Genomic DNA, 57,671 nt, shown 5'->3' with positions numbered 1-57,671 from the left:
AACAATTTGCCATCCGGTATGTCAATCCACCCTGTTTCTCCGAAAAGTTCGCCTTGATGCATCCATCCCCCCCCCAATTCAGTTAACGGATCTCAAGATAACTTTTTACCCGGAAACAATCGAGACAGTCATGGTACGGAAAAAGGCGAAGCTTGGGTCTATCTCAACGTGATGGGTCGACGATGTCATGCCGCATACCGTTGACGCGGAACCAACCTGCAATGCTATATCTCTCCCGGTGAGTCGGCAGCACTTCATGAGGGAACTCTTCGGAGAGAAATACTAACAATCGCCCGGCCTTGGGCCAGAGTGTATGAAGATGGTTATCCTGGTGGTCGTAAATGACGATCTCACCGCCGTCTTCATCGGCCCACTCTTCATTCAGATACATCACTACGGTTAAGCGGCGATTGGATCGGCCTTCGAAGGCGTCCAAATGCTTTTGATAGAAATCGCCGATATCGTAACGCGCAAAATGGGCTTCGAATTCAAATAGCCCCAAGAAGAAGTGACGGTTAACCTCGTTTTTTATCACCGCCATTCGTGAAAAGAAGTCGTCAATTGCTGGATGCTTACCGCGTTCCAGCCAAATGATTTTGTCGCTGCGGATAGTTGTATTGGTATGGTGCCGCTGTTCTCGTCCGATGCCAGCAGGTTTCATATTTTCTGGAATGGCAGCGCGAAGCTGTTCTACTTCCTCTGCATTAAGAAAGTCATCCCATATGTACAAGCCATGGGTATGAAGTGCGTCTAATAACTTTTCCGTGTTCATTGTCAGCGCCGCAATATACAAGAGGTAGCGAATCTACCTCTTGTATCTGCGAAGTATCAACTCACGGATTTTTTAACGAAGATTTAAAAAAACTAATCGAGCCGGAACACCGCATTATTTTGCCAGCGCATCTTCCATCTTCGCTTTCCAGATAGCCATTGCCAGGGCTGGTTTGCGCAGTACTTTTGGTGTTGGGATCCATCCGTGGTCAATGCGTGAGAACACGTCGAAACGACCCGCCTGCCCTGCCATTGCTTCTGCAACAACACGGCCTGCAATGTTGGTCAGGCCCACACCGTGGCCGGTGTAACCGTGCGCGGTGTAAATGTCGTTACCCAAATGGCGGATTTCCGGCATGTAGCTGCGTGTGACAGCGAACATACCACCCCAGTGGTATTCCATCTTCACATCAGCCAGTTGTGGGAATACTTTCAGCATACGCTGGCGCAGACGTTCCTGGCTGTCAGGGTACTCACCATTAAACGGGTGATTCACGCCGCCAAACAGAATGCGGCCATCTGCGGTTGGGCGGAAGTAGTCGAGACAGTTGTTCAGATCCGACATTGCCATTTTGTTGGTGATCGGCTGGCGGTCGCCCAGTTGCTCGGTTACCGCAATATAAGAGGCAACAGGCAGCACTTTTGATTGTGCCTTGCGGTGCAGACCATCAAGGTATGCATTACAAGCCAGCAGAACCTGCTTGGCTTTTACACTGCCTTTAGCTGTTTTCACCGTGTTGAAACCAGCCCCTTTTTCCAGCTTGATCACTGGGCTGTTTTCATAGATCTCTGCGCCAACAGAAATCGCCGCCTGTGCCAGACCCAAGGTGTAATTGAGGGTGTGAACATGGCCGCTGTTTGGATCAAACAGACCGCCCAGGTAACGACGGGTATTGGCAACCTGCTCAATCTTGTCTGTATCCCACCACTCAGCCACTGGATAGTTGTAGCGGCCATGCTTAAGCTCATGCCAGGATTTCAGTTCTTTTTCCTGACCCTTATTCAGAGCCAGCTCAATGTAGCCTTCCTGAAAATCACAGTCGATGTTGAACTCGCTGATGCGCTCACGGATGATATCGATAGACTCTACGGAAAGATCCCACAGTTGCTTGCCCCACTCTGGACCATACTCTTCATCTACTTCACGCAGACCCAGACAGTAGCCCACCAGTGCCTGGCCGCCGTTACGACCTGAACCACCAAACGCAATGCGTTGACTTTCCAGCACAACAACGCTCAAGCCTTTTTTACGCAGTTCAATAGCTGCGTTAGTACCGGTCAAACCCGCACCGATAATACAAACATCCGCCTGAATATCTGAGGTCAGTTCTGGCTGCTCTGGCAGTACATTTGCCGTGGCTTGGTAGTAGCTGTCGATATACCCGTGTTCTTTCGCCATGTTGCGATTACATCCTAATAAAAACGGTTAATGTAATAAAAAATTTGGCGAATATTCGCACCTTGCCACACAAACGGCAAGGACATTGTCGCGGGTGTGATCAAACCACAAATTGTTACGAATTCTCCCTATCTTTTCATTGACTATTAAAACAATTGTTTTGATGATGCGCGCTCTATTTTTCAGCTTGGTATCTACCCAAACTACCTCAAGGTGCTTTTCGCTGAGAATGACGGTTTAAGCTGATGGTTCCTGCTTGTGGGCGGCGTTAAAGGATTGATGCCGGAGCAGTGCCTCTTAGGCCGTAGGCTATTCCCTGGGAGAGGGGGTCTGCGCCTTAAGGTAGTTTGGGTATACCGCTTAAGGACAATACAAAATGAACCAATATCTTAAAGGGGTGAAAGCGGCAAGCATCGCACTTACCGCAACTGTGTCTTTCAATGTTTCTGCAAACAGCGAAGTCCTGAACATCTACAACTGGGCAGAGTACATGCCTATGAGCGTGATCGAAGCGTTCGAGAAAGAATATGATGTGACAGTGAACTATTCGACGTTTGAAAACAACGAATCCATGTATACCAAGCTGAAGTTGCTTGACGGTAAAGGTTATGACCTTGCTTTTGCATCGACATACTTTATCCAGCGTATGAGCGACGAAGGCATGCTGGCGAAAATCGACAAGTCGAAGATCCCGCATGTCAAAGACATTATTCCAGGTCTGTTGGGTCAGCCATTCGACAAGAACAATGATTTCTCCCTGCCATACATTTGGGGTGTCACCGGTATCAGCTACAACGGCGACATCGTTGATGGCAGCAATGTGACCAAATGGGCAGACCTGTGGAAGCCTGAATTTGCTGGCCAAATCATGCTGCTGGACGACGTACGTGACGTGTTCGGTATGGCACTGAAAGCAAAAGGTTACAGCATCAATACCACTAACGAAGCGGAGATCGCTGAAGCATACGAAATGCTGAAAGATCTGCGTCCAGCGGTTGTGGTTTATAACTCAGATGCACCGCACGTACCATTCGTGACAGGTGAAGTGGGTATCGGCCAGCAATGGAACGGTAACGCTTACCTGGCAAAAGCGGAAATGGACACCATCGAGTTTGTGTACCCAGACGAAGGTTCCATCATGTGGATGGATAACTTCATCATTCCGAAAGGCGCAGAAAAAGTCGATTTGGCACATAAATTTATCGACTTCCTGTACCGCCCTGAAAACCAGGCCGCCATGGTTGAAGAACTGGGTTACCCAGCACCTAGCAGCCGCGCGAAAGAGAAACTGTCTGCTGAGTACACGGAAAACAACATGATTTTCCCTTCAGATGCGGATGTAGAAAAAGGCGAGTTCACTAACGATGTGGGCGACGCAGTAGCCATCTACAATAAATACTGGCAGCTGCTGAAAAGCTAATTAGCCCGCCAAGTTCACAAAGCCGTGGAATCTTCCGCGGCTTTTTTGTTTGTGCAGGACTCAGTTCGATTTGAAGAAAAGCAAATGGGCAGCGCTCAGTGAAATCGCCCCACGCACAATGGTTTTCAGCTGCTCGGCCGAGATTCGTGCAAACACCCGGTAACCGATATACATACCGATGAAAAGAGCAGGAAGACCGACCGCACTCGCCTGCAGGGTTTCAGTATTGATTAAACCCAACATCACCAGCCCGACGATTTTCAGGATGTTCATGATCATGAATGCCCAGACCCGCGTTGCCACATACGCCGATTTTTCCATTTTCTGTTCCAACAGGAACAGCCCCATCAATGGCCCTGCAGCATTGGCCAATACACCGACAAACCCACACAACCCACCAGCTATGCCCGCCGCATAACGGTTGGTGAAGATTGGGATTGGGCGGTAATCCAGCCAAACCGACAACCCCAGCAAGGTCAAAATCACTACCCCAAGTACGGTAGTGAATGTGCGCGGGTCAATATTGCCCAGCACATAAGTACCCAGCATCACACCCAGCGCACCAAAGGGAAGTAGCTTGGCCAGCACCTTCCAGTTGATGTTGTCGCGGTAAGTCATCACAGCAATCAGGTCAGTGAGAAGGTAAAGTGGCACAATCACGCCCAACGCTTCAGGCCCCGGATACGCAACCATCATCAAGGGGAGAATGATCAGCCCTAACCCACCGATCGAGAATTTAGAAAAGCCTGTCACCAGGCAGGCCAAAGAGATAAAGAGCCACGACCCATCCATTTGCAGCGTCCTTCTACCGTGACTCAATCCTGAGGACGGCCTTATGATTCATGAAGTTTCGTGATTACTTTTTCACGCAGGAGGAGTAATCTTCAGATTCTATCCCTTCGATCATAGATGTATTCAGGAAAGATAAGAATGATTGATTTTCGCTCAGACACAGTAACACAACCGGATCAAAAAATGCGCAACGCCATGGCCAATGCGCCAGTTGGTGACGATGTGTATGGTGATGACCCAACGGTCAATGAACTGGAACAGTGGGCAGCTGAGCGCCACGGTTTTGAGGCAGCAGTATTTACTGCTTCTGGCACACAGGCAAACCTCCTTGGCATTCTTTCCCACTGTGAACGTGGTGATGAATATTTGTGTGGCCAACAGGCACACAACTACAAATATGAAGCAGGCGGTGCGGCAGTGCTGGGCTCTGTTCAGCCTCAACCGATTGAAAACAACAAGGACGGTACGTTGTGCTTTGAAAAGCTAGCCGCAGCAGTGAAGCCAGATGACCTTCATTTTGCACGTACCAAACTACTGAGCCTTGAAAACACTATCGGCGGTAAAGTGTTGCCAATGGAATACCTGGCCAAAGCACGTCAATTTGCCAACACCCACAACCTGAAACTGCACCTGGATGGCGCCCGTGTTTATAACGCTTCTGTTGCACTGGATGTGGATATTAAAGAAATCAGCCAGCACTTTGATTCAATGACTATCTGTCTCTCCAAAGGTCTTGGTGCGCCGGTTGGTTCGCTGTTACTGGGTGATGCGGAATACATCAAACGTGCACGACGCCTGCGTAAAATGGTCGGCGGCGGTATGCGACAGGCAGGCATTCTCGCAGCGGCAGGCATGATCGCCCTTACCGAGAATGTCGAGCGCCTGAAAGAAGACCACGACAATGCGCGCTATTTGTCTGAAAAGCTGGGTGCCATTCCGGGCTTCAACACCTTTATCTACCCGGTGCAAACCAACATCGTCTACGCTGATGTTGCACCGCACATTAATATCCACGCCATTGCGCGTACGTTGAAAGACAAAGGCATCCTGATTTCACCGGGGCATAAAGCGATGCGTCTTGTTACGCACATGAATGTCTCCCGAGATGATATCGATGCCCTGCTCAGCGCGATTGAGCAGCAGCTTTAAGTACAAAATAAGAAAATCAGGGGCGGAATTCCGCCTCTGTTTCGTTTTAAAGAGATGAGGAAAACACTATGGCAGGCGCCAGCTTACTGACACTTCTTGATGACATCGCCAGTATCCTTGACGACGTATCACTGATGAGCAAGGTAGCGGCGAAAAAGACCGCGGGGGTGCTGGGTGATGATTTGGCATTGAATGCTGAACAGGTTACCGGCGTAAAGGCTGACCGAGAACTCCCTGTGGTGTGGGCGGTCGCCAAAGGCTCACTACTTAACAAGCTCATATTGGTTCCTGCCGCCCTGGCGATCAGTGCAGTCGCCCCTTGGCTGATCACCCCCCTACTGATGTTGGGCGGTTTATTCCTTTGCTTTGAAGGCGCAGAAAAAGTGCTGCACAGCGTCTTTCACAGCAAAGAAGACGACAAGCACAAAGAGGAAGTTAAAGACTTTAACGAGGTGACATTGGATGCCGCGCAGTATGAGGCTGACAAAATCAAAGGGGCAATACGTACCGATTTTATCCTCTCTGCAGAAATCATCGTCATAACCTTGGGCGTCGTCTCTGAAAGCAGTTTCCTTACCCAGGTTATCACCCTATTTGCTATCGCATTTATCATCACAGGCGGTGTTTACGGGCTTGTTGCCATCATCGTAAAAATGGATGATGCGGGGCTTTACCTCAGCAAAAAGCGCGCAGCCATTGCCCAATGGTTTGGGCGAGGGCTGCTCGCCTTTGCACCGTTCCTGATGAAATGCCTGTCGGTGATCGGCACAGTCGCCATGTTCCTCGTCGGCGGCGGCATTCTGACTCATGGCGTACACGTACTGTCTGAATTCATTACTGATGCAGCGCAGGAAACGGCACTTATCCCGAACCTCGGCAGCATTATTTCCGCTGTCCTCCCAACGCTGCTTCACGGCTTAATCGGGATAATAGCCGGTGTTGTCGTTGTCGCCATCGTGAATCTGATTAACTGGCTGAAACCCGAAAAAGGGTGATACCACACCGGAAAATGCGTACTACTACGGATTGCCGCCACTGCTAACTCCCCTTACTTTTTAATAAGGACAGAAACCAAAAGGGAGAACAGGAATGGCGGCAAAACATGTACTCATCACCGGTGGTGCCAGTGGCATTGGCTTTGGTATTGCCCAAGGCTTCGCGAAAGACGGTTACCGCGTCACGCTCTCTGACATCAACAAAGAAGCGCTCGACAGTGCCGTAGCGGAACTGGGCAAGCAATTCGATGTTGACGTCGCAGGCATAGAGCTGGATGTGACCAACTCAGAACAACTTGCTTCTGCGCCCGATCGTGTTTGCGCCCCCGTCGATGTTTTGGTCAACAATGCTGGCATCCAGTTTGTTTCCGCACTTGAACAGTTCCCCGAGGATAAATGGCGCCTGATCATTGATATCCTGCTGTGCGGCCCCGCTATGCTGACCAAAGCTTTCCTGCCACAAATGTACAAACAGAACTTTGGCCGTATCATCAATGTGGGCTCAATCCATAGCCTGGTCGCTTCACCTTATAAATCGGCCTATGTGTCTGCCAAACACGGCTTGCTGGGCTTTTCCAAAACCATCGCGCTAGAAAGCGCTGAGCATGACGTTACCATTAATACCCTTTGCCCCTCCTACGTAAAAACGCCGCTGGTTGAAAACCAGATTGCCGCACAAGCGCAGAGCCATAGCATTACCGAGGAAGAAGTGATTAACACGATTATGCTTAAACCTATGCCGAAAAAAGCCTTTATTGCTTTAAGTGAACTGGCTGAAACTGCATTATTTCTCTGTTCGCCCGCCGCCAAAAACATCACTGCGCAGGCAATAACCATTGATGGTGGCTGGACAGCCCACTGATCCGTCACACATCAACGGGCACTTTTTGCGCACTTGTTCACCTCATCAGGGGTGAATATAGTGCGCCAGCCCACATTGCGGACATCTCCCCTATTCTTTATCTCAAAATCAGTAAGTTAACAGCGCTACACTGAAAATAAGGATCATTTCTGTGTAAGGAGAGCGCTATGGCACAAACTTCTCTCACCAGTGACAAGCTCTATCGCACATCACAACTGAGCAAGCTCGACGTATCATCCACCAAGCATCTTGACCCATTGGAAGAAATCGTTGGTCAGGACAGGGCACGTCAAGCCGTCGAATTTGCCATGTCTATTAAAGAAAAGGGCTACAACATTTATGCCTTGGGTCAGAATGGCCTTGGCAAGCGCACCATGGTCATGCGCTATCTCAGCCGCCACTGGCAATATAACCATCCGATTTATGACTGGTGTTACGTCGCCAATTTTCAGGATTCGCGCTGTCCAACCGTCTTGAAACTGCCCGCGGGTAAAGGTATTCAGCTTAAAAAAGACATTGAAAAGTTGATGGCAAGAATGGGCAAATCCCTGCCGCTGGCCTTCGACAATGAGATGTACTATTCCCGCGCTGACATGCTCAAATCCCGCTTGAGCGAGCAGCAGGAAGGGGCACTGGCGACATTGAGTCAGGAAGCCAATAATCAGAGTGTTAGCCTTTCCATCACAACGACAGGTGAGTACCAGTTTATCGCCCTCAATGGTGAAGAGCCCCACACCGAAGACAGCTTCCTCGAACTGTCCGAGAAAGAACAAAAACGCTTTGATACCGTGATCCGCGAACTGGAAATTCAGCTACGTGGCATTATCCGCAAACTCACAGAGTGGGAAGAAGATTACGCAGAGAAGCAACAGAAGCTGGATGAAGACATCGCGACCGAGGTGGTCTCCCACCTTATTGTGCCGCTGATTGAAAACTACCGCGACCTGCCGCAGGTGAAGAAATACCTCAAAGCCATGCAGGCAGATATCCTCGAAAATTTGGATATTTTCTTGCAGGAAAGCGAAGAGCAGGCCGCCCTCGCCTACGCGGCGCTGGATAAAAAACTGCCTCGACGCTATCAGGTTAATGTGCTGGTCAGCCAGGAAGAAAATGTGCCGCCAGTGATCGTGGAAGACAGCCCTTCCTACCACAACATTTTCGGTTACGTTGAAAACGCGACGTACAAAGGCACCGTCTTTACTGATTTCTCGCTGATACGTTCCGGTAGCATTCACCGCGCCAACGGCGGCGTATTGCTGATTGATGCAGTCAAAGTACTCGAACGCCCTTATGTATGGGATGGCCTGAAACGCGCACTGAGTTCCCGTAAAGCCAACCTGAGTTCGCTTGAGCGGGAAGTGACCCTGAGCGGCACGATCTCCCTTGAGCCAGAGCCGATTCCACTGGATGTAAAAATCATCTTGTTTGGTGACTACCAGACTTATCGCTTGCTGCAAAACTACGATCCGGAGTTCAGCGAACTGTTCCGCGTGACCGCAGATTTTGAAGATGACATGCCGCGCAACGACGACAGTGAAATGAAGTATGCGCAGTTTATCTCCAGTATCTGTCACGACAGTAACCTGCTGCACTGCGACAAGGGTGCTATCGCCCGCATCATCGAGCACAGCAGCCGTCAGGCAGATGATCAGGACAAGCTCTCGCTGCACTCGGCAGACATCGCTAACCTGTTGCGGGAATCCAATTATCAGGCCAAATCCCTGGGTTCGAACCTTATCCGCGCATCGCATGTAGAAAAAGCGCTGGCCAGCCGCGATCTCAGGGTCAGCCGTTTACGCGACCACGTCATGGAAGGCTTTGTTACCGGGACAACCCTTATCGAAACCAAAGGCAAAGCTGTGGGTCAGGTAAACGCACTTTCTGTGCTGAGCACCAACGATTTCAGCTTTGGCGCGCCAAACCGCATTACCGCCACCACCTCGTTTGGTGATGGTGAAGTGCTGGACATTGAGCGCAGCGTTGAGCTGGGCGGCAGTATTCACTCTAAAGGCGTAATGATTCTAACGGCTTACCTTGCTTCACTGTTGGGTAAGCACGCTAAAATCCCGCTGACAACCCGCCTGACATTTGAGCAGTCATACGGTGGTGTGGATGGTGACAGCGCCTCAATGGCTGAATTCTGCGCCATCATTTCTGCCATTTCAGGCATTCCGCTCAGGCAGGATCTCGCGATTACCGGCTCGATGAACCAGTTTGGTCAGGCGCAGCCTATTGGTGGTGTGAACGAGAAAATAGAAGGCTTCTTTGATGTCTGCACCATTAAGGGCCCGAAATCAACTCAAGGGGTGATCATTCCTCGCTCCAACGCTCACAACCTCATGCTGCGAAAAGACATTATCCACGCGGTCGAAAAAGGGAAATTCCACATTTACGCCATTGACCATGTCAGCGAAGCGATTGAGCTTTTCACCAGCACGGTGGCTGGCAAACCGGATGCCCGCGGCAAGTTCAAACCAGACACAGTGCTACACATAGCGGCACGAAAACTTGATGAATTACGTACCAAAGCCGCTAAAAAGAAATGATTCGTAAACCCTCCAAACAAGAAAGCCGACGCGAAGTCGGCTTTCTCTTTAAAGCTTTCCATCAGCCATAGGCAATCGACGGCAGCCAGAGTATCAGTTGCGGCCAGAACACCAATACCACCAGCGCAATCAGCTGCAGGATGATGAACGGGATAACCCCTTTGTAGATGTCTATCAATCTGACTTCCGGCGGGCAAACGCCTTTGAGGTAGAACAGGGCAAATCCCACGGGCGGCGTCAGGAAACTGGTCTGCAGCGCCATCGCCACCAGCATGACAAACCACACCAGCTCTGGGTTATCCAGACCAGGATAAGTACCAATTTCAATGTCCAGCCCCATCACCACAGGTGCCAGCAAAGGCAATACAATCAGGGTGATTTCAATCCAGTCTAGGAAGAAGCCGAGCAGGAAAATCACCAGCAGGATAAAGGCGACCACGCCATAAGGACCAAACGGTAACGCTTCGAACGCACTCTCGATAAACTCATCACCACCCAACTCGCGCAGCACCAATGCAAAACAAGTCGCACCAATAAATATCGCGAAGATGTAGGCTGTGGTTTTATAGCTGTCGAGTAGCACTTCTTTCAGCACAGAGATGGAGAAACGCTTGTAATACATGGCCAGTACAATCGCACCGAACGCCCCCACACCGGACGCTTCGGTTGGTGTGGCAATACCGGCAAAAATGGAACCCAGCACAACGATGATCAGCATAAAGGTCGGTACTATCGCCTTGGCAACATCTTTCACCACGCCCCAGTCAACGCCCTTGGCATCGTCCGGCAAAGGTAAAGAATCCGATTTCACCATCCCCATGATCAGCAGATAAACGATATATATCGCCCCCAGCATCAGCCCAGGAAACATAGCGCCCATGAAAAGGTCACCCACTGACAATCCCAGCTGATCAGCCATGATCACCAACATGATGGAAGGCGGTAGCAGGATCCCGAGTGTACCAGCGGAAGCCACCGTACCCAGGGCAAGCGGCAGGTTATAACCTTGCTTCATCATTGCAGGCAGCGACATGGTGGCGAGCAGCACCACCGATGCCCCGATGATGCCGGTTGATGCGGCCAGGATAATACCAATTGCCATGACCGTGATGGCAAGACCACCATGAACACGGCCAAACAGTGCCTGCATGGCGTGCATTAGCCTGTCTGCCACCCCGGATTTATCCAGCATATTCCCCATGAAGATGAACATCGGCAAGGCCACCAATATCCAGTTGTCCATGATTTTGTAAAGCCGGTTTACCACCAGACCAAGGGTGGTGAAATCGAGCCCTGTCCAGGTATCGAGGTAGATATCGGCATAGTAGCCAATGAACGCAAAGGCGACACCGACACCACCCAACACCCAGGCGACGGGAATACCGAGAAACAGCAGGATAATAAAACTGCCAAACATCAACAGGACAAGGATCTCATTCGCTTCCATGGGAACCTCCCTGACGTAAAAGCGCGACGGCACGCAGCAGGCGCGCAAGACTGGCGAAGGCCAACAAGGCGGCACTGAAAGGAATGGCAGATTTAATTAACCACCGCCATGGCAGCCCGGAAGGTGCATTGGAACGCTCACCTACCCGCCACGCTTCATACACGAAATCAAGCGAGTGGATAAAGATGACGTACATAAATGGCCAGACGAAAAACAGCACAGTGATGATTTCAATCCACGCTTTGGCTTTTTCCGAAAAGCGGTGATAGAAAATATCGACGCGCACATGGGTGCCGGTAATTTCCGCGTACGAGAGGCCAAACAAAACACCAATGGCGTAGAGATGCCATTGCAGCTCTTCCAGTGCAATCTGGCCGTTGTGAAAGACTTTACGAAGCACTACCTGCAGGATGATTACCGCGACGAGGACCAGATAGCTCCAGGCAAACGTTCGGCCGACAACACGGACGACGTGCTCAATGCTGTCTGCCAGCGGTGATGCAGGCAGTGAGTGGGAGGGCTGGGTCATAACTCGCTCCTTCACCCATTACGATGGAAAAAGCGGGCAGCATCCTGCTGCCCGGAATTTTGCTTGTTTACTGGTTGGTACCGCGCGGCAGGAAGGCTTTTGACTCCCAAACCTGGTAGTTTTTACGGAACTCAGACATGTCATCCCACACTTTGGTGAAGTAAGGGTCTTTCTTCTGCTCTTCCACCACTTCCAGCCAGGTGTTCTCGAACAGGTTCAACATTTCATCGTTCCAGTAACGCAGCTCAACGCCTTGCTCCTGTGCTTTTTGCATCGCTTCAAACTGCATCGCCTCACCCTCGGCAATCGAGTTGGTCATGGACGCCATACACAGGGTTTCAATGGAGGACTGTTGGTCTTCGTCCATCTTGTTCCAGGTATCTTTGTTGATCAGTAGCTCAAACACCGTCGCCTGCTGGTGCCAACCTGGGAAGTAGTTGTACTTGACCACTTTCTGGAAGCCAAGACGTTGGTCGATCGCAGGTTGAGAGAATTCACTGGCATCAATCGCGCCTTTCTCCAGCGCCCCGAAGATTTCACCACCAGGCAGCTGAACCGTACCTACACCCAGTTTTTCCATTACCTGTCCGCCAAGACCGAAGAAACGCATGGTCAGCCCTTTCAGGTCTTCAGGTTTGTCGATAGGTTTTCTGAACCAGCCAGACGTTTCCGGAGAAATAATCGCGCAGGGAATCACCTTCACGTTGTAACCCGCTTCGTCATACATGCCTTGATACAGTTTCATGCCGTTGCCGTAGAAAAGCCATGCCATATACTCCGGCGCTTCCGGGCCGAAAGGTACTGCTGAGAACAGGGCTGCGGCTGGCATTTTGCCTTGCCAGTAGCCAGCTGTTGCGTAACCTGAGTTCACCTTGCCGCTTGAAACTGCGTCCAGAATTTCAAGCGGCGCAACCAGTTTACCCGGCTCATAAACCTTCATTTTGATGGTGTTGCCTGAGACTGGCTGAATACGCTCGGATACCCACTTGATAGGGGTGCCCAGCGCAGGCAGGTGTGTGCCGAAGGCAATAGGGGTTTTTAGCAATACTTTGTCAGCCAGCGCTGCGCCTGAAAAACAAAGTGTTGCCAATGCCGCTACTTTCAGTGTCGTTGTGGTTACCTTTTTCATTGTCTACTCCCTTAGGGTTGAGGCTTAGAGCACATTGAGACTGTTAAAAACTTGTTACCATCTAGACTAGAGTCGAGAAAACAAAAAAAATATCAGTTAGAAAACGGACTTAACGTCCATAGCACTGCGTACGCCCACTACGTAGTACTACGTAAATCACTCAGGAAGAGCCAAATCGCAACACTATGCTGACAAGAATATCAGGCACCAGTATTCCGCTTCGCTCCAAGCTGCTTTTGCTGGCTATGCTCCCTTTATTACTGATGTTCGGGCTGATTATCGGGCTTGTAGTGATTCAATCTGACAACCTGTCTAAGAATCAGGCCAACCTGATCCGCTCAGAAACGCTGGCGTCAAAAAAACAGGAATTGCTCCAGTACGTAGAACTCGCTCGCGCATCTATTGCGCCAATTTATGATCCCGCCGACGAAAATGACGAAACAGCAAAGCAGCGTGTCATCGATATTCTTAACAACCTCACCTATGGCGAAGACGGGTATTTCTTTGCTTACACTTATGACGGCACCAGTTTAGTTCTTCCTTACCAGCCGGAGATGGTGGGTAAAAATATCTGGGATGTTGAAGATTACCACGGGTTCAAACTGCTGCAGGCTTTGATCAAAACTGCCCAGCAAGGCGGCGGTTTTGTGGATTACTACTGGCACAAACCTTCGCGCAAAGAGCAGGTGAAAAAGCTCAGCTATGCCATTGGCCTTGAAAAGTGGGGCTGGATGGTGGGGACAGGTGTCTACATTGATGACATCGACAACCAGGTAGAGAGCATTCACGGAAAAATCGATGAGACGATCAGCAAGACCTTTATCGGTCTGGGTATCGCGCTAATCATCACTATCGGCATCATGGCGAGTCTCGCCACCAGTATTCACATCAATGCACGAGAACTGGCTGATAAAAAGCTTCAGGATCTGAACCGCCAGCTTATCGACTCACAGGAAGATGAACGTACCCGGGTTGCCCGTGAACTTCACGACGGTATTAACCAGATTCTGGTATCCGTGAAGTACCGGCTCGACAACATCCGTGAAGCCCACAACCAAAGCGAACGAGACGAAAATATTGCGCTGGGGCAAGCCACGCTGGATGAAGCGGTTCGTGAACTGAGGCGGATATCGAAAGACTTGCGCCCTGCCCTGCTTGATGATCTAGGGCTGTTGCCTGCCCTGGAAGATTTGGCAAAAGAAGTGACCCTGCGCTCGGGGATGGACGTAATTTTTGAGCACCACATCGATATGCGCAACGTGTCTAAATCGGCGGAAATCACCCTCTACCGTGTAGCGCAGGAAGCCCTCCACAACGCCGAAAAACATGCCCGCGCAAAAGCGGTCGACATGATACTTCAGGAAGAAGAAGGCGAAATTGTGCTCACTGTCGCAGATGATGGTATCGGTTTTGAAGAGCATAGTGTGGTAAATGGCAATCAATCCATGGGGTTGAAGAACATGCGTGAAAGGATTGAGAACCTTGACGGGCAGTTTTCAATCAGCTCTTTAATCCATCAAGGCACAGAAGTGCGTGCCATATTACCCATCGCCCATCCATCGTAGGCAAGGAAAGCCAAAGGAAAGGGAATATACCAGGCGGCATCAGGTTGTCTGGCTATAAGACAAGGAGAGACAAATGACCACGCTTTTACTTGCTGACGACCATGTGCTGTTGCAGGACGGACTGATAGAACGGCTATCCAAGCAGCCGCAGTTCAATATTGTCGGTGCTGCCAACGACGGCGACACGGCAATTGAACTCGCCCTGACACTCAAACCCGACATCCTGCTTACCGACATCTCCATGCCAAAGAAAACCGGGTTGGAAGTGCTTAATGTCCTGCATGAGAAAGCGCCGTCTATCAAGGTGGTGATCCTCAGCATGCACAACAACAAGGAGTACATCATGACCGCCATGCGTGGCGGTGCCAAAGGCTACGTGCTGAAAGATGTATCGTCCCAGGAGCTGGTGCAGGCACTTGATATTATCGCCGGCGGAGGTTCCTATTTCAGCGCCGGGGTGTCCGAGACCTTGTTGGAGGGAATGAACGAGCTGCAAAACAAAGAGCAGGAAGACAATGTCCCGACGCCCAGAGAGAAAGATGTACTGGTGTTAATTGCCAATGGTGCCTGTAATAAAACCATTGCGCGGGAGCTGAATATCAGTGTGCGCACCGTAGAAACACACCGACTCCGGGTAAAAAAGAAGCTTGGGGTAACTTCCACCGCCGGGCTGGTGAAATACGCCATTGAGCAGGGTTGGGTCGATGAAGGGAATAAGCCCTAAATAGGTCTTTCATTAACCATAACATACAGAAATATAATCAGATCTGTCTCATTTTTCGTATCATTACCGCGCATACGCTCTTCAAGTAGATTAATGTGTAAAACATGAATAGTTGAATGATGGAGAGTTGTTATGCATCAGGAACAATTCCCTGTCCCAGCATATCCAGATGTGACATTTCCCGGCATCTCGTTTGTTGACCTGACCAAACGCGCCCCCAATTACCTCAATACCGCGAAATGGTATGCACGGTTACTGATATCCGCTGCCTTTCTTGTACTGGCGAAAATTACGACCGTAACCTGCTACTACTTTGATCTTACTGATGACGTGTTTTTTGTGGCCACCATGGTCGTCACATTTATTCTCTACCTGATTTCCATGCCGGTGCTGACCAAGGCGTTTGTGCATTCCCCACCGGTGCGGGACAAAATGCGGGCATCACGCCGCAAGTTTTACCATTCCTCCCTTGCCAATACGCCGCTGCAGGATCGCCTCAACGTCGCCAATAATATCTGGGATGCACTGAAGGATGAGCAATGGACGCTTTGCATCAGTTACGCCCATACCAATAACAAAGAGCGCACCCTGTATTGTTGCCAGCAAATCGGCAAAATTGCTTCTGAAATCACCCAGACTGATCCAGATATTTTTTGCGATGCTATGCTTAAAACATCTAATAATCAAAGAGGTAGCCTGATGTACTTCTTTGACGTCCTGATCATGCTTGGCGAACACCAATTCCACCAAGAGAACGAAGAAGAGAAGAAAGTCCGCATTACTCAGCGGTTAATGATTGATGACTTTTTTACGCACCACTAGCCAAGCCCAACTTCGCTAACCCGGAGCGCGTATGAAAATAGTTTTGGTCACTGGCGGCAGCAGTGGCATCGGCCTTCACACTGTGCTGGCATTCCATGAAGCAGGACACAAGGTGATCACCTGCTCACGCAATGAAGAAAAGTGGAATCAGGCGCTTGCCCGTTTCCCTCAGCTTTCAGCCGTTGACTATCTCCCCCTTGATCTTCGCGATGTGCATCAGGTCGATCGCTTCTTTGGCTATATCCGCGAAAACTACGGACATATCGATATAGCGGTGAACAATGCCTCCCCTGCTCTGGAATCCCGTGGTGATTTCGAAACCCGCCCAATTGACGCCATTTACAGCACCATGATCAGCGATTACTGGGTGCCAGCACTTTGCGTGCGCTACGAGTTGCCTTTGATGCAGGACGGCGCTTCGATCGTCAACCTCAGCTCGGTCAACGGTATCAGGCCAACACCCAATGCCGCCATGTATTCCAGTGCCAAACACGGCGTTGAAGGCCTTACCCGCTCGGTTGCTGTTGAGGCGATTAAAAAAGGGGTTCGGGTGAATGCCGTTGCACCGGGCGTAACCTGGACACCGCGTTGGGAAAACACGGAAAAGGAGCTTGGCATGGCGTTGAAAGCGCAGGTTTCCCGTCAGGTGCCCAAAGGCCGATTCGCCACGCCGGAAGAAATCACTGACGCTATAATGTTTATGGCCTCAGACAAAGCAAACTACATTGTCGGCCATACCTTAGTTATCGATGGTGGTTTAAGCCTGACTTAACGCCATGAATAAAAATGAAAAGAGGCTGCACCATGTAGCCTCTTTTTTTATTCGCCGGATTTTAGTGCTTTTGATTTTGGCGCTTTTGTTTTTGACCTAAGGCTACCCGCCCTGCGCCCAACAGGGTTATCGCCAGCAGGACAAAGATATTCATGCTGCCGCCACCACTTCCTCCACCTGAATGTGTCGGTGCCGGTTGGGTAAACATAGGCTGGTTACTGTCAGCACGTGTCGGTTTCACTGGTTGGTTGTTTTTCACTTCACGGGCAGTTTGCTCTTTCAGTACACGCGCTTGGTTCTTACGCTCCAGACCCAATTGCTGGAAAACCTCCTCTTCAACCACCAGCAGCGAGGTGTAATCCGTCAACAGCCCATACTCTAACGCGATATCTTCGATGGCCTGTTCTTTGTCGCTGTCTTTTTGCTCAAGGTAATCCATTTGTGCCTGCAGGTCGCGAATGGCAGAGAACGCCCACATTCTTTCAAGTTCCGGATGCGAAGAGGCCACGTCCGGCAACATCACTTTCGTGCGGTATTCGCGGGACTCACCAGCAATATCCATGGTCAGGGTCACCTGCGCCTCACCACCTTTGAAATAGTGACCAAAGACAGTCAGCTGTTCACCTCGGTACAGGCTACTGATTTGCTCAGGTGTCAGGTCTTTGATTTTTACCCCATCTATATCGAGCTGAATATTGCGGTACGCCTGATGAGTCAGTTTGCTGGTGATGTTCATCAAATGACCAATGATGTCATCTGCATTGGACACAGATGTCGCCACACCGTTGGATAACTTGGTCATTGGCACCAGAAGTGGCGTGTTGGCACTGTTACCCATAATGAAGGTGAACAAACGCACATCGTACTTTTCCATCAGTGCAAAGAAGTGGCGCTTTTCGGTAACACCTACATTGGCGACACCATCAGTCACCAGAACAACACCGGTTGGGCGATCGTCATCCAGTTTACGAAGTGCTGCTTCCATACCTTCATACAAGTTGGTGCCATTGCTGGGTTCAACCTGTTCTACGGCCTGCAATGCCTTATCGATATTTGCCTGATTGACTGCAATAAAGCCTCCGGTCAGGTCATAGGTGCTGTTATCAAACATTACGATGCGAAAGCGATCCTGCTCGGGCAGTTTACCCAACCCCTGACGTACACCTTCCACCAGCGTTGAATATTTCCCGGACATGGAGCCAGATTTATCCAGTACGAATACCCAGTCACGCCCCTGAGTAACAGGGATCAGGTCATCACCCGGTGTGAACGTAAGTTTTACGGTACCGCGCTTTGACACTTCCGGGTCACGGTATGCCACCATATCGACACGCCCCGGCAATCCATCCTGCAAACGCCAGTAGAAAACCACATCCTGATCTAAACGCATGGCTGCTTGGGATTGTGATGCCCCGCCTTCTCCAAGTGCAGCGGCTGTGTTATTGCTTACCGTTGCCTTCCAGGTTGTATTTTCGCCATCAACTTCCTGCGCAATCACCGCTGAAGGGTGCGCCGGCAGCCTCACGCCATCTACCGGATACGATGAACGCAACGTCACGTTAAAGGAAAAGTCCTGCTCCACGGCATCATTGCGTGTCCAGAAGCTGGTTTTCGCTTCGTCCACGCCACCCTCTTCCAGTGGATAGACGTAGCGGCCAATCCCATGATCCAGCAGCGCATCCTGCATATAAACCAGCTTCACTTTCACACTTTGCTGCGGCTGGACAGGGAACACCCGCATATCAAAGGTTTTGTATTCGTCTTTTTCTGTGAGTGCAGTGGCATTGCCCTGCGCTTTCTGGTCGTCATAGATCTTGCGCGCTTTCTCCTTGGACACCGCTTCTGCGATGACGGGAGAACCGTTTATCCAATAGATAAACTCCCCAACCACGGCATTTTGCGGAACAGGGAAAGAGTACAAGGCTTCCAGTTCAACATCGTTGGGGTTGTAAAACGTTTGCTCAATAGAGGTTGTCGCATAACCGTCCTGAATCGCGACATCGACGTGATGGGATTGAATTTGAAGATCGCTGTACTGGCTGTTCACAGGCTTTAACAAACCTGCCGCCAACGCTTTTGGTGAAAATGCTGCAATAATCAGGGTGATCAACAGCGCGCCCCAGATGGCGAATGGTGAAATCAATTTCGGTCGGTTCAGCATCATTGCCTCCTTTACCTTCTGAATTTGGAGAAGTGTTTCTCCCGTTGCTCAGTAGGTTGCCCCAAGGCTTAGTTGCCACAAAGCCCATCAAGCAAAGTGGCAAATGATGATACTGACGGTGCTATACAGCGTGACTTTTGGGTGACTCATCCCCGGATTCGTAATCGTCAAACAGTGGGAATGTCCATCGGCGCAGCGCAATGACCATAGAAGTGCCGTGACGTTCCTGCATCGCCAAGTCGCTGTCACTGTTGCACGACTCATAAAACTCTTTCACCAACCGCTGGATACGCTGCTGGAATTTGTAGTTGGTCGGCAACGACATGAGTCCGGTTGACATCACCAGCTTCTCATCATCTTTAGAGAAGTGAGTACGAAAGAAGGTTTTGATCACCTGCTGCTGGAAAAACTGCTGGATAGGACCTCCGGCGATCCAGGAGAACGAAGGCGAAATCTTCAGTTTGATCCGGTTCTCAGGCATCAATTCGATCACTTTGATGCGATCAAGATGGGCAAGCTTTTGGATAAGTTGATGTTCAGTGAGGTTATATTGTCCCAGGATTTGTTCAAATCGATATCCGTTGGTAATGCAGACTGCCACCAGCAGTAATGCTCTGTCTGCAACAAGCTGTTCTTCCTGCTCCCAGGTCAGAGAAGAGAGGCTCTGGCTTTCTTCTTCTGCCAGTTTGAACAGTGCCGTCATTTCCAGATCTATCAGGCCACATACCGCCGAAAGCCGCTCCAGGCTCATGCTCCCGCCATTGGCCAAAAGCCGCTTTACTGAGCCTTCACTCAGGTCGAGTGCTTTCGCCACATCCTGATAGTTCACACCCCGCGCCTTCAGCTGCTTTTTCAGCGCCTGAATTACCTGATCACACTCTGACATTACTCTCTCCTTGATTGCCCACCTAACGTTAAGCGCAATCGAAGCAAATGCCAAGACGAACTCACCGAATGCGAGTCATCGCGCTTTACGGTTGATTCCTAGGATATTTTCTAGGTGCGGGAGAAAGCCAACAACCGCTCAATGAACAAGTTTACCGGTGCACTTCCTTTTCTTCTGGCATGCCGGATAACCGAAATCGGGCGTTTCGTACCATCACAATTAAGTTTGATGCGCTTGAGTGTCCCTCGCTCAACTTCCTCGCTCACGGTGGCGGCAGGAACAATGGCGATCCCGACTTCAGCCTCAACGGCTTTTTTGAGTGTATAGATATTGTTGTGAGTCATGCGGATGTCCACTTCAACACCATGTTGATCCAGCAAAGCGTCAATCGCGACACGGGTCGGGATCCCCTCTCCAAAAGCAATGAAAGGCTCATCCTCGATATAGGACAGTGAGATGGATTTTTTGTGGGCAAGACGGTGTCGGGGTCCCGTGATCAACACCAGCTGGTCTTCGGAAAATGGCAAGGCTTCAATCGTGGGTCTTTTTTGCGGATAAGCAACAATGCCCACGTCTATTTTCTCTTTTTGGATATGTTCGTAAATTTCCTCGCTGTGACGATACTCCAAATGCACCCGGATATTGGGAAAGGCTTTCATAAACGACGCCAGAAAGTCGCCGATTTCATACATGCCAACGCTGTGAATGGCCGCTACACGAACATGCCCCTCCATGATGCCCTGATGGAAATTGGAGCGAACTTTGATGTTTTCACACAGCCGGAGAATTTCTTTCACATCCTCCAGAATTAGAACCCCTTCCGGTGTGAGCTGGGTGGTCTGGGAAGTGCGGGATAACAACTGTTGTCCGAGCGCATGTTCCAGTTTTTTGATATGCACGCTCACAGCGGGTTGGCTGATGTGGTTAAGTTTGGCAACCTTAACAAAGCTCAGTTCTCTCGCCAGTTCGTTGAACAGTTTCAGCTGTGTCAGATTCATATGAATAGCTTTTCGTTATTGAACTCATAATTTAATAACATTTAAGTTACATCCCTGACTATTGCATAATTAAACCTATTAATAACATTCTCAATAGTTAGAAAATCAGGATGATTGCAATCGCAAGCCCTGATAGGAACAAGGAGGGAATCGCGATGAGTCAGGCCATTCAGATCGGCACTGGAAGTGCATCAAAAAAAGCAAACAACAACGCTCCATCGCTCAATTTCGACCTCAACAAAAAATCCAAACAACTGGCATGGAATGCGGATGGAAAGTATCCCTACACGAAGAAAATCAACGTTGTCGACTACGAAAAGCACAAACACGAATTACAGATAGAACTGCTCAAGATGCAGGGCTGGGTGAAAGAAACCAACCAACGCATCATGATTGTTTTTGAAGGGCGTGATGCTGCAGGTAAAGGCGGAACCATCAAGCGCTTTATGGAACATCTCAACCCCCGTGGTGCCCACGTGATCGCTCTGGAAAAGCCGACGGCCAGAGAGCGCAATCAGTGGTATTTCCAGCGTTACATTGAACACCTGCCCACCAAAGGCGAAATCATCCTTTTTGACCGCTCCTGGTATAACCGCGCCGGAGTGGAAAAGGTCATGGGATTTTGCGATGACAACGAATACCTGGAATTTCTGCGTCAGGCACCAGAGCTTGAACGTATGTGGACAAACAGCGGTATCAAGCTGTTCAAATACTGGTTTTCTGTCAGCCGCGAAGAGCAATTCCGCCGCTTCAAATCACGCCAGACCGATCCCCTCAAACAGTGGAAGTTGAGCCCGGTCGATCTCGCATCGTTGTCAAAATGGGACGACTACACCAAAGCCAAAAATACTATGATGTTCCATACCCACACCAAGGATGCGCCCTGGACTGTGATTCTGTCTGACGATAAAAAGCGTGGCCGCCTCAATTGTATGCGCCATTTCCTGAGCCAGCTTGATTACCCCGGGAAAGATCATGAAGTTGTAGATTCTGTCGACACCTTGGTGGTGAAAAACCCTTAGTGAGCCAAAGGTACACCACTGAATAACCCAGGGAGGGAGTATGGGAAACATCGCAAAATTGCAGCTCAAAGTGCAACAGCGTTACGAAGAAGCCAAGTCCGCGTCAGACCTTGCTACAACCGCGAAAGAGCAACTGAAGCGCGCGACGGAAGCGGTCAGAGACGCAGAAGAAAGTGAGAAACGGGCAGGCAAGAAACTGAAAGAAGCAAGGAAAAAGCTAAAAGAAGCGCAATCCCTGGAAGTGGCAAAGAAGAAAGCATCAAAGAAAAGCGCGATCAAAAAAGCGAAGAAAATGAGCAAAAAGAAAAAGAAGTCTTAGCACCAGAACGGCAAAAGCCAGATCCAACCGGATCTGGCTTTTTATCAGCGATTCAAAGTCAGCATACTCAGAGCGCCAGTGCTTTTTGTTTTAACAAGGTTACCGGAACACGGAGGATCCGCATGTTCGAGCTATTCGTTTCCAAAATCACAATGGCCGTTTCATCATCTAACTGATAAATATCGGAATAAGATGAAGCACCTTCCACCAACTGGATAGGACCTTTCCAGCTCTGTCCTTCATCAAAGCTAAACCAAAGCCCCAGATCTTGTCTGGCGTTTGCACCTGCAGGCTCACCTTGAGGGTTGGTGAAGAGTAGATAACCCGTACCGTCCGCTTCCCTGAACCGGGTGATTGAAGCATCCACTGCTCCCGCACTCATATTGCTGAATACGCTGGCATTGTTGCCTGCAAGCAGCTTCCAGGTTTCCCCGCCATCTTCACTCAAAAACTGCTGACGTCGGGTGTAGTTCACGCCATCGACAACATTGTTAAAATCAAGGCGCGCCGTCAGCAACAGGTTTCCATTGTCCAGCTCAACCAAGTCAGACTCGCTTGGCTCAAGCGTTTCAAGTGAGGTACTGGTTTTCCAACGATACGGCAGTGGGAGGTTTGCCCCTGTATGCCAATTCAAGCCACCATCATCGCTATAGACAGACATCACGTTGAGGAAGTAGCGGTCTAGCGTAATCGCCGGATAAATCAAGCGGCCGTTGTGGTTACCGAGAATATTTTGCTGGTGGGACAAACGGATACCGTGACCAGGCCCCGGATTAACACTGGAGTTTCCATAAAAACTCATCGTGTTGCCGGATTTCACCTTAGTCCAACCCAGTCTTTGCAGATCTGTCTCTGTCGTAGCAGGGTTTTGCTGGGCCAAATTGTAAGCATCAAAGCTGACTAGGGATTGCCCTTGCTGGGTCAGCGTCAGATCCTGCACGTGAATTCGTCCATCAATGGCCGTGTCGGCATTCCCGAACTCAATTTGGTTACTTGATGACGCTTCCCCTTGCCAGGAGGCAATCTGTACGCTGTCAACCCAAAGGGAAACCACTTTACCTACCGCATCATACTGCCACTGATATTGATGGAATCCATGGGCGTCATCACCGTGAGCCGCTATCGTAACAGGCGTGGTGTCACCATTGAGCTCTGCAATCAGGTCGCCTGCCGCATTGATGCTCAGTGTCATGGAAAACAAACGACCTCCATCTGACACCTGAACCCGGTTTGAACCGCCGTTGTAGATCCTTAGTGTCGTGTCCAGTTGCCAATCCTTTGTGCTGTCCAGATTGGCGCTGCGTCGATAGGTTTCAGCCCCGCTCCAACCCGCAATCTGGAAGCTTCGCTCTTTTACCTGATTGGTAATCTCGACAGGTGCCTGCCAGTTCTCAGACGCAATGTCATAGGTACTGTAAAACACACCGCTTGGCATCCAAGATCTGATCGCATCTCCATTTTGCGCCGCCCCCGTTGGCCATCGGACATAAGATACCAATACACTGTCTGTTGACGGGTCGTAGACCGGACGCGGGTCAGAAAAATCAAACTCATCGCTCACATTAATCTGCTCTGTGAGGTTTAATTCCGCATTCCAGGTAACACCTCCGTCTTTTGATACCCTGGTGAGAATGTCGTTGGTGTTATTTGTTGAGCCAGGGTCTCCACCACCGACACGTTTTTCCGCAAAAGCAGTAACAACCCCCGGCGTCACCGTACTCGCAACGACGGACGGAATTCTGTCTGGGCCAAAGAAAATGACATCACCCTGCACTTCAAACTGCACATCTCGATAGGCTGCGACACCATTAGTATGCGAGGAGCCATTGCCCCAAACAATCATGTTTTGTGAGGTAGCACGTGGCGTGATCTGATCCTTAATCAGTTTGCCATCAAAGTAGAAACTGGCCGTGGGCGTATCACCCGGGTGATAAACAACTTCATATTTATGGTAAGCGGTGGCGGCATCCCCTGTTGCAAGAATGGTGCGTCCACTCTGCCCTTCAAACTGGACGCCCAAATCCCCATTGCTATCCAGTGAGAGTATGGGCAAAACACGGTTTGTACCGTTGGCATAGTAGTTGGTGATATAGCCACCACTGATCATTTTCATGTCAGTCGTTAAGCGCCACCCATAGCTGGAAGCGCGACTGTTCTGGTCGGCTGACAGTGTCGATTTCCACTGCGCCCGCCCATTCACGCCTTGAGCTATCCAAGCCGGAAAGCCTTCACTGGTCGATAAACTGCCACTGCCGCTTGCACTGTGGTCATCAACCCACCCTTGCTCAGAGGGCTGATCCTTTTGAGGGTCTGACGTTGCTATAAATTCAAAAAGCTCAGCATTGACCAGTGATGAACTACACCAGGCCGCCACCATCAATGACATGAGCTTTGTTTTCCTGAATTTCATGTTTTCTCCCTTTAGTAGAGTGCGGCATCAACAAGTCATTCACTGCATCTCCTACAGACGAAATCATGGTCTTTGCCACCAATTTGCCCATATTGTTTGATGGGCTTTTCCCCACCTACCGCTGTGGGCATTTTTAAGCACTCCTCAAGTGATACAAAAAGCTGAGGAATCGAGATGTTGACTATATTGAAAATAATTTCTTTTTATTAATGTAATGTAAAAATAATTTTTATCAATAATCAAAGCCCTTTCATCTCGATTACCTGACACCCATTCAAAATATGTGCAACTAACCTCATTGCAGCGGGGAAAGTGCGTTTTAGTGTCAGAGCAATTTGAAAGCAGCGATGGGAAAAACGATGGCTTGTCGGGTCGGGAAATTCGAACGAACTATTTGTTACCGGGAACAGCAATATGAAAAGAAGGCAATGAGGAAATTTTGGGGTCAGTCAGGAATAGATAAAAAAATACCTCTTTACCAAACAAGAATATTAATAAAATTCAGTTGGTTATAGAGGTATTGTTACTTTATGGTTGAATTATCGGCGTGTTGATACAACCATAAGTTGTAAACATAAATAACCATTAATTTCATAGCCTTACGACAAATACAACCATAAGTTGAATTAGCCAAAAACAACCATATGTTGAGATTTTCGTGACACTGCAGCTTTCGCAGTTTTTCCCTTGAAAGAAAGTTTCAGACACTTCTGGAAGTAACAGTAGTAGAATCTGATACGAGTAGGCACTTACCCAACAGCACACGCCCTACGACCAGAAGGCTGCACGCCAAGAACAGTGTCGTGCATAAAAACGCCACCCGAAGGTGGCGTTTTAGTTGTTACAACCACAAAAGATAAATATCCCATATATTCAACGCATTATGGAAGAGTAACGATAGGTTGCCATATACTGTTACCTTGCAATTAAGCCTATAACAATAAGACGTCAACTTTTACGAACTTGAGAAGGAAGGATATCCGGATGCGTGAAGTGAGTAACTGCGTATGAAGCCACATTTAGCATGGCTTCATATTATCAGTCTAAACAATAGAAAAACTAAACGCTGAAGAGTCCATCTTCTTTGGAGTGATCTTCTTAGTTTTGATAGGTGTGACGTTAGATTCCAACAATTGTTGCTTTAACTTTTTATTCTTAGCCAACTCTTTAACTTGCTGGTCTAACAAATGGCTAGTAGAGAATGACTGTGCTTCCACAGCGGGTGATGTCGAGCAGCCAGCATATCTTAACTTGTTCATACCTACTCCCATTTCTCCAGACTGCAACGCTTGGTGCAGTTCCTCAGTATGCTTATAAATCTCATTATACATATCAACATCAAGTGGCGCAAAAGATTCACAAACTAAGCTTCCAGCCAAAGCCCTATAGAAATAATTAATTTCATGGTCAGACTTGGGGTCATTCTCAATCGCATGTTCAACGGCTCTTTTAACACAGTAGTTATCTCGATAGTGCGTAAAAGCCATGCCCCCACCACTTCCGTCAAACAGAACACCCAGTTCACTTTGGCAGTTAAAACGGTCAGGAGTCCATTGATCCAACGACACAGATACGTAACTGAGTGAGCCTCTACCAAGCTTACGATAATTGTCGACGGCAACTGTATACTGATCGATATTTATCATCCCAAGCTTAAAAGATTGATTTAAAACTAGTTGCTCATAATCGCCACTATATAAGATCAAGCAAGGCTGTAAATCAACGCCATCAATAGGTTGATCAATGTATAAGTACTTGTTTATCGGAACATCACACCGTACACCATCCGGATCTGACCACATTGAATCGCATGCGGCTGATTTATCGTCAACGATGTATGTTGTCATTTAATTGTAGCTCATTGATAAAAAAGAAATTGAAGTATAACTATGTAATCTCCAGAATCAAGTACACTTGGTGAGCATCGAGTATGGAAGTATGTATAGTCGGCAACTCAATAGACATTTTTGAGCCTTTCTTCGTACTGCTTTCATACTCTACGGTGGTATCTGATCGTTGGAACTTGTCAAATTCCACTTTGCCCTACATGCAGTTTTGCAGACGCCGATAGAGGTTCACCTTTATGTCTCCAAAGATATTGTCCTTTTTCCATGAAGAAATGATTTTTCTCGAATCTAACCAGGTGACCAAGGCTTGATTCTCAGGAGTGTCTTTTAATCTTGGCGAATAGTAACCGGTAGTTATTTCAGAATAGGGCTTGGGCAGATGGGACAAGACATCACGCACATCAATATCACTCAAGTTAGAGTGATATTGATTAAAGAGTGAAATTTGTGTTGCTACCGGAGAGGAATGCTTTATTAGAGCACTAGCAACGCTTCCATCAAGATTTTGCAGAGTCACATCTGAGTTAACTATGATAGACCCAACGAGTGCTAAACGTTCTGGAACATCAACTACCGAGTGTAAGTCCATCAACTCGATGACTTTTATCTTGTTATGCTGAGAAATTTCCAATTGCAGCAGATCTTCCAAGATATCATCGTCCAATGAAAAATCTTCTGGTTGCTCCAAAAATTTATCGACATTATTAGCCACAAACTGCACTTGCAACGCTCTGTCTTGGAGTGCATTTAAGCTATCAGTAGAAAATAAGATCTTCGATTCCTGAATAAGTATTTTAAGTTTTGTTGGCTCAATCCCTTCAGGAAATTGGGTAAATGGCTTTGGTAACGCTCGCACATACTCTTTGTAGTTGATATCAGAAAATGAGTTCTCGTTAACCAGAAAGGAACGTATCGACTTCGAATCACAATCACTAGGGATCGCTCGTTTCAGAATAGCGGCTCTAACAACGTCTCGATCGAGATACTCAGCCAAACTCTGCGCCTCAAAGGCTCCACTTTCCATGAAGGTAAGGCAGTTTTCCCAGCTCGGTGCAATCATGGTCAACTTGAAGAGCAGTGTATGCAAACTCTCGGGCACTTCTGCTAACGTAGGTAATTGTGTTGTCTGCTTTTCAAGAAACTCTTGGAGCGAGCCTGCGGCAATCTCTTCACGGCGAATTACGTCCAAAATGGCGGAGGTATCCTCCTCGGTATTTGTTTCAATAGCCAACAGAATATTTCGTAAGTAATTGTCAAAACTACTCTCAATTCGATCTATTAAGACGTTACTATTCGTCGACCGTAATGCCGTGAAGTTCCTTGTTCGTAATGAACTGAGATCCGTCCCTCCCAATATCTCTTGATAGGCGAACTCTAAGTTCGCAAATGTAAGTTCAAAAAGACCCTCTTCAAACATTGTGTTCACAATGTCAGGGTGCGATTTAATTGCTTCAAAGTCTTTGACCTCGAAGTTAAGGCTAGTGAACTTTTCTGGTTCGATAACAGGCGAACTAATCAAAATCTCAGATAGATTCTCTGATACAAATACAGAGAGTTCCTCGAAGTCCCTTGATAATAATTCAAGTGAGTGTTCTGTTAATCCCTCAATGAGCTGAGTAACGTGAACGAGATTGTTAGTACTGGAAAGTACAGTGGGCACTAGGTGATTCCAGACTTTCGCTAAGCCTTGAAGAAGCTTAGAAACATCTCTCCCGCTATCGTAATAAGCAATTAAGAAGCTTTCACAGCTGGTATAATCAGCCATTATGTACTCAAAAAGCTTATCTAATTGACTTTGATATCGGCTTTCATCGCTCAGAAGACTATCAACAAGTGAGGTATTTAAAATGTAACTTTGCCCGAAGTCCTCATCTCGCATGGCTGCAATAACTTCGTGTGGGTTATCAATCGGAAAATCAGGCTCGGGCGAAATGAATGCACGTATTTTGATAAGGAACTTGTTATCACTTGGAGACATTCGACCAGAGTGAAAAAGTGATGTGTATTGGTAGTACGTATCATCCAAATGACCTTCCAGAATCAGAAAACGAGCTAGCTCCGCATTCCTCCCTAACTTTTCAAAAAGCTCCAGAGAACGATCACCATTCAAGCGCAACAATTCATTGAGTTTAGCTGTGCGAAGTGTTGCGATCTTTGGTCTCAAATCGCGCATTTTTCGCAGCGTAGCTTTTTTGCCTTCCTCAGACTTACTTTCTATCTCCTCCTTGCGCTGAAGATAGGTTTTGTGAGGATCTACTTTACTTTGGAGTCCAGAAATGTCTTGGTATTGAGTATAGTTATTCGCAAAGTAGCATATCACTCGTTGTGCCTCAATGAGTTGCTCGAATGAATCACAGTTAGCCAAAGAATGAATCTCCACCGGCGTATTGTGTTCAATACCAACGCGTATTGTCCTCGGAGAAAGCATCTCTAGAAGTGCCATTGCGTAAATCTGACGCAGCTCCCTCAAATCAGAAGGTGTCTGACGCTCTCCTCTCTCAAGCTGATTTTCGAGTACAACTATCTCTGCTCTAAATTTTTTCTCTCCATGACTTATTAGTTCATCTTTGAGGTTCAATAATGCAGCGAGAGTTCCCTCACCTCGATGTAATTCTTCAAAATCCCGCGGATAAACATTCTTGTATATCAAAACCGCAAGAAGTTTGCTGGCATCGAGCAAATTCTCTCCATCTGTTTCCAAATTAGCCACATAAATGCTGTATTCATTAAAGATGTTTTGAATCAAACGTAGGTCGTTTAAATAACGGGATACCTCTCTAAGAAACTGGCGATCAAAACCTTCCTCAATCGCAAGTCTTGTTCCCTGTTTCAAGACCATATCAATTGAGTTTGATGTATTTATGATTGGTATTACGGGGATGATAAATTCGAAGAACTTGGTTCGTTCGGTGTTCATAAACATGTCATCGCGCAGTGCATATAAAAACCGCACATGTCGTTTCACACCTACGTTTGCGTTCACAAGATTATTAATCTCACGCAATGTAACAAAAATATCAGCGTTCTCGAATCGATCTAGATCCTCAATGATTACAAGGTCATAGCTGGTTTCTTGGAAAAAATAGACAATCTCATCTAAATGACGATTCAATATCGATGATTCGTCGTCAGATGCAGGTTTAATTTCGACATCTTTTAGCGAAATACCCTTGAGTGACAATCCAAAACTCATGACATAGAAGTGATGTAGAGCAGCCCAAAGGAAAATAGCTGCAAACACGAAGAAACCAAGATTGACTGAGTTTTCTAACGCTATGGGAGTGAAATATGTGCCACTGATGACATCTTCTCGCTGGTGAAACACATACCAAAGCGAGAACATCCCAAACATTATGTAAAGAGACTTAAAGATCGACCAAACATTAGGCGATTGAATTCTTTTGAAACGAGATAAAGGTAGTTTGTTTGCATCTGCTCCGTAAAGCATCTGCTGTAAAATACTTCTCTCTATCTCCTGTCGGTCTACTGCTTCTGCCCTGATGTCGGCTTCGGTAATGAAGGTCGCAAGTGAAATATGGAGAACTGGGCGTCGATACGTTTTCAGGAAGGATTGGATAATGCTGCTCTTTCCTGAGCCATAAGGCCCTGTCAGAGCAATATTGGAAATCTTCGGATTGTTCGTCGCAAACCGTAACGCTTCCGAATAGGTGCCAGATTTATCTGCCTCATCTGTTGGCGCCAGATCTACAAACTTCGATTGCATATCGCTAGCGTTATCTTTTCGTTCCAGCCAAGACGCTGTTCTATCTAGCCCTTTAATGAGCCAACGTACAAATGAGGTGATCATTTTATTCATATATATGTGATTATTGGATTTATAAAAATCAGAAAAATGATGAAAACAGATGCTTTGTGTTATCAGTCCATTACGTGACATTAATATGGTTGCGAAGCAATACGGTGAGGATTATGTGTTTCAACTGATAGCCAACACATCATCCTCAAGGTTAATGTCACAAGCTCTCTCCCTTCGAACCACAATAACACCATTTTTCCTTTCTTAACATACATATAGAGCGAAGAGGCATTTTAAAAGAGATGAGGACGGTTTAATATCCTCCCCCTTTTTTCTGCCGCAAAAGCCTTACATTTTGAAGCCATGTGGGGTCGTACTTAAACCACTCTGTGTAACCATCAAAGCCCGAAAAAGGTGCTCGGATTAATCGGGAATGCCACTCCTTTTCGGTGGTAGCAGCTTCCTCTCCGCTCATTCTGAATAGTTCAATGATGTCGAACGAAAAAGGGGTGGCTTTCTTTAGTCTCTTTAACCTATCTTCCAAAGTATTGGCAATGCCAACTTTCACATATTGACCGCAATCGGACCGCAAAATATAGACGTAACCAGGTTGGTTTAATTGAAACCCCCAATTAGCACACTTCCTGCAACCACTCCCTGACAAATGAACGCCAGCCAGCTGTTGAAACTCACCATGCTCAGGACAGATAATCGTCACTCGCTCGGTTTCGCCTTTGTAGTCAACGAGATCATAGCTGTACTTGGAGCCATGTTTACGAATCGCGTCTTTAATAAACTGCTCTTTGGTTTTGAGCATATTTTTGGATATTCTCTCATTGCCGCAAGTCGGGCAACCCTGTCCTCTTAAATGATCGCCGGGGCGTTGCCAAAAGGAGCCGTGCTTCTTACAGATAATTTCTAGCTTGGTTCGGTCATCAAGATATCTCGCATTGGTATAACCATAAACACCACCATGTATTGAAATGGCGTCTTCGATGAATGAAGTTATGGATTTTCGCTGTTTGTTCCCTCTAAGAATCGAAGCACATTTATCGCACCCCTTGCCTTGTAAGTGGCAAGATGGAGCCTGAAGAAACTCTCCGTGCGACGGACATACAATTGTCACTTTTGTTTTTGCAGTTTGATAGCTTGCTAGGGAATAGTCGTACTTATCTCCATGCACTTCCTTTGCTCTAATAATGAATTTACTCCCTGCTTTTTCACGACGCTTCTGCCCTGCTACCAAACTTTTGCATGAGTTGCACCCTGCAGGACGCAGATGAACTTCTGGGGATTGCTGAAACTCGCCATGTATAGGACAAATAATTGTTACGGGATTTTTGCTATTTGAGTAAACAACCTTTGAATAGTCATAAACTCCATGATGCAATGAACTAGCGCGTTCAATGAAGGTAGAGAGGTTACTCCTAGTGCCGCTTGTAACGATTGTAATCCCGCATAACTGGCATCCTCTGCGAGACTTCGTGGCTACGTGGGAGTATGCCATTTGTTCAAAATCACCATGAGTTGGGCAGGTGATAATGACTTTTGATCTAGCATTGGTATATACAGTCTTTTCGTAGCTGTATTTATCTCCGTGTACAGATCTGGCTTCTGCTATAAACTGCTTTGTGTCTTTCTTTTTACTCAACTGTGTAGCTTCCCGAAATGCGCCATGAGTACTAGTCTTTACCTATTTTTAATAACCAAACTCAATCTATTTTAAGCATTTTATTTCTTTTTAATGGATGACTCCAAGAGGAATAACTACCTTATATCGGCCAATCCAGCCAATCACCCTGATTTCTGATGACGATGCCGTATTTGGCGAACAGTCTCACCCGAAACCATTTCATCGACTGGAATATCAAGAACCACATTTACCAAAGTTGCCATTGAGGAGTGACTTAATTTGAAGGATGGAATCTGGCGGTTGCTCTGAAGGTCTCGATCTACTGCAAGTACATAGTCTTTGATACGTGCCTGTCTTCCCTCCATAACAGCTGAGGGCAGTTCAGTGCTTCTTGGAATAGGAGCATAAGAATAGTGTTCTGCTAATGCCTGCACCAAATCTACAGTTTTCGGCCAGTACTTGCCATCAAACTGATATCTCAGGCTTTCTAGTTCATCCTTGAGATAAAAGTCATAATGACCATTTCCTTCACTGGCTAAATCGATCAACTCAACGACCGAGACATAACTTTCATGTTCATAGCCTCCCTGTTCGAGAATTTCATTGTAAAGCCGGATATCAGCGGCAAGATTTAAAGCATGTTCTTGCATTCGTTCGTGAAGCATCGCCAACTCTTTCTGATTCCCCCTCTTTTCTGCGACAGCTTCCTTATCGTACTGTTTTTTTGAATACCAAAAAGTCTCCAACGTAAGTTGTAACGCTGAATTTCCAATATGGCGTTTATCAAACTGAACTAAGAAGTCTCCCTCAAATCCAGGTACTTCCATTATTTCCTGATAGATTGATGCCATTTCATCATGACGCTCTAAGGCTCTCTCTATTACTGGATGCCATGAGTTCCAGATTTTGTTTTCCTTCAGACTAGCCAGTTCGCGTTCGATATACCTTTTGCAATACCCTGCAGTATCAATATTCATTCTCTCGTTTTCCTAAAAATCAAACTAACAAGCCAAAGATACCTATCACAACGCTCAACTTCCGTGTCTGAAGAAAAAAAATTCATTGATTTCCGATACGGCATTGGAACAATTATTCCGCCTCATTATTAAGGTTCTACACCACTACCGCCGCAGTGTTGGCACTCAATAGGTTGGAACGGATATCCTTCTGCCTCCCACTCCTTTTGCGTTTTGACCTCAGGTTTAGTCACACCCTTTCCATCACAGACATGGCACTTTTCTTCTGGCTTAGTCATTTAGTCATCCTTTCACAAAGTTTTCCGGTACTTACTAACCCTCTCAGGAGCACTAAATAGCCCTGATTAGCTGATCATATGAGATTTATGCTTTCAGTACCTTATCAGCATCTATAGTTTTGAATGTTTGCGTAAAATTTCCGAGGATTCATCGACTCCAATTTCTTAAATCTCATACAGAAACCTCCCCAAACCTCCACCTACTCTGATAGATATCTCCGCCGCTCATGACGGACTATAAGCATCATAAAGGATGTTGATTGGGTGTTTTTGCAAAGACCTTCCCCGCACAGCGACGAATCTCTCGAGAACTTCTTTATCCGAGTGGCTAATCGCAATGGCTATGAAAAGGTGGACAGATTCCTGCTCGCCACGAAGCGTTATTTACTAAGCGTTGACCAACGACGTTACCAGACTTTTCCAACAGATATTTGCCGCATCAATCCGTGTTCCTCTCAGCAGAACTCTTCGAGCAGAACTAGCGCATTACACCAACTAAGCCAGATGACGTTTAATGAAAAGACTGAAATACTTCAGTTACCCATTAACCGTACCTCAATGAAGTTCTCTCCTTCGACGAACGGTTTAGTACGTGGTAGTGAAGTGATTCCTCGCTCTCTATTGCGAATAACACCAATTCCTGCATGCCCTTGCTGCTTAAGTGAGTTTGGATACGCTAACTACCTCTGGCATTTTTCTGGTTATCAGGTATGCCACAAGCATAAGATTGCGCTGCAGAACCACTGTGATAGCTGTGGTACAAAGTATGACTACCGTCTATCAGGTCTAAGCGGAACTTGTGGCGAATGTGGTGAGCCAATAACTGCTCCCCAAGAGGTTTGCGAACATAGCCTGTCTGTTTCCGAGTGGCTTGCAGGGCAGACATCTACACCTTTGCCTGATCTTCCAAAAAGCTATCGATGGGGGTTGGTTCATTGGTGGACTCAAATTTCTAATGTTCCGTTCAATGCAGAAACTTTCGTTCAGTTTTGGAATGATTGGCCTGATGCATGGCATAAAAGGGTTCAGGAAGAAATTGAGTTCAGGTTGGAACACGCCACCGTAGATTTACCTGAACTTCGCTTGAAGGATGTTCTCGGCAACCTCTTTTTCTCAAGCATCTGCCTGCCTGAGAGGAACCTCAAGTTCAACTGGGCTCTGCGCGATTTGCTCCAGTTCATTGAAGAACACCTTTGGGATAAAGGCGGGTCGATTGCCAACCTCAGAATGAACGCATTCGAAGTCGCCGTGTTTCTGAACTGTTCGCTAGACCAGGTCGCGTCATTAGTTGCCCAGCGACAGCTAAAGCCAAACAAGCGAACAAAGCCCAATGTTCCGATGAGCAACTCTGATTATCTGTTCTATCTGGGAGATGTATATTGCCTCTGGCTCTCGGAGTTCCAAACTGATGCGTTCAGCCGTTCTTTTTATACGTCTAGGTGGTAGGTATGACGTTCAAAGAGCTGTTGAACTCAAAACCCGATGATTTGAACGTTGCTTTGAGAAGAGCATTTCGCCCATTAAGTGATGCGATAGAGATATCAGACTCGCCATTGGATGCGATCACAGTGCTTGTGAACCTAACTGATAGAGTTGCCGATCAAAAGAACCTTCTCGACCGTGAGCTTTGTAAATTGAAGCTTCGAGATGAAAAGTGGTGGAGCTTGTGCCTAACAACGGTGAAGTTCAGGCAAAGCCACAATGTGAAATTTCCGGATTTCCGTGCAAAAGGGACTGTTCGTGCCTTACCTCTTGGTGATTTACCCTCTTACCTTTTGTCCTCGTCAAAACTTGCTCCCCTTAATTGGGCATACGCAAACGACTCAAAGTATGTCAACAAAGCAGCTTTCTTGACCAGTGAGTTCTTGTGGGATGGTGAGCAAACGTATCTGGCAAAACTGCTTTCTGATGAAAATCATCCAGCTTGGAGCGCATTGTTCAAACTCGGTTGTTTGAAGAGAACTCGCCAGTCAGTTATTAAAAGCCTGTCGAAAATACCTCCGTTGATCATCGAGGTATCACTCGAGCCCAATTACTTGCCCCAAATTTCGCTGCCTGATGGAAAAGGTAGCTACATATCCTTGTCACCGGTCGCATCACAATCTGTACAAAGCCATTGTTATCAGGCACTGGAGGGTGAGTTCAAGTTCTCCGCTATCACGAGCCATGACAGAGCCACCAATATGGGGGTGTTGTCGATGAGTTGCGGTGGAGCATTTCGTATGATTCGCTCTAAGCCATCACCTCACATTGGGAAACATCACTTTCTTACAACCCGACAGGCATGGTTAACAAAAAAGTCCATCAAAGCGCTTGCAGAGTATCGTTCTTCTGAGAAATGGCTGTTGCCGATCAACCAATTACAATCACGTCTTGCTCCAGTGAAAAAAGCAATCAAAGAGATGTTGATGCTCTGGCTTGAGAACCAAGATTCCGCGGAACACTCGGCGATGCAGCTTTCCGAACTCTTTAACGATGACCTTTCGCGCACAAAAAGCGGTGGTCAGTTCGCTTATGATCCAACACTCACCAAGCTTTTCATTAACATTTTCAAAAGCACTAATTCTTCTTCCCCCAAAGAAACAGGTCAAAGCGACAATGACAATGGTCGCTACTTGCTGCTACCCAACATCCGCATATGCGGTGCCTCAGCGTTAAGCACACCGATTACCGTTGGCATTCCTTCACTGATGGCATTTTTTGGATTCGTGCATGCGTTCGAAAGAAATATAAAAGAAACCATTCCGGAGTTCAGCGTTGAATCTTTTGCAATATGCGTTCATACGATCCATACCGAAAGTCGGGGATTGACTAAAGAGCACTATCAAAATGCAAAAGGGGAAATCGCTGTACCAGCGATTTACGACAACTGGCAAAGTGACTTGGAAATTAGCCTGATATTGCACTGCAACACTCTCCGTTCAATCGACACTGACAGGGTCATAAATCTCATACCTGTACGATTGGCTCGAGGCTCTGCACGTATACGTATCAGTGACTTCAGTAACATCAAATCGTATAGATCAATTCGAGAAGCAGTTTTTGCCGTTCCCACCGAAAATGGTCGCTGGCTTTCCACACATCAAGACTGTGAAATCAAAGACACCAGCGATGTTATCAAGGCTCTCAGCGACGATCGCGCTCTGACAGTAAGCTGTGTTGGGTATCACCTTCTTGAACAGCCCTGTATCAAGCCCTATTTGCTCCGCGGATACCCGCATGCGTTTTGTGAATCAACTCTGGGGCTAGTAAAGCTCAATCAACTTACCGACAAAACCAATCTCGAATCCTTACTTTGGCAGTTAGTGCATAACGATAGCTTTTTGACATTAGAAACGGGGAGCTAGGAAAATGGAAATACCATATAAATTTTCGTATGAACGCTCTATTGAGCCCAGCGATGTTTGTTTTCTCGCAGTATGGCCTGATGAACATAGTCAACCACTACCGTACGACTCTAGAACTGCCCTAGGAATGAGAGAGGGAATGGCTGCAGCATACACACAATCGGGCCAAATCGACCCAAATGCGACTGAAGAGTACCTAGCTCAGGGGAATCCGCATGAGCTTCATTTTTGCAGTGTGCCTTATGGCGTAGACCATATTAGATGTGAATTTTCAGTCACGTTTCTACCTGAACTCAGAAAACCTAACGTTTGTAGTGAACGCGCAGTGCACAACACAATGATCGAATTCGTTAAACTCTATGAGTCTAAGGTTGGGTGGACAGAACTGGTTTCACGATATCTATTCAACATCTGTACGGGAAAATGGATTTGGCGCAATGCAAAAAAAGCGTACTCGTTAGACATTGAAATAAAGTATTGGCCCTCGAATGGACAGAGGCTGAATTTCCATAACACTACAAATGACTATCCGGATATTAGGAGTTTTGAAGACTCAGAGCATTGGCATACTTTGGTCAATCTAATTATCGCTGCTTTTTCAACGCCTCAGACAAAAGCCATACTCGAAGTAAATGCATATTTAAAGCTACCAAGGACTACACCATTCTACCCAAGTCAGGCTTATAAGGATTCAAAAAAACGAGAGAATAACCGGATTTATCAAAGCACCCTCGTAGAAGGCGAAAACTCCCCCATTATTGGCTTTTACAAGACTGGTGCAGCCATAGCAATGATTGATGACTGGTATCCAGATGCAGAAGATCTTCTGCGGGTTAGTCACTATGGCGTTCATAAACAGGATGTTACTTGCTACCGCCATCCATCTACTGGAAAGGACTTCTTCTCGCTCCTCCAACGCACTGAAGAGTATGTTGAAATACTTGCATCAAATGCAGCCATTTCACAAGAGGCGTTAAACGATATGCACTTTATGATGGCAAGCCTCATCAAGGGTGGGATGTTTCAAAAGAAGAGAAACGAGTCATGAAATGGTTTCTTAAATCTATAGCCTTTCTTCCCGAGCTCAGGAACAACGAAGCCCTAGCGACTAAATGTATTCAAGTACTTCACGGGTTCAATTACGCTCATGATACTCGCAAGATCGGCGTCTCTTTTCCATTGTGGTGCAATGAATCTGTGGGTCGTGCTATCACGTTTGTTTGCACCGATAAGTGGGAACTAGAGTGCTTATTGAAGCAGTCATACTTTGTAAAGATGCAGGAGCTCGGCTACTTTGATGTTTCGACTCTTCAAATTGCCCCTAAAGACTGTTCATACGTTGCATTTGAACGTAAGCACACCATAGACAAGACAATGCCGGGACAGAAGAACAAGAGACTACGAAGATTGGAAAAGCGGGCTCTAGCACGAGGTGAACAGTTTGAACCTTCTCGCTATGCAAAATCTGAGGCTCATATCATCGAACATTATCACTCATTGAAAGAACAAAGTTCGCAGAATGGTTCACCATTTCGCCTTAACATCGTGAAGAACTGTTCACCTAGCCGCACACCTACCGGACACTTCAGTAGCTATGGTCTCGCTAACTCCGAAGATAACTACCAAGTTGTTCCGCTGGTTGAACCCTTTTTTCAGACAGCAATTTAACTTATTGTTTCTAAATGGTGTATTCGAAGAGAAAATAAAAAAGGTTTTCTCTCAAAAATAGTATAACCCTTTGAACAATCTGCATTATCCTTAAAAATGTTACAGTTCACGGCCGCATAGGCCGCTGATAACATTATCATTAAATGCGTCTACTTTATTCTCTAGTTCACGGCCGCATAGGCCGCTGATAATATGTCAGAAATCATCGCATCCGGCTATCAAATGTTCACGGCCGCATAGGCCGATGCAAGCCTCACATGACTAAAATCAGGGACTGTAACATTACAAACAGCCATCAGGCTGTTTGTTTCAACCAATAATGAGGACTATAATCCTCTTTACTGCTGCAAAGTAGCTGATAAAAAACGAACCACTTTTATACGCGTTCAAGAACAAAACCACGGCTGAGTAAGCCGATCATTCAGGGAAGTAGTTCCCTTACATCACACTCTAGTACCTCAGCAATTTGATATGCCTTCTCGAGTGTGATGTTCACTTCCCCTCTCTCAATTCTACCCACGTAGCTTCTGTCAATATCCGCCAGCAAAGCAAGTTTGTCCTGGGAGATGCCTTTATCCCGTCTCGCATTGCGCAGTTTGAGGCCAAAGCGTTTAGCTAAGTCTTTCATTTTTCAGAGCTCACAAAATGAAAGACTATCCGTTCTTGATGCCTATATTGCCACGGAATATAATCCGCATTTTTCAGCATTGGGCCGAGCTATGTCAGAAGTATTTAGAATCAATCAAAATCTCTATGAAGCGCTTTTGTCATTAGGAAAAAGTCATTTCACGATCTCAGTAATCAGAGACCATCTGTTGGAGTTCAACGGTGCTCAAGACAATAAGCAGGCTGTTCGACTCGCTGTTTCAAGACAACTTCGGAAATTGGAGGAAGCGGGGCTTGTTAAGAGTTCAGGTGACGGAAGACGTAAGAGTTTCGAGAAGACCGAACGCTTCGACACTGTTCGTTTCGAGTTTAAAAAGAATCGGCAGTCAAAATGCCTTATGGCAACGGCCCTTAAAGATGAATCTAAGAATATCTATGAGTCGCTGCGCAAAGAAAAAGTAGACATAGAATCAGAGTTGACCATTGCATTGGACGAAATTGAACAGTTCAAAATGCTGATGCATCGTTCGGATACGATGAGGGAGATCCTTGCCAGCGAGTACAATGTTGCAACCCGCAAAGCTGCCTCTCTAATGGCAAAATTGAACGTATGGGCAAAGGCAATTGAATTGACTGCAGAGCACAGGGGAAAACAGTGCTGAGAACTTGGCAACGAGACTGCATAAATCAAGCCCTGCATAAATTTAGTCACGGCCAAAAGCGATTCTTAGTGCAAGCAACGCCTGGAGCAGGAAAAACCTTCATGGCGGCTTGTTTGGCAAAGAGTTTATTCGATTCCAAAATGATTGATTTTGTTGTCTGCATCTCCCCTTCAAAAGCGGTTGCCAAAGGCATCAAAACAACATTCTCGTTCACACTAAATTGCCCTTTTAACGGGAATATCGGTACGTTAGGGCTTTCTGTAACTTATCAATCCCTTAGATATCTATCCGACGAATTTTGGAACGCGCTATCAAAGCATCGAGTACTTTGCATTTTTGATGAAATTCATCACTGCGCTGGGAGCACGGAGTTTACCGCTAATGCTTGGGGAAGCCAGATTCTGTCGCGAATCCAAAAAGCATCAACGTTTACGCTCTCACTAACAGGCACACCTTGGCGTTCAGACTCTCTGCCATTGACCCTGGCAGAGTACAAAACCGAAGGTCACTTAGCCTGCGACTTTCAGTACACTTTACAAAAAGCGATCAATGAGCGCGTGTGTCGGCAACCAAAGATAGTATTAATCGATGGTGACAGGATTGAGCTGGAACAAAGCGACCAACCAACGGAGTATTTCGACTCACTAAAGTCGTTAATTTCCATAGGAAAGGTGAATTATCAGAAGGTTCTTCATCACGACAAGGCTTTAGATAATATTCTTGGATTAGCAGTGAATCGCCTTGGCACAATTCGTCAAAGTAACCCAAATGCTGGCGGCCTGATTGTGGCGTCATCGATACCTCATGCAAATCAAATCTTTAGAGAACTCACACAGGTACATAAACAAACCGCAATTATTGTCACTTACCAAGACTTAGAAGCACTTTCACGCATTGAGCAGTATCGTAGTAGCAGTGACCAGTGGATTGTTAGCGTAGGAATGGTAAGCGAAGGAACTGATATTCCGAGACTCCAAGTATGTTGCCACCTAAGCAACATTAAGACTGAACTGCATTTTCGACAGGTGCTAGGCCGAATTTTGCGGACCACAGATGCACCAAATCAAGAAGCTTGGTTGTACACATTTGCCGAACCATCACTAACGACATTTGCAGAAGAAATTGAACAAGATATTCCAGATAGTTGCATGTACGTTTCTTCAGCCTCACTTGGCACGGTTGCGAGTGCAGAAGAAAAAATCGGGATGACCGAGCAACTTTCAAAAAAGTCGACATATGAAAGTGATACGCAGACTCTCACTTGGGGAGCTGAGTTTACTGACATGACGAGGGAGACTGGTGAAGATTCGGTTCAAACGACCATCCAGCTAAATCAGTTTAAACAACGTGTCATAGAGGCTTTTCGTTACACCCACGTGTGAATGACAGTTCATTAGCGCGTTCTATTCTTAGGTGTCAGGTCCCATATGAATGGCTTGATTACTCCGCATCAAGATTTCTGTATTCTCAAGAGTGGATAGCCAAGTTCATCCTGCAACTAAGGACGACAGCACATGCAGATTAAGCTCCATGCCAATGCAACCACGACGCCCAAAATCCGAAAACAAATTCAAGAATCGGATAGGCCTGTTGCCACACTAGCCCGTGAGTTTGGTATTGCCGAATCCACAGTACGTCGTTGGAAGCACCGCAATACCGTTGAAGATGGCTCTCATACCAAGCACAACCTGGGCACGACGCTGAGCAAAGCCCAAGAAATTCTTGTCGTGGAGTTGAGTAAAACGCTACTGCTGCCGTTGGATGACCTACTCGCATTAACCAAAGAGTTCATCAATCCCGACGTATCGCGATCTGGTTTGGATCGATGTCTCCGTCGCTGCGGGGTTGGTAATCTAAAAGCTCTGTATCCAGAAACCGAACCTAAGCCGTCGCCTAAAGCATTCAAAGCCTACGAGCCTGGCTATGTGCATATCGACATCAAATACCTGCCGCAGATGCCTGACGAGCCTCGTCGTCGGTATCTATACGTTGCGATCGACAGGGCGACGCGCTGGGTATACTTGCAGCTCTTACCAGACAAAACCGCCAGAACGTCAAGACGCTTTCTCAAAGCGGTGACCCAAAAGGCACCGTTCATTATCAAAACTGTGCTGACTGATAACGGTAAAGAGTTCACAGACCGTTTCTGTGTAACAGGACAGCGGCAGCCTACCGGCAATCATCAATTCGACAAGGAATGCTCAGAGCACGACATCGAGCATCGACTTATCTCACCCGGGAAGCCTCAGACGAATGGAATGGTGGAACGTTTCAATGGTCGTGTATCTGACATATTGAAAACAATGCGATTCGATTGCCGGGATGATCTAGAGGCCACTTTAATGCGGTATCAGTACGTCTACAATCATCACATTCCTCAAAAGGCTCTTGGGCATACCGCTCCCATCGAGCGTCTGAAAAAGTACTATCAGGCTTCACCCGAATTGTTTCGCGTAAAGCCAATCAATCACCGGGGATCTGACACTTAGGTATTAGCCATGATTGGCTAACACGATTGTGCCCCTACTCGTGCCAGGGAGATCTGTTCTGGCATGATTCTGCCCCTTTCCGTTTTGGCGAAGGCTAACGTCATAATTCTCATATCGAGAGTTTTCGATAGATTTCCTAATCCTAAACGAGAGGTTGGTAGCAATACCCACCTTGTTGTGCTTCCTCATTCGTGATCTTGTGGCGAATGATGACACTCTAATCAAAACATGCACTTATGCTAAGATAAAGTGTTCGGGGGATGCACAAAAAATCCTAGAGTGGGATGTTTAATTACCCACTTTTGGACCTAATAAATTGTCAGATCAATAGGAGAGACATGTTAGATTGCATTTATTGTAAAACAGAGCGTTTTCCGCTAGGAAAAGGATCTAAAGAGCATGCAGTTTTATCCTCTTTGGGCGGAAGAAAGGTGTCTAGGAATATTTGTTGTGAGGTTTGTAATAATCGTTTAGGAAAGACAATTGATGATGGGTTATCTTCAAGGATGTCCATTCTATCAACATTGCTAAACATAACTACAGGTCGTAACAAGAGTGCCCCAACGCAAATAGACGCGGTAAAGCTAGGTGGTGAATCCTATAATTTGTTACCTAATGGGGAAATGCAACAACGTAAGATTAAACAAAAATGGAAAACGGAATCTAGTAAAACCAGTTTTCAAGTTATAGCTAACACCGAAGAGCAAGCTCTAAAAATCGTTGAGGGTCAATTGAAATCTCGTGGTAAGTCTCTAAATGACGTAGAGAATGGAACTATCACGCTAGTGTCTCAATACGGAGCTCAAATTAATGAAACATTTTCTTTCTGTGAAGATGACTTGAGGTCTGTAGCTAAAATGGCTCTTACGATGTTAGCTACAAAAGTATCCCCTTCGAGACTAAGAAATGGCGAATTTAATGATGTCATCGAATACATCAATGGTAGTGATGAAAATATTGAAGATTTCGTTTTCTCTGACACAAATTCCTATTTCCCAGAAAAATATAATGTGTCTAGCATAAATCATCGTATGTTTTTATATTCCTCTCGAAGAGAAAAGTTGTGTATTGCACTTGTCGAACTATTCGGAGGATTTAGGTTTAGTGTTTTGCTCTCAAGACATTGGTCTGGCCCTGACATTTCTTGTTGCTATGCCATAGATCCTGTCTCCTTAGAAAAATTAGATTTAGACATAGAAATTAACAGCAGCCTGCAAACAATTCTCATTACAAGAGGTTGCATCCAATCGAAAGCTATAAAACAACTCGCTCCGCTATTTGACTATATATCAGAACTGGATATTCAAAGAGAAAAGATGCGCATAATTGAATCGGCAATGTTGCAACATAATGTGACAACTATAGATGACGAATGTAGTGAAGAGTTGTTTGAAACTATCGAAAAAGGGTTGGCGGATATGTATCTTAGAAGACCTAGGAAGCATAGCAAGAAACTGGTCTAACAAACGAATCAACGAGGGACATTTACTCGTCGCGCATTTTTTCATAGGAACGCTGTGATTCGGGTGTTTCAATCAGTTTAGGTTGGTAAACGACCATTATTCTAACGTTATGTGAGTTACTGAGTTTAGAGGGTGATAATGACAATAAATGACCGAAATAGGCTGGCTTTCGGCTATACAAATCATGATGCTTCAACGAAAAATTTTCTCCTGAAGAATTTCAATAAGGCAGTCAGTTACAACTCAAACTTCTCAGACTGCACATTTGATCGTACTTCGCTAGTCGGAACAAAGTTTAAATTTTGCAATATGGTTCGTGCATCGTTTAAAGGTTGCTTAGTTCGTGGTGCGTTATTTAGAAAGTGTAATTTGGAGTGCGCTATATTTTCTGATTGTATTATTGCAGCATCGACTTTCGAGAAAGCAAAACTTAAGAATGCGCAATTCATAAACTGTAAATTTATTGGCTCAACGAACTTGCGTATATTCCTTCCGGAAAATTATTTTGTCAATACTCATTTTTACGAAACTTATCCGTCTGAAAGTAACTTTGATCTCGCTCTTGTGGAGGTTGTAAATCAGCTCAGAGAGCATGATTTTATCCGTAGGTCGACGGTCTTACATCGAAAAAAAGGAAAACTGGATACAATCTCTTTAGGAGTCCTGGTTGAAGAGTTTGGTGAAAGTAATCTTGTCGCTATTCTTCCAGAAGCTGCGTTGTTAATTGAGCGTGAGTTTCATACCCTCAGTTACATACAAAACGTATTGCGTAAAGTCGTAAACGGTGGTAGCTTTTAAATCCCCCGGTCTTGCCACCCATAGAACTCTGGTGCTAACGGTTAATGCTAGTCTACGGACTGATGCGGGGTTACAGCGTTAATTGTTTCAAAGTTAGTGGAGGTATTGCCTATGGTAATGGATGTTTTAACAATTTCATCTTTTGTTGCGTTAATTCTATACAAAGTGGTTGTAAATATCAGTTCTATGTTTGGTGGTGAGATTAACCTTCAGCGCTATAAAAAATTCACATAACAAAAATGAATAAGTGTCACATAGCCGACACTTTATCTGGGTATTGAACAAGCCCGTTTTCCAGACACAACATGATCACTGACCCAAATTCAAGTTATCCGAAGAAGAACATTTAGAGCATATGGTCTAACTGATTCTTGTCCCGTTTTGAGTTTCAGGGCCACCAATGACGCTTGTAAACTGAGCAGGAGAATTCACGTTCAACGCACTTAACCAAGTGCTTCTTTAGGCGTAAATTTTCTATCGTCATCTATCTTTGACGATAGGTAATTCTCCCAACCAACATCAATCGGTGGCTCGACTACCTTCAACTTCTTAATATCAACAATAAAAGGGTTCACTAGAGCACAGGCTCCGCGACTTACTTTTGGTGCTGCTAGCGATAGATGTTGTAACGATATGTGCTGCGAACCATCGATGAGAGCAAGTTTCGATGCTTTGTTGATAAGGCGTCTGATCAGTCGCATGTTTCCTTTAGAAAAAACGTAAATTCGCTTCATCATTTCTTCTGAAGCCAAATTCGAGCTATTTCCGAATGGTAAAGCCTGATCAACCAACGTTAAAAATGTTTTATATCTCGTAAGTTCCTCTTGTTTTTTTACTCTAAATGGCTGTAAGTGATGCTGTGATTCGAATCTACCGAGTAATTGATGATTAGCATCTAATATAACTGTTGAATATGGCATACCGAACAAGACAACGGGCACTTTAGACTGAATAATTATCATCTTCAGCCAGTCTGCCACATTATGGAGGACATCCTTACTTCTTCTATCTATCATATGCTGAAACTCATCAATAATGATGAGTTCGACACAGCATTCCCGAAGCAAATCTATAACGCTTTTCATCAGTTCGGCAGGATCCCTTCCCCGACCAAAAGCGAATGGGTCTCCCATTGCTGACAGCAAGCTTTCTGAAGCAGTAATTGGGTTTGCATTGGCAGGTAAAGATGTAGATAGAATAGGGATAACAGATCCATCGACGCCTTCTTTTCTTGGGTTATCCATTAGGTACTTATCTATGATTGTGGTTTTTCCTGAGCCGCTATCTCCAACAACAATCATGCATTCAGGCTCAGATATACGATCACTATCTTCTCTACATTCTTGTATATCTGCCAAAATTTCATTTATCTGGCTATCACAGATAAAAATTCTCTTCACTTTTTGATACTGACTTCCCTTATCGTTCATTTAACTTCCCCTTGGACAGAATCAATTTTCCATCCATCAGTATTCACTTCCACCCCCCAATCGATTTCATCTTCATCAAGTAAATTCTCCTGAGGTTGAACATCCGATTTAGTTCGCATAGCATGTTCTAATACCCTTTTAGACTTTGAGGCATCTCTAATTCCCAAGTTGGATTTTTTCTCACTTCTAGAATGAAACGCATCATAAATCGTATCAAATATAACTCGCCAAGCTTTAACAACATCTTTGTGAACATAGTTTTTCCGAATATGGCTTCGGGCAAAATCACAACACACCTTATGCAGCCACTCCGAAACAGAATAGGCATAATCAGGATTCACAGATTCGACAGCGAAAAACTCATTCTTATCCATGTCTAGAACATAGATTTTTCCCATGTTCGTAGGATCGTATTTAATCCTTACCTTAATACTCTTTCCTTTAAAACTATGCTTACCAAAATAAAGTGCTAGAGTGCGACTTGAATAGCGAAGAGTTTTTTTAAATTGAATGCCATTTTTGTTTAAAGAAACTTCTGCATTCTTACCTAGATTAAACCGTAACTCATCGCTAGTTCCTTTGAAAGGCCTAGGGGGAATCGCACTTTTTATCGATTCAGACCAAGCTAGGTTGGGTATGTTTGTTTCTAGGCAGTTCGGACTTGATTGATAGACGTCGATAAGCCAAACGTGGATAATTTTCATTAACTGATTGTGAGTGATAATCGCATTTTTTTGCGGATCATAATCACCACGAGCAAAAATGTTGGTGAAGCTTTTTCCTGGAATACCAGATAAAAGCTTGTTATTGATTGTGCGAAAATATCTTTCCACGGCGCCTTTTAGCCAAGGCTTCTTCACAGGATTTTTTTTGACTTTTATGTGAAGTGTTTTACACGCTGTCACAAAGTCTTTGCTGTTGAATTCAGCACCATTATCAACGACTAAGTGTTCAGGTATGCCATAACATGGCCAAGTGTTCTGAACTTCCGGATAAAGTTCTCTAACATAGTCTTTAGGTAAGATGGCATTCTCTAAAGCCAAAGAAACGGATAAATAACTTGGCGGCTCAAAGCCAAGATAAAAGCCTACAACGCTTTTAGTATGCGTGTCAAAGAGCAAAGTTAGCCAAGGTCGACCAAGGGGAATAGATCGTGCCTCGTCGATAACGAATAGGTCCAATCTTGTATGGTCTGCTTCAACTCGTTGTAATACACGAGTGGTTTCAGGTCTTTGCCCTACTTTATTATAAAATGCATCAGCCGCTTTCTTCCCTTTTTTAATGAGTAGCTTGTCATAATCCGGGGTCTTAACTATCCGTTTTCTAAAACCCTCTAGTGACAACGGAGTTTTTAATTTCGTATCATGGCATTCATTATGTCGATCTATTTCTGTTTCCAAAACAATATAAGCTTGCTGTATCGTCGGTGATTCTTCTGAAAAAAATGAACGAATAGCACTCTCAATGTATTCCTCAGCCTCAACTGGAACTCGCTGGCTCCGATTCCCCTTCGTCACGTCTGGTATCAGGGAAGAGAGCTTAAATTCTGACTCTTTAAAAGACTTCCAATAGCGCCAGATTGATGATGAAGATGGCACATTTTGACCAAATTTTTCCTCAAGAAACACCTTAGATTGCATGATGTTCTTTTTGGTCATATTAGGCCCATGAATATCCACAAGAGCATCTAATATATTGTATCTATAAATTGCTTCGTCTCTTCTCTTTTCATCAAAAGCAAATATGTCGGTATAAGCTTCTTTGAGTTCTTCTCCAAATGCCACACCGACGGAAATTTTGGGTTCCGACGTATTGCTATCTTTTTGGGGAAAGAAGCTCCCGAAATCATGAGAACCTCCAGTATCATCACTCATGCCTTGCTACCTGCCCAAATTAGCGTTTCATGGTTGATAGGACTATGCCAATCTAACTCAAGGAGTTTCTTCGCAATTAGGTCATACAATGCGGGCAAAATAATTGTTGGTTTTCCTTCGCTGTTGCTCAAAACTTGTGAAACTCTCAACTCTCCATATCTTTGGAATAATTTAAGAAGTCGTATCTGAACATCATCGAGGCGATCTGAACATGCATATCGGTGGATGATTTTTAAATTGTCTAGTAGCGGGTAAACCTGGATATCTTCTTCCGTCAATATTTTTAGGTCGTGGCCAATAGACAATGCATGATGTCTCTGAGCCTCAAATTTTTCTAAAAACTCATCTTGTTGAGTTATCCACTTAGGTTTGACTTCATAGTAAGAAGCATAGCCATCGAAAAAATGGCAAAGCACATCGGGAGTGTAACGATGCAAACGACCATTTAGCTGATATTTAAAGCCTAATGGCTGTGTTTCGAACGTTTTTATCTGAGGAGAGAATTCAAAGTGGAAACAGGCATCGAATTCAAGATCTGATTCAGTCATTTGCACGGAGTCTGTTTTAAGACTGACAAATCGGGAAATGTTTTTGACTTTGGAGTTTCTGAGGACTCGCTTTTTGACACTCATAAAAAACAACCATACCGTAGTAAACCGTACAAAGTGTGGTACACTTTTTAAACGCTCTCAAGGTATGGTTGTCTTAGTTTCAAGGTTTGGTTGTTTTAGTTCAACGCATGGTTGTTTTTACACGGCGGTTCAAAAAGGCGTGATTACTCACGACCGAATACGTTGTTTTCTTGCTCTTGAACGCGGATAAACGTCGTGCGCTTAGTCAGTTCTTTCAACTGGGCTGCACCTACGTAAGTACAGGTAGAGCGTACGCCGCCAAGGATGTCGGCGATGGTGTTGTGCACTGAACCGCGGAATGGCAGCAGAACGGTTTTACCTTCTGCAGCGCGGTATTTCGCAACACCACCTGAGTGTTTGTCCATCGCTGACTGTGAAGACATACCATAGAACTTCATGAACGTTTTACCGTCTTGCTCAATCAGCTCGCCGCCGCTTTCTTCGTGACCGGCCAGCATACCGCCCAGCATCACGAAATCAGCACCGCCACCGAAAGCTTTTGCTACGTCACCGGCGCAAGAACAGCCGCCGTCACCGATGATACGACCACCCAGGCCGTGCGCTGCGTCAGCACATTCGATGATTGCAGACAGTTGCGGGTAACCCACACCGGTTTTCACGCGGGTAGTACACACAGAACCAGGGCCGATACCCACTTTAACGATGTCTGCACCTGCTAGGATCAGCTCTTCAACCATGTCACCGGTAACCACGTTACCTGCACTGATCACTTTGGTTGGGAACGCTTCACGTACTTTCTGTACGTACTGAACCAGATGCTCAGAGTAGCCGTTTGCGATGTCGATACAGATGAAGATCAGCTCGTCAGACAACGCCATAATGTCTTTGGTTTTCTCAAAGTCAGCTTCTGAGGTACCGGTAGAAACCATGACATTGTTCAGCACTTGCGCATCAGACGCAGAGACGAATGCCGCCCAGTCTTCAACGGTGTAGTGTTTGTGAACTGCAGTCATACAGCCATGTTCAGCCAGTGCTTTCGCCATGTCGAAAGAACCAACAGAATCCATGTTTGCAGCAATAACTGGAACACCAGACCATTGACGACCGCTATGTTTGAAAGTAAACTCGCGGGTTAATTCAACTTGAGAACGGCTTTTTAGGGTAGAACGTTTCGGGCGAAACAGTACATCTTTGAAACCCAACTTCAAGTCTTGTTCGATACGCATTTGTCTTTCCTTTCCAAATTAAGACATGCCCTTTCGGACATTTGCTCTCTGAGTGTTTTGCTGTTGGCAGACAGCTTAATACTTAACCAGCGAGCAGGCACAAAAAAACCGGAGCGTTGGCAGACGCTCCGGTTTTCAGCATTATAGGAACAGAAATTTTTTAAACAAGCCTGATATTCCTAATTTTTTTGTGATACCTTTTGTCAGATTACAACCTCGAAAACTCCTTTCCCAGCTCGTTTTTTACCCACCCCTGATGCGCTAATTCCGCGCAATTGACATACAAATCAATCGATTAAAATAAACACTCTCAATATACAATTAATTGCACCTTCACTCGACTCACCGCGTCTGTCCCAAATGTCAGGAAAAAAGCGAAAAAAAAGCTCCCGATAAACGAGAGCTTTGGTCTTAATTTCCTATGAATCAGATTTTGTCCCAGGCGTCAGTCCAGAATGGCGTTTCACCCGGCGCATAAGATGCGTTGGCACACCAGCCAGTGAAAGGCCAAGGTTTACACTCGTAAGTGTTACCATCAGTACCTGTCACTTTATCTCCCGCAGCATAAGCAGTACCTGCCGCATACGCTGGGTATTTACCTGGCTCTGGTGGATTCACTGTGCCTTCTTCCTTCGCGGTGAACATCGCTGTCTGGCTCAGGCCATCGCTTTTCACATCCACTTTATACTGACCAGCAACCATGCCAGAAAGTTGTAGCGAAACTGCTTTAGTCCCTTCCACTTTCACAACCGTTGAACCACCCGCTACGGCTACGCCTTTGCTGTTGGTGACCAGCACAGTCACATCCATTGCTGTTGCTGTTTTCAGGGTCAAGCCCAGGGTTGCGCTGCCATTTGAAAGTACGTACTCAGATTGCACGCCAGACAGTGTCAGAGACGGTGTTGGTTCTGGGTCTACCGAACCGCCACAATCGCTGCTACCCACTTCCTGCCATACACCCCATTGACCTGTAGTGCCTGGCTCCTGACCACTTGTCCACCACCCGGCTTTCCAGGTTTTACCGTTGTGGCTGACAATATCACCGGTGTTGTATACCGTTGATTTATCCCAAGCAGTGCCACAGCTTTCACCACCACCGGCAGTCACTGAAACAACGCGTTCCACTTTCACAGTCTGACCTGCGCTGTCGGTAACCGAATAAACCAGACGGTAATCACCAGCAACTGCTGTATTCACTTTACCTTCCAGTTTGATGGCTTTAGTCAGGTCACCATCTTCCGCATCCTGTGCACGAACACCGGCCATGGCGTCAAATACATCACCCACTTTCACAGAGACTTTTTCAACGCCGGTGAATACCGGTTTCTCGCTGAACACTTCCACGGTACGGTTAGCTTTGGTCACATTGCCGTCTTTGTCTGTCACGGTGTAAACCAGACCGGTTGTGCCCAGACGTGAAGTGTCTACTTTGCCTTCAACCGCAATACGTGGAGTCAGGTCACCGTCTTCCTTGTCTATAGCGGTAACACCAGCCATTGGGTCAAACGTTGCATTCTGGCGAACACGGGTGTTGGTGACGCCTTTGAAGACAGGTTTACCATCTGTTGGGCCCAAATCGTCAACAACACGGACGTCAGGGTAGCCTTGGTGTGAACCGTATTTGTTGGTTACACAAGCTTCATAGTCGCCGTCAACCAGCGCAGAGTAAGCGGTTTGATAACCCACCAGCTTACATTGGAACGAAACTGGCCAATCCGGTGAATAGGTATAGTCTTGCTCCCAGTTGGTGTAAAGCACGTCTGTCGCGCCATTCAGGTTCAGGCTACCGTATGGGGTTTGCTGCCAACAGGTGCTGACTTCATCAGCCTCCAGCTTGATGTTGAAGTGTTTCACCAAACCTTCGTAGTAACGAACGCGGTTAACAGGCTGACCTTTGTCTTTGTTGTGTTCGCCACACTCAATACCACCGTTAATGATATTGATGGTGGTACCAAAGCCATAACCAATGCCCGCGTCTTTTTCACGTTGGGACGGTACCCAGGTACGGTCGATGACATGCAGCATTGCCGGTTTTGGCGCCTGAGGTGTCAGATAGAACCAAATCGCTGAAGCCATGTTCAGCCAGGAATCTGCTACCTGCGCAGGGTCATTCAGCAACACGGTCGCGTCACCATCAAACATCACCTCAGAGAAAGGACCATAGTTGAAGTGATAGGAAAGTTGCTTGGCGCCACGGCCAAAGTAACCTTGCCCTGGCGCACACGGCCAGCGAGCGTTTTGCCAATCGTTCTGGCCACATCCCGTGGTGTAACCTGGTTGACCTTCAGACCAGCCCATTTCGCGCACGTGAACTAGCGCCTGTTGCCACTCTTCCAGACCCAGTGGGTTGTCCCAGACGTTATCGACGGCAATGTGGCCACCGGTTTCCTGGGCAAAATGCGCAAAGGCGGTAATGATTGATTTCTTACACAGCGCATCAGAGTCGCGTCCGTCTGTGTACTCGCCACAGAATGCAGGGAATTTACCAATCGCACGCAGGAAGCGGGTGTAGGTATATTCAGGAGCCGCCATATGGGTGAGGAAATCCCAGTCAGAACGTGGGAATACGCGCTCAACACGTTTTACGTTGTCCGGGTTGGTCGCCAGGCCTTCTTCAATGCCGTTTACGATGTCATTAGGCAGTGTTTCAAGCGCTTTTGCCCACACGTCGTACATTGGATCATTTTTCTTCGCTGCTTCCGCTGCCTGTACCTCAGAGCGCAACAGCACATAACCACCGGGGTTTTCTGGATCAGGTTGCGGGTTCATGGTTACAGCGCCCTGAGCCATAAAGCTCGCCCCCATTAAGGCGGTGAGTAAAGCCGTTTGTTTCATGGTGTCGAATCCTTATCGTAAAAAAATGCAGCCACTTAGCACGTGGATGATTCCGGTTACAGGCATATTTTTTGATTGGAGTGAGCTGCCTAACTAAATGGGAACAACCTCAAAAATCTTTATCACTCAACAGCTTCTCATTGCCTGAAACAATCGCCGTTACTATATGCACAGCCATCCCTTCAAATTGGGAGCAAATTATCACAGCAGCATTTGGTTAACTTTCTAGGATGAAAAATTGGACTGGATTCGTATTTACACGCTGAATTTGCGGCGTATTCAGGATAGGAATTTGCGTTTGAGCCAAGCATACTGTGCAACACATTAATAAAAACCGCTCAAGGCATGACGCTACAGCCCAAATGGGCAAACCGACATTGTTTGCTACGCTTTACCAAGGAAGTGACTGATTAGTGCAGGAAATAATGGAAACGGCAGAGACACTGATTGAGCAGTTCACGGCGCTCGGTGACCCCAAAATCGCGGCACATTCGGCGAGATTCTTCAAAAGCGGATTGGGAGAATATGGCCATGGCGATAAGTTTTTAGGCATACGTGTGCCTGAGATCCGCCACTTCGCCAAAGCGCACCGCGATGTTTCACTCAAAAGCGCATCCATTTTACTGAAAAGCGAGTGGCATGAAGTCCGGCTTCTGGCCCTTATTATGCTGTCCGAGCAATTCAAAACCTCGTCTGCGGATAACCAGAAGGTGATTTACGACTTCTATCTTTCCCGTACTGAACACATCAATAACTGGGATTTGGTAGATTGCTCTGCACACATTATTGTCGGTGGGCATTTACTGGATCAGGGAAAGGAAGATCTCTATACACTCGCCAATTCCCAGTCACTTTGGGAGCGCAGAATCGCCATGATGGCAACGTTTGCCTTTGTCAGGAATAACCAGTACTCCGACACCATGAAGTTGGCGCAAATGCTACTCGAAGACAAAGAAGACCTTATCCACAAAGTATCTGGCTGGATGTTGAGAGAAGTTGGGAAAAGGGACACGGCATTATTGAGAGCATTTCTCGATGCACACATGAAGCAGATGCCGAGAACCATGCTTCGTTATGCGATTGAAAAATTTGACGACAAAGAACGGCGACGCTATCTCGCCCGCTGAGCCTTACAACGAGCGAATTTTCTGGTCGAGTTGGTACCCTTTATCTGTCACCAGTTTCTCCAACACTTCCACGCGCTTTTTCAGCACTGCCAGCTCCTGCTGTACATCACTTTGTCCATGTTGTTGGTTTTGAATTTCAAATTCTCGCAGTTGAGCCCGGTAATCGAGGAAACTTTTCAATGTCTTCGCGCCAACATTCAATGCCACCAAAACCACGACGAATAAAAACACATCCATGTTTATTCTCCTTGTGTTTGTTCCCGCCCTTTATAAATGAGAATTGCCAACCTCTCCAAGCACAGTTCCATAACACTCTGACAAACATCAAAGATCAATTATGAAAAAAAGGAGCCGAAGCTCCTTTTGTATTAATCGATTGACCATCTCGACAATGTGCGTTTGAAATCCTGGTAATCAAATTCATTGATGAGCTGGATTTCACCATTGCTGCGGAGGCAATAAATGGACGGCATACGAAGGCCATTAAACCAGTTCAGTTTCACCATGGTATATCCGGCGCTGTCTGCAATGTGCAGGCGCTGCCCCACTTTCAATGGTTCATCAAATTTCGCTACACAGAACTGGTCACCGGCCAGACAAGAGCAACTGCCAATCACGTAAGTATGTTCGCCGTTTTCACTGGCTTCACTCACGGTAGCAGGCTCGTTGTAGATCAGGGTATCCAGACGATGGGCTTCTGTCGCACTGTCAACGATAGCGGTTTTCAACTCGTTTTCGACGATATCCACGACCGTTACAACCAAATCAGTAGTTTGGGTGATCACCGCTTCGCCCGGCTCAAGGTATAGCTGTACGCCATGACGTGCGCCAAATGCTTTTAGCGCCTCTGCCAGTTTTTCAATGTCATAACCCGGCCAGGTAAAGAATACGCCACCGCCCAGGCTTATCCACTCAAGCTTATCGAGGTAGGCGCCAAATTTTTCGGAAATGGCATCCAGCAGAGCAATAAAGGCTTCCACATCTTTGTTTTCACAATTCATGTGGAACATAGCGCCGTTCAGTGACGCAAATACTTCGGGATCAATTTGGTCAAAATGCACACCGAGACGGGAGAACTTACGCGCTGGGTTGGCGAGATCCTGCCCTGCGTAACTGACGCCCGGATTCAGGCGCAAGCCAATCGATGCCTTGCCTTCCACCAGATGACGATACGCGGTCAGCTGAGATTGGCTGTTGAAAATCATCTTGTCACAGATGTCAGCCACTTCACGCACATCGTCTTCGCTGTAGCCAACGCTGTAGGCGTGGGTTTCACCGCCGAAGGTTTCATAGCCAAGCTTCACTTCAAACGGGCCGCTGCTGGTCGTGCCGTCAAGGTAGGGCTTGATGATGTCGAACACACCCCAGGTCGAAAAGCACTTCAGTGCCAGCACCAGCTTCACGCCAGAGAGCTCTTTCAGGCGTTTGGCTTTTTCGAGGTTTTCAATCAGCTTATCTTCTTCAATCAGAAAATAAGGGGTTTTCAATTGATTCATCTTTTTTCTCTACAGAAAAGCCTGCGCCATGTGTTTACATCAGCGCAGGCTGTTTTTTCAGACCGCGATTTACTTCAGGATGTTGATCACTGGCTCGCTTGGTGTCAGTTCCTGCACGCCCCAATCCAGACCAATTGACGGCATCAACTCAAGGAATGGATCCGGATCCAGTTGTTCCATATTGAACACTCCTTTGCCGTTCCATGCCCCTTTGAAGTAGAGAAGTGCCGCGGTGATGGCTGGCACACCGGTGGTGTAAGCAATCGCCTGATGTTCGACATCTTCATACGCCACTTCGTGGTCTGCATGGTTGTAGATAAAGACGCTGCGTGGCTCACCGTCTTTAGTACCCTGAACCCAGGTGCCGATACAGGTTTTACCTGTGTAGCCCGGAGCCAGTGAGGTTGGGTCAGGCAGCAAGGCTTTCAGCACTTTCAGCGGCTCAACCACAGTGCCGTCACCCAAAGTGACAGGCTCTGGGCTCAGCAGGCCGATATCGCGCATGCAGTTGAAGTAGTTCAGGTAGCGCTCACCAAAGCCCATCCAGAATTCGATGCGTTTTGCTGGAATGAACTCCTGCAGCGAACGCACTTCATCGTGCGCCATTGAATAAACTTTGAACTTGCCCACTAACGGGAAATCGAATTCCATCATACGGGTGTGACAAGGCACTTGTTTCCACTCGCCTTCTTCCCAGAAGAACGAGTCGCCCTGGATTTCCAGCAGGTTGGTCTCTGGGTCGAAGTTGGTAGCGAATTTCTTGCCATGATCACCGGCGTTCACATCCATCACATCGATGGTGTCGATTTCATCAAACAGGTGCTTAACTGCATAGGCAGCGAATACGCTGACCACGCCTGGATCAAAACCAGCACCCAGAATACCGGTAATGCCCGCTTGCTCGAATTTCTCGCGGTAGCCCCACTGCCAGTCATACGCCTGAGGCACTTGCTGGCCTTCGGTACAAAGGTCAACAGCGACAGAGGTATCCAGATAAGACACTTTTGCCTGATAACACGCTTCCATGATGGTCATGTTGACCCATGGAGGACCAGCGTTGATCACCAGATCAGGCTTCACTTCGTTGATTAATGCGACCAATGCATCCACATCGTCCGCATCCACCGCGCGGGCTTCCAGTTTACGGCTCGTATCTTTGAGGTTATCGCGACCCTTGATGGATTCAATAATCGCTTCACACTTTTTCACTGTGCGGGAAGCGATAGTGATATCTCCAAAAACATCGTTGTTTTGTGCGGCTTTGTGCGCAATTACCCAGCCAACACCACCTGCGCCGATTTGTAAAACTGCCATTTTTTCATCCTTTCAAAAACGCTGAAATACCTTCCAGCCAATAAACATTAAAGTGAAGTCTGCTTGACGATCTCGCTGCCGAGCGTGTCGATTTCAGTCAGTAGTTGCTCAAAATCTGTCAGTGACAGGCACGGGTTGAGCAAGGTGAACTTAAGTGCCACATGGCCATCCACCACGGTTTCACCGACCACTGCTCGCCCTTGAACCAAGCCATCCAAGCGGATTTGTTTGTTCAGTGCATCCAAATCCAGCCCTCTATCGCTCCCGGTGTAACGGAACAGCACTGTCGAAAGACAAGGAACCGCCAGAAGCTCAAAGTGTGGACGCTGGTTGACCATGTCTGCCACCTGCTGGGTTTGGTTCAGCAAGTGATCAACCATGGAGCCCAGAGCCTGTGGACCCACGTTTTGCAGTGTCATCCACACTTTCAATGCATCGAAACGGCGCGTGGTGGCGATAGATTTGTCCACCAGATTTGGCAACACATCTTCTTCGCGGTTGAGGTAGTCCGCGTGATGGCGGATATAGCCGAAGTGGGCTTTGTCTTTTAGCAGCACTGCGCCACAGCTGATCGGCTGGAAGAACATTTTGTGGAAATCGACAGTAATCGAATCCGCACGCTCGATACCTTCCAAGCGCGCATGATGGCGGCTCAGGATCAGTGCACCACCATAGGCGGCGTCAACATGCATCCACAAACCATGTTTTTCCGCCAGATCAGCCACATCGTCCAGATCGTCAATCGAACCGTTGTCCGTGGTACCCGCGGTGCCCGTGATCACAAACGGGATCAGCCCTTTAGACTTGAGCGATTGAATCGCTTCTTCTGCCGATTCGATGCTGATGGTGCCGTCAGTGTAGGTATCCACACACACCACGGCATTTTCGCCCAGCCCCAATAGAGAGGCGGATTTTTGCATAGTGAAGTGGGACTTTTGGGAGCAAATTACACGCAGCTTGTCGGCATAATCCGGCAACCCGTCTTTTTGCACACTGTGGCCAGAAATAGTGTTGATGACATGATCGCGCGCCATCAGCAGTCCCATCAGGTTGCTTTGTGTACCGCCGCTGGTAAACACGCCATCGGCGTTGTCATCAAAACCAAAGCGTTTGCACAGCCAGTCTGTCACTTCCTGCTCAACAAAGGTCGCCGCACTCGCCTGATCCCAGGAGTCCATCGACTGGTTCAGGGCAGTGATAAAGGCTTCTGCGGCCACAGCAGGTAGCATTGGCGGTGTATGAAGATGCGCAATGCAATGCGGGTGCTGAACAATGATGGAGTTTTTGCCAATCAGCTCGCTGGTTTCTTCAATCACGTCCGTCAGGGATTGTGGGTTTTCACCCAGTTGCGCACGGTGGATTTGAGATCTCAGAACAGTAGGATCGACACCGCTGTAAGGCGAGTCTGTGGTTTCAAACAGCTTTTTCAGCGCCTGGGTGCTTTGGTTCATCGCGGCTTCAAAGCCGTCTGCACCTTGCTTGCCGACATGGATAAAGTGATCCCGCCAGCTGCGCTGGATGCTGTCGAGCGGC

At 46.7% G+C, this 57,671-nt stretch carries 47 protein-coding genes (2 of these 47 only partly in view); 21 read left to right on the top strand and 26 right to left on the bottom strand.

Annotated elements, in window-relative coordinates; all coding sequences use genetic code 11:
• From KU854_RS07530 to KU854_RS07520, 3 genes are all read right to left on the bottom strand, one after another.
• A protein-coding gene (locus KU854_RS07530; RefSeq protein ID WP_218357806.1) for an alpha-ketoglutarate-dependent dioxygenase AlkB family protein crosses the window boundary here: on the bottom strand, positions 1-62 show its start. 532 nt of this gene lie to the left of the window's left edge; 62 of the gene's 594 nt are visible here — the first part of the coding sequence; its start codon is at positions 60-62; its stop codon lies beyond the left edge, outside the window.
• 101 nt (positions 63-163) lie between these two features.
• Positions 164-772: a 2OG-Fe(II) oxygenase gene (locus KU854_RS07525; RefSeq protein WP_218357804.1), complete on the bottom strand. Its 609-nt coding sequence runs from the start codon at positions 770-772 to the stop codon at positions 164-166.
• 114 nt (positions 773-886) lie between these two features.
• Positions 887-2,170 carry an NAD(P)/FAD-dependent oxidoreductase gene (locus KU854_RS07520; protein ID WP_218357802.1) on the bottom strand — a complete coding sequence of 428 codons (1,284 nt, stop codon included), beginning with the start codon at positions 2,168-2,170 and terminating at the stop codon, positions 887-889.
• 376 nt (positions 2,171-2,546) lie between these two features.
• On the opposite strand from KU854_RS07520, the gene KU854_RS07515 reads away from it, so the two are divergent.
• Positions 2,547-3,590: an ABC transporter substrate-binding protein gene (locus KU854_RS07515; protein WP_218357801.1), complete on the top strand. Its 1,044-nt coding sequence runs from the start codon at positions 2,547-2,549 to the stop codon at positions 3,588-3,590.
• 60 nt (positions 3,591-3,650) lie between these two features.
• On the opposite strand, the gene KU854_RS07510 is transcribed toward KU854_RS07515, so the two are convergent.
• Positions 3,651-4,382, bottom strand: coding sequence for a sulfite exporter TauE/SafE family protein (locus KU854_RS07510; RefSeq protein WP_218357799.1), 732 nt, complete (start codon positions 4,380-4,382; stop codon positions 3,651-3,653).
• Positions 4,383-4,520: 138 nt separating this feature from the next.
• On the opposite strand from KU854_RS07510, the gene ltaE reads away from it, so the two are divergent.
• From ltaE to KU854_RS07490, 4 genes are all read left to right on the top strand, one after another.
• The gene (gene ltaE / locus KU854_RS07505) at positions 4,521-5,531 is read left to right on the top strand and encodes a low-specificity L-threonine aldolase (RefSeq protein ID WP_218357797.1); all 1,011 of its coding nucleotides are present in this window, start codon (positions 4,521-4,523) and stop codon (positions 5,529-5,531) included.
• 68 nt (positions 5,532-5,599) lie between these two features.
• A complete protein-coding gene (locus KU854_RS07500) occupies positions 5,600-6,526 on the top strand; it encodes a DUF808 domain-containing protein (RefSeq protein ID WP_218357795.1) in 927 nt (308 codons plus the stop codon).
• A 94-nt stretch (positions 6,527-6,620) separates the two neighbouring features.
• A complete protein-coding gene (locus KU854_RS07495; protein WP_218357794.1) occupies positions 6,621-7,388 on the top strand; it encodes a 3-hydroxybutyrate dehydrogenase in 768 nt (255 codons plus the stop codon).
• A 167-nt stretch (positions 7,389-7,555) separates the two neighbouring features.
• Positions 7,556-9,934, top strand: coding sequence for a Lon protease family protein (locus KU854_RS07490; protein WP_218357793.1), 2,379 nt, complete (start codon positions 7,556-7,558; stop codon positions 9,932-9,934).
• Positions 9,935-9,995: 61 nt separating this feature from the next.
• Here the strand turns inward: KU854_RS07490 and KU854_RS07485 are convergent, their stop codons facing one another.
• The 3 genes from KU854_RS07485 to KU854_RS07475 form a co-directional block, all read right to left on the bottom strand.
• Positions 9,996-11,381 (bottom strand): TRAP transporter large permease, encoded by a 1,386-nt coding sequence (locus KU854_RS07485; RefSeq protein ID WP_218357792.1) that lies wholly within the window; start codon positions 11,379-11,381, stop codon positions 9,996-9,998.
• Positions 11,368-11,910, bottom strand: coding sequence for a TRAP transporter small permease subunit (locus tag KU854_RS07480; RefSeq protein WP_054780639.1), 543 nt, complete (start codon positions 11,908-11,910; stop codon positions 11,368-11,370). The genes KU854_RS07485 and KU854_RS07480 overlap by 14 nt, the downstream gene beginning before the upstream one ends.
• A 67-nt stretch (positions 11,911-11,977) precedes the next feature.
• Positions 11,978-13,039, bottom strand: a complete 1,062-nt coding sequence (locus tag KU854_RS07475; RefSeq protein ID WP_218357791.1) for a TRAP transporter substrate-binding protein — start codon at positions 13,037-13,039, stop codon at positions 11,978-11,980.
• A gap of 185 nt (positions 13,040-13,224) precedes the next feature.
• On the opposite strand from KU854_RS07475, the gene KU854_RS07470 reads away from it, so the two are divergent.
• The 4 genes from KU854_RS07470 (at position 13,225) to KU854_RS07455 (ending at position 16,922) form a co-directional block, all read left to right on the top strand.
• The gene (locus KU854_RS07470; RefSeq protein WP_218357790.1) at positions 13,225-14,604 is read left to right on the top strand and encodes a cache domain-containing protein; all 1,380 of its coding nucleotides are present in this window, start codon (positions 13,225-13,227) and stop codon (positions 14,602-14,604) included.
• 73 nt (positions 14,605-14,677) lie between these two features.
• Complete coding sequence (locus KU854_RS07465; protein ID WP_218357789.1) at positions 14,678-15,328, top strand: response regulator; 651 nt, start codon at positions 14,678-14,680, stop codon at positions 15,326-15,328.
• A 132-nt stretch (positions 15,329-15,460) separates the two neighbouring features.
• On the top strand, positions 15,461-16,150 hold the full coding sequence (locus tag KU854_RS07460; protein WP_218357788.1) for a hypothetical protein: 690 nt from the start codon (positions 15,461-15,463) through the stop codon (positions 16,148-16,150).
• Between the two features lie 31 nt (positions 16,151-16,181).
• Positions 16,182-16,922 (top strand): SDR family NAD(P)-dependent oxidoreductase, encoded by a 741-nt coding sequence (locus KU854_RS07455; protein ID WP_218357787.1) that lies wholly within the window; start codon positions 16,182-16,184, stop codon positions 16,920-16,922.
• A 61-nt stretch (positions 16,923-16,983) separates the two neighbouring features.
• On the opposite strand, the gene KU854_RS07450 is transcribed toward KU854_RS07455, so the two are convergent.
• The 3 genes from KU854_RS07450 to KU854_RS07440 form a co-directional block, all read right to left on the bottom strand.
• The gene (locus KU854_RS07450) at positions 16,984-19,083 is read right to left on the bottom strand and encodes a VIT and vWA domain-containing protein (RefSeq protein WP_218357785.1); all 2,100 of its coding nucleotides are present in this window, start codon (positions 19,081-19,083) and stop codon (positions 16,984-16,986) included.
• A 121-nt stretch (positions 19,084-19,204) separates the two neighbouring features.
• Entirely contained in the window at positions 19,205-19,969 is a 765-nt protein-coding gene (locus KU854_RS07445; RefSeq protein WP_218357784.1) for a helix-turn-helix domain-containing protein, read from the bottom strand.
• 110 nt (positions 19,970-20,079) lie between these two features.
• Positions 20,080-20,967, bottom strand: coding sequence for a LysR family transcriptional regulator (locus tag KU854_RS07440; protein WP_218357783.1), 888 nt, complete (start codon positions 20,965-20,967; stop codon positions 20,080-20,082).
• A gap of 155 nt (positions 20,968-21,122) precedes the next feature.
• On the opposite strand from KU854_RS07440, the gene ppk2 reads away from it, so the two are divergent.
• Positions 21,123-21,989 (top strand): polyphosphate kinase 2, encoded by an 867-nt coding sequence (gene ppk2 / locus KU854_RS07435; protein WP_218357782.1) that lies wholly within the window; start codon positions 21,123-21,125, stop codon positions 21,987-21,989.
• A gap of 40 nt (positions 21,990-22,029) precedes the next feature.
• The gene (locus KU854_RS07430) at positions 22,030-22,308 is read left to right on the top strand and encodes a hypothetical protein (RefSeq protein WP_218357781.1); all 279 of its coding nucleotides are present in this window, start codon (positions 22,030-22,032) and stop codon (positions 22,306-22,308) included.
• 67 nt (positions 22,309-22,375) lie between these two features.
• Here KU854_RS07430 and KU854_RS07425 read toward each other — a convergent pair whose 3' ends face one another.
• From KU854_RS07425 to KU854_RS07400, 6 genes are all read right to left on the bottom strand, one after another.
• On the bottom strand, positions 22,376-24,718 hold the full coding sequence (locus KU854_RS07425) for an exo-alpha-sialidase (RefSeq protein ID WP_218357780.1): 2,343 nt from the start codon (positions 24,716-24,718) through the stop codon (positions 22,376-22,378).
• Between the two features lie 1,043 nt (positions 24,719-25,761).
• Complete coding sequence (locus KU854_RS07420) at positions 25,762-26,565, bottom strand: hypothetical protein (RefSeq protein WP_218357779.1); 804 nt, start codon at positions 26,563-26,565, stop codon at positions 25,762-25,764.
• 196 nt (positions 26,566-26,761) lie between these two features.
• Positions 26,762-30,382: a YobI family P-loop NTPase gene (locus KU854_RS07415; protein WP_218357778.1), complete on the bottom strand. Its 3,621-nt coding sequence runs from the start codon at positions 30,380-30,382 to the stop codon at positions 26,762-26,764.
• A gap of 253 nt (positions 30,383-30,635) precedes the next feature.
• Positions 30,636-31,973 (bottom strand): GIY-YIG nuclease family protein, encoded by a 1,338-nt coding sequence (locus KU854_RS07410; protein ID WP_218357777.1) that lies wholly within the window; start codon positions 31,971-31,973, stop codon positions 30,636-30,638.
• A 143-nt stretch (positions 31,974-32,116) separates the two neighbouring features.
• Positions 32,117-32,932, bottom strand: coding sequence for a hypothetical protein (locus KU854_RS07405; protein ID WP_218357776.1), 816 nt, complete (start codon positions 32,930-32,932; stop codon positions 32,117-32,119).
• 128 nt (positions 32,933-33,060) lie between these two features.
• Positions 33,061-33,210: a hypothetical protein gene (locus tag KU854_RS07400; RefSeq protein ID WP_218357775.1), complete on the bottom strand. Its 150-nt coding sequence runs from the start codon at positions 33,208-33,210 to the stop codon at positions 33,061-33,063.
• 264 nt (positions 33,211-33,474) lie between these two features.
• Here KU854_RS07400 and KU854_RS07395 point away from each other — a divergent pair, with 264 nt between their 5' ends.
• The 4 genes from KU854_RS07395 to cas6f are packed head-to-tail and all read left to right on the top strand — an operon-like array spanning position 33,475 to position 38,225.
• Positions 33,475-34,656 carry a TniQ family protein gene (locus KU854_RS07395; protein WP_218357774.1) on the top strand — a complete coding sequence of 394 codons (1,182 nt, stop codon included), beginning with the start codon at positions 33,475-33,477 and terminating at the stop codon, positions 34,654-34,656.
• 2 nt (positions 34,657-34,658) lie between these two features.
• The gene (locus tag KU854_RS07390; RefSeq protein ID WP_218357773.1) at positions 34,659-36,557 is read left to right on the top strand and encodes a type I-F CRISPR-associated protein Csy2; all 1,899 of its coding nucleotides are present in this window, start codon (positions 34,659-34,661) and stop codon (positions 36,555-36,557) included.
• A gap of 4 nt (positions 36,558-36,561) precedes the next feature.
• Positions 36,562-37,605: a type I-F CRISPR-associated protein Csy3 gene (csy3, locus tag KU854_RS07385; protein WP_218357772.1), complete on the top strand. Its 1,044-nt coding sequence runs from the start codon at positions 36,562-36,564 to the stop codon at positions 37,603-37,605.
• Positions 37,602-38,225, top strand: coding sequence for a type I-F CRISPR-associated endoribonuclease Cas6/Csy4 (gene cas6f / locus KU854_RS07380; protein WP_218357771.1), 624 nt, complete (start codon positions 37,602-37,604; stop codon positions 38,223-38,225). Before csy3 ends, cas6f begins: the two co-directional genes overlap by 4 nt.
• A gap of 421 nt (positions 38,226-38,646) precedes the next feature.
• Here the strand turns inward: cas6f and KU854_RS07375 are convergent, their stop codons facing one another.
• Positions 38,647-38,853, bottom strand: a complete 207-nt coding sequence (locus KU854_RS07375; RefSeq protein WP_218357770.1) for a helix-turn-helix domain-containing protein — start codon at positions 38,851-38,853, stop codon at positions 38,647-38,649.
• Here KU854_RS07375 and KU854_RS07370 point away from each other — a divergent pair.
• The 5 genes from KU854_RS07370 (at position 38,792) to KU854_RS07350 (ending at position 44,243) form a co-directional block, all read left to right on the top strand.
• Positions 38,792-39,493 carry a hypothetical protein gene (locus tag KU854_RS07370; protein WP_218357827.1) on the top strand — a complete coding sequence of 234 codons (702 nt, stop codon included), beginning with the start codon at positions 38,792-38,794 and terminating at the stop codon, positions 39,491-39,493. The genes KU854_RS07375 and KU854_RS07370 overlap by 62 nt on opposite strands.
• Entirely contained in the window at positions 39,487-40,875 is a 1,389-nt protein-coding gene (locus KU854_RS07365; RefSeq protein WP_218357769.1) for a DEAD/DEAH box helicase, read from the top strand. Before KU854_RS07370 ends, KU854_RS07365 begins: the two co-directional genes overlap by 7 nt.
• A 132-nt stretch (positions 40,876-41,007) precedes the next feature.
• Positions 41,008-41,982, top strand: a complete 975-nt coding sequence (locus KU854_RS07360; protein WP_218357768.1) for an IS481 family transposase — start codon at positions 41,008-41,010, stop codon at positions 41,980-41,982.
• A gap of 338 nt (positions 41,983-42,320) precedes the next feature.
• Entirely contained in the window at positions 42,321-43,445 is a 1,125-nt protein-coding gene (locus tag KU854_RS07355) for an HNH endonuclease (RefSeq protein ID WP_218357766.1), read from the top strand.
• 138 nt (positions 43,446-43,583) lie between these two features.
• Entirely contained in the window at positions 43,584-44,243 is a 660-nt protein-coding gene (locus KU854_RS07350) for a pentapeptide repeat-containing protein (RefSeq protein WP_218357765.1), read from the top strand.
• 443 nt (positions 44,244-44,686) lie between these two features.
• Here KU854_RS07350 and KU854_RS07345 read toward each other — a convergent pair whose 3' ends face one another.
• From KU854_RS07345 to KU854_RS24815, 5 genes are all read right to left on the bottom strand, one after another.
• Positions 44,687-45,673 carry a TniB family NTP-binding protein gene (locus tag KU854_RS07345; RefSeq protein WP_218357763.1) on the bottom strand — a complete coding sequence of 329 codons (987 nt, stop codon included), beginning with the start codon at positions 45,671-45,673 and terminating at the stop codon, positions 44,687-44,689.
• Positions 45,670-47,547, bottom strand: a complete 1,878-nt coding sequence (locus KU854_RS07340; protein ID WP_218357761.1) for a Mu transposase C-terminal domain-containing protein — start codon at positions 47,545-47,547, stop codon at positions 45,670-45,672. Before KU854_RS07340 ends, KU854_RS07345 begins: the two co-directional genes overlap by 4 nt.
• Positions 47,544-48,179, bottom strand: a complete 636-nt coding sequence (locus KU854_RS07335) for a TnsA endonuclease N-terminal domain-containing protein (RefSeq protein WP_218357759.1) — start codon at positions 48,177-48,179, stop codon at positions 47,544-47,546. The genes KU854_RS07340 and KU854_RS07335 overlap by 4 nt, the downstream gene beginning before the upstream one ends.
• A 143-nt stretch (positions 48,180-48,322) precedes the next feature.
• Positions 48,323-49,366, bottom strand: coding sequence for a GMP reductase (locus tag KU854_RS07330; protein ID WP_054780581.1), 1,044 nt, complete (start codon positions 49,364-49,366; stop codon positions 48,323-48,325).
• A gap of 426 nt (positions 49,367-49,792) precedes the next feature.
• Positions 49,793-52,201, bottom strand: a complete 2,409-nt coding sequence (locus KU854_RS24815) for a glycoside hydrolase family 19 protein (protein ID WP_218357758.1) — start codon at positions 52,199-52,201, stop codon at positions 49,793-49,795.
• 425 nt (positions 52,202-52,626) lie between these two features.
• Between KU854_RS24815 and KU854_RS07320 the strand changes: the two genes are divergently transcribed.
• Complete coding sequence (locus KU854_RS07320; RefSeq protein ID WP_218357757.1) at positions 52,627-53,328, top strand: DNA alkylation repair protein; 702 nt, start codon at positions 52,627-52,629, stop codon at positions 53,326-53,328.
• 3 nt (positions 53,329-53,331) lie between these two features.
• Here the strand turns inward: KU854_RS07320 and KU854_RS07315 are convergent, their stop codons facing one another.
• From KU854_RS07315 to KU854_RS07300, 4 genes are all read right to left on the bottom strand, one after another.
• Complete coding sequence (locus KU854_RS07315; RefSeq protein ID WP_218357756.1) at positions 53,332-53,565, bottom strand: hypothetical protein; 234 nt, start codon at positions 53,563-53,565, stop codon at positions 53,332-53,334.
• Between the two features lie 131 nt (positions 53,566-53,696).
• A complete protein-coding gene (nspC, locus tag KU854_RS07310) occupies positions 53,697-54,824 on the bottom strand; it encodes a carboxynorspermidine decarboxylase (RefSeq protein ID WP_218357755.1) in 1,128 nt (375 codons plus the stop codon).
• 69 nt (positions 54,825-54,893) lie between these two features.
• A complete protein-coding gene (locus KU854_RS07305; RefSeq protein WP_218357754.1) occupies positions 54,894-56,138 on the bottom strand; it encodes a carboxynorspermidine synthase in 1,245 nt (414 codons plus the stop codon).
• Between the two features lie 47 nt (positions 56,139-56,185).
• Positions 56,186-57,671: the 3' portion of a pyridoxal phosphate-dependent class III aminotransferase gene (locus KU854_RS07300; RefSeq protein WP_218357753.1), read on the bottom strand. Its footprint extends 1,418 nt past the window's final position; only the last 1,486 of its 2,904 coding nucleotides appear in the window; the start codon falls outside the window, past its right edge — the gene reads right to left on this strand; its stop codon occupies positions 56,186-56,188.

It is taken from the genome of Enterovibrio paralichthyis (assembly GCF_019209835.1).
GTDB lineage: Bacteria > Pseudomonadota > Gammaproteobacteria > Enterobacterales > Vibrionaceae > Enterovibrio > Enterovibrio paralichthyis.
Note: the sequence above shows the minus strand (reverse complement) of the source record. Positions and strands in the feature narration are given on the sequence as shown.

Coding starts and splice junctions, on each gene's coding strand:
- KU854_RS07525 (WP_218357804.1), bottom strand. CDS start 772: ATGAACACGGAAAAGTTATTAGACGCACTTCATACCCATGGCTTGTAC.
- KU854_RS07520 (WP_218357802.1), bottom strand. CDS start 2,170: ATGGCGAAAGAACACGGGTATATCGACAGCTACTACCAAGCCACGGCA.
- KU854_RS07515 (WP_218357801.1), top strand. CDS start 2,547: ATGAACCAATATCTTAAAGGGGTGAAAGCGGCAAGCATCGCACTTACC.
- KU854_RS07510 (WP_218357799.1), bottom strand. CDS start 4,382: ATGGATGGGTCGTGGCTCTTTATCTCTTTGGCCTGCCTGGTGACAGGC.
- ltaE (WP_218357797.1), top strand. CDS start 4,521: ATGATTGATTTTCGCTCAGACACAGTAACACAACCGGATCAAAAAATG.
- KU854_RS07500 (WP_218357795.1), top strand. CDS start 5,600: ATGGCAGGCGCCAGCTTACTGACACTTCTTGATGACATCGCCAGTATC.
- KU854_RS07495 (WP_218357794.1), top strand. CDS start 6,621: ATGGCGGCAAAACATGTACTCATCACCGGTGGTGCCAGTGGCATTGGC.
- KU854_RS07490 (WP_218357793.1), top strand. CDS start 7,556: ATGGCACAAACTTCTCTCACCAGTGACAAGCTCTATCGCACATCACAA.
- KU854_RS07485 (WP_218357792.1), bottom strand. CDS start 11,381: ATGGAAGCGAATGAGATCCTTGTCCTGTTGATGTTTGGCAGTTTTATT.
- KU854_RS07480 (WP_054780639.1), bottom strand. CDS start 11,910: ATGACCCAGCCCTCCCACTCACTGCCTGCATCACCGCTGGCAGACAGC.
- KU854_RS07475 (WP_218357791.1), bottom strand. CDS start 13,039: ATGAAAAAGGTAACCACAACGACACTGAAAGTAGCGGCATTGGCAACA.
- KU854_RS07470 (WP_218357790.1), top strand. CDS start 13,225: ATGCTGACAAGAATATCAGGCACCAGTATTCCGCTTCGCTCCAAGCTG.
- KU854_RS07465 (WP_218357789.1), top strand. CDS start 14,678: ATGACCACGCTTTTACTTGCTGACGACCATGTGCTGTTGCAGGACGGA.
- KU854_RS07460 (WP_218357788.1), top strand. CDS start 15,461: ATGCATCAGGAACAATTCCCTGTCCCAGCATATCCAGATGTGACATTT.
- KU854_RS07455 (WP_218357787.1), top strand. CDS start 16,182: ATGAAAATAGTTTTGGTCACTGGCGGCAGCAGTGGCATCGGCCTTCAC.
- KU854_RS07450 (WP_218357785.1), bottom strand. CDS start 19,083: ATGCTGAACCGACCGAAATTGATTTCACCATTCGCCATCTGGGGCGCG.
- KU854_RS07445 (WP_218357784.1), bottom strand. CDS start 19,969: ATGTCAGAGTGTGATCAGGTAATTCAGGCGCTGAAAAAGCAGCTGAAG.
- KU854_RS07440 (WP_218357783.1), bottom strand. CDS start 20,967: ATGAATCTGACACAGCTGAAACTGTTCAACGAACTGGCGAGAGAACTG.
- ppk2 (WP_218357782.1), top strand. CDS start 21,123: ATGAGTCAGGCCATTCAGATCGGCACTGGAAGTGCATCAAAAAAAGCA.
- KU854_RS07430 (WP_218357781.1), top strand. CDS start 22,030: ATGGGAAACATCGCAAAATTGCAGCTCAAAGTGCAACAGCGTTACGAA.
- KU854_RS07425 (WP_218357780.1), bottom strand. CDS start 24,718: ATGAAATTCAGGAAAACAAAGCTCATGTCATTGATGGTGGCGGCCTGG.
- KU854_RS07420 (WP_218357779.1), bottom strand. CDS start 26,565: ATGACAACATACATCGTTGACGATAAATCAGCCGCATGCGATTCAATG.
- KU854_RS07415 (WP_218357778.1), bottom strand. CDS start 30,382: ATGAATAAAATGATCACCTCATTTGTACGTTGGCTCATTAAAGGGCTA.
- KU854_RS07405 (WP_218357776.1), bottom strand. CDS start 32,932: ATGAATATTGATACTGCAGGGTATTGCAAAAGGTATATCGAACGCGAA.
- KU854_RS07400 (WP_218357775.1), bottom strand. CDS start 33,210: ATGACTAAGCCAGAAGAAAAGTGCCATGTCTGTGATGGAAAGGGTGTG.
- KU854_RS07390 (WP_218357773.1), top strand. CDS start 34,659: ATGACGTTCAAAGAGCTGTTGAACTCAAAACCCGATGATTTGAACGTT.
- csy3 (WP_218357772.1), top strand. CDS start 36,562: ATGGAAATACCATATAAATTTTCGTATGAACGCTCTATTGAGCCCAGC.
- cas6f (WP_218357771.1), top strand. CDS start 37,602: ATGAAATGGTTTCTTAAATCTATAGCCTTTCTTCCCGAGCTCAGGAAC.
- KU854_RS07370 (WP_218357827.1), top strand. CDS start 38,792: ATGCCTTTATCCCGTCTCGCATTGCGCAGTTTGAGGCCAAAGCGTTTA.
- KU854_RS07375 (WP_218357770.1), bottom strand. CDS start 38,853: ATGAAAGACTTAGCTAAACGCTTTGGCCTCAAACTGCGCAATGCGAGA.
- KU854_RS07360 (WP_218357768.1), top strand. CDS start 41,008: ATGCAGATTAAGCTCCATGCCAATGCAACCACGACGCCCAAAATCCGA.
- KU854_RS07355 (WP_218357766.1), top strand. CDS start 42,321: ATGTTAGATTGCATTTATTGTAAAACAGAGCGTTTTCCGCTAGGAAAA.
- KU854_RS07350 (WP_218357765.1), top strand. CDS start 43,584: ATGACAATAAATGACCGAAATAGGCTGGCTTTCGGCTATACAAATCAT.
- KU854_RS07345 (WP_218357763.1), bottom strand. CDS start 45,673: ATGAACGATAAGGGAAGTCAGTATCAAAAAGTGAAGAGAATTTTTATC.
- KU854_RS07340 (WP_218357761.1), bottom strand. CDS start 47,547: ATGAGTGATGATACTGGAGGTTCTCATGATTTCGGGAGCTTCTTTCCC.
- KU854_RS07335 (WP_218357759.1), bottom strand. CDS start 48,179: ATGAGTGTCAAAAAGCGAGTCCTCAGAAACTCCAAAGTCAAAAACATT.
- KU854_RS07330 (WP_054780581.1), bottom strand. CDS start 49,366: ATGCGTATCGAACAAGACTTGAAGTTGGGTTTCAAAGATGTACTGTTT.
- KU854_RS24815 (WP_218357758.1), bottom strand. CDS start 52,201: ATGAAACAAACGGCTTTACTCACCGCCTTAATGGGGGCGAGCTTTATG.
- KU854_RS07320 (WP_218357757.1), top strand. CDS start 52,627: ATGGAAACGGCAGAGACACTGATTGAGCAGTTCACGGCGCTCGGTGAC.
- KU854_RS07315 (WP_218357756.1), bottom strand. CDS start 53,565: ATGGATGTGTTTTTATTCGTCGTGGTTTTGGTGGCATTGAATGTTGGC.
- nspC (WP_218357755.1), bottom strand. CDS start 54,824: ATGAATCAATTGAAAACCCCTTATTTTCTGATTGAAGAAGATAAGCTG.
- KU854_RS07305 (WP_218357754.1), bottom strand. CDS start 56,138: ATGGCAGTTTTACAAATCGGCGCAGGTGGTGTTGGCTGGGTAATTGCG.